The sequence below is a fragment of the Streptomyces sp. NPDC005423 genome (assembly GCF_040606415.1).
In the GTDB taxonomy this organism is placed as follows: Bacteria; Actinomycetota; Actinomycetes; order Streptomycetales; family Streptomycetaceae; genus Streptomyces.
This window is the reverse complement of the sequence record NZ_JBEXET010000048.1, coordinates 1-51,343: the sequence shown is the minus strand read 5'-3', so window position 1 is coordinate 51,343 and position 51,343 is coordinate 1. Positions and strand designations below refer to the sequence as shown.

Below are 51,343 nucleotides of genomic sequence, written 5' to 3'. Positions count from 1 at the left end.
GTTTTTCTGGGGTGGTGGCGTTGCCTGGGGTGGGGGCGTCCGGGGGGGGGGTGGCCCCCTCGAGCGGCTTGGTCAGGCTGAGTTGACCGGCGCCTTACCCGTGTCGGGATCGGTGGGCAGGCTCTGCAGCTGCTCGAAGGTCAGGTATCCGACGCCGCTCATGGTCATCGCGTTCTTGTGGGACGGGTCGGGCTCACCCGTCGAGGACAGCGCGATGGACTTCCGGCTGGCGTCAGGTCCTCCCTCCCGAGTTTCCGCCAGGGCCCGGCAACCTTCTCCGCGTCCGGCGCGAAGGCCAGCGCGTCCAGCAGACGCCAGTACAGGTGGTCAGCCGGGTCATCGCTGAGCGTTCCACCGGCTGCGATGGAGTGGTCCGCCAACCGCATGCCGACACTCACACCGTGCAGCAGAGCAAGCGCAGTGGAGCAGGGGGCCACGTCCAGGTCAGTGGGTCCCCAGGAGGCTTCGACCCAGTCCACGACACCGGTCATCACCAGGTCGGCTCCTTCCCCCGCGAAGAGCACGTTCCCGGGGTGGAAATCACGGTGCAGGAAGGAAGGCCGGTAGATCGGGGCCGGTCGGCGGATCACATCCACGGCACGGCGCCAGACCTCCGGCTGCTTCGAGCTCCCGGGAAGGCCCACCCGCTCTGGACTGGTCCACGCCTGACAAGCCCGCGGCCGGCGCTCCGTGAGTCAGGGCCCCTCAACGTTGCCTGTGTGGGCCCAGGTTGCGCAGCACCCTGCCGAGCTGGTCGGAAGTGAGGGCGGTCGCGGGCAGCGGGGGCGCGGCCGGGTTGGCGCGGAGGCCGTCGAGGAGCAGGGTGAGCGGGCGGAGCCAGGCGTCCTGGGCCACGGTGGTGAGCGCTGGTACGGCTCTGCCCAGTGCTGCCACGGTGAAGAGCAGGTCGTCGGTGGTGACGTCCGGACGGATGGTCCCCTGCTCCTGTCCGCGCCGGATCAGTTCGTCGATGGTTTCGCGGTTGTGGGCGTGGATGGCGTGCAGGGAGGTGACACCCTCCAGGTTCGTGGTCATGAGGTCATTGGTGCCGCGGTCCGCGGCCAGGCCCGCGAACACTGTGCGGAGGTACTGCGTCAGTCCCGCCCACGCGTCCTCGGCGGTGCGCGCCAGTTCGCCCGCCGCCGCGGTCTCGGTGAGCGCGTCCCGGAAGACTTCGTCGACGAGCGCGGCACGGGTCGGGAAGTGGCGGTAGAGGGTGGCGTTGCCCACGCCCGCCCGCCGGGCGATCACATCGAGCGGGGCGTCCAGGCCCTGTTCGGCGAAGACCTCGCGGGCCGTGTCCGCCAGCAACTTCCGGTTGCGCAGCGCGTCGCGGCGCCCTACCGGCGAACGGTCACTCATCACGTCTCCACGCTCCTCACCTCGAACCGGGGAGTGTTCCCCGGTACGGATGCTATCGTCGGCCGAGCTAACGGGGACTGGTCCCCGCTTTGCGTGCCGTGGGCGGCTTGTCCGCGGTCTTTCACGGGGAGGGGAAACATGCCTGATACCGCTCTCGTGCTCGGCGGCGGCGGACCGGTGGGCGGGGCCTGGTTGACCGGGGTGCTCGCCGGGCTCACCGAAGCCGGCATCGATCTCGGCAGCGCCGACCTCGTGATCGGCACCTCCGCCGGTGCCGTCTTCGGATCCCGGCTCCGGTCCGGTGTCCCTGCCGCGTACCTGTACGAGCGTCAACTCTCCGGAGCAGACGCGGTGCACCTGCCCGTGACAGCGCGTCAGACGGCGCGCTTCCTCTGGGCGGCACTCGGCTCCCGCGATCCCCAGCGGTCCATCGAACGCCTCGCCCGGGCAGCACTCCGCGCCCGGACCGGCCCGGAGTCGGACGTCTTCGACACGGTCGGTGCGCTCCTGGGCGACGTACGCGACTGGCCCGAGCCGGAGCTGCGGATCACTGCGGTCGACGCGCGGACCGGACGAGTCGAAGTGTTCGACGCACGCTCCGGAGTGCCGCTCCTCGAAGCAGTCGCGGCGAGTTGCGCCGTACCCATCGTGTGGCCGCCGGTCACCGTGGCAGGCCGGCGCTGGATGGACGGAGGTAGCCGTTCGACCGCCAACCTCCGGCTCGCACGCGGCTACCGCCGGGTACTGGCGATCGCGCCGCTCCCCCAGGCGGTCGGCCCGCATCCGAGCGCCTCGCGGCAGGCCGCGGAACTGTCCGACGACGGAGCACGTGTCGTCCTGCTGTCCCCGGACCGCGCCGCGCGCCGCACGATGGGCCGCAACATGGCGGACGACACCCGCCGGCCGGCCGCCGCCCGCGCGGGCCACACCCAGGCCAGCGCACTGGCCCCTTCGGTGGTTGACCTCTGGCAGGGGTGACTCGCGTCGAAGCGCACGTCCCGTCAAAGATCAGGCAGACGCAATACCCACCTACCCGGGGCTCAACTCTTCGGTCTTCCCAACTGCGCACCTGGTAAGGCGAGTTGAAGAGCTCGCGCCATGATGCCCCGTGTGGACTCGATGAATGACACGCCGGACCGGCCCCGATCCCGATCCCGATCCCGATCCCGATGGGGAGTCTTGACCCGGCCGGAATTTCGCCTGCTCTGGACAGGCGAGACCGTGAGTGGGTTGGGCAACAGCATCACCGTGGTCGCGCTGCCGCTGATCGCGGTCGAGGTGTTGGACGCCGGCTCCACCGCCGTCGGTCTGCTCGCCGCGGCGGTGTGGCTGCCCTGGCTGCTGGTGGGGCTGCCGGTAGGCGCATGGGTGGACCGGATGCGCAAACAGCCGCTGATGATCGCGTGCGATCTGACGGCAGGCACGGCGCTGGTGAGCATTCCACTGGCGGCGTGGCTCGACGCGCTCACCTTTCGGCACCTGGTCGTCGTCGCGCTGATCTGCGGCACCACGGCCGTGTGCTTCAACACCGCCTATCACTCGTACATCCGGATCGTGCTCGACGGCCGCGACCTCTTGGAGGGCAACGCCAAACTGCAGGGCAGCGAGGCCGCCACCCAGGTCGCCGGGCCGGGGGTGGCGGGGCTGCTCACCCAGACGCTCGGCGCGGTCACCGCGCTCGTGGCCGACGCGGTGACCTTCCTGGTGTCCGCTGTCTGCCTGAAGCGGATCAACGTGGTCGAGCCGAACCGCGCTACCGACGAGGAACGCGTCCCCCTGCGACGGCAGATCAGCGAGGGGCTCCGCTTCGTGGGCCGGGACCGGTACCTGCGGTCGATGGCCACTTGGGGCGCCGTGATCAACATGGCGCTGATGGGCTACCAGGCGGTCCAGGTCACCTTCCTGGTCCGTACTGTCGGGCTGCACCCCGCCATGGTCGGGCTGTTGTTGACCAGCGGCAGCACCGGCGGCGTGGTGGGCGCGCTCGTGGCCACTTGGGTCGGCCGACGGTTCGGCACCGCGCGCGGACTGCTTCTCGTGCAGGTCGCCACCGCGCCGTTCGCGCTGCTCCTGCCGATGACCACGGCAGGGCCTGGGCTACTGCTGTTCGCGATGGGCGCCTTCCTCGTCGGGATCGGCATTTCGGTGGCCAACATCGTGGTCGGCAGCTTCCGGCAGGCATACTGCCCGCCGCACATGCTCGGCCGGGTCGTGGCGACGGCCATGATGATCAACCACAGCACCATCCCGCTCGGGTCCCTGCTCGGCGGCGTGCTCGGCGACGCGGTCGGGTACCGGCCGGCCATGTGGATCATGACGGGGATCGTCGCGCCCAGCTGGCTCGTCCTCGCCGCGAGCCCGATACGCCGCGAGCGCGACCTTCCGCACACCCACGCGCCAGAACCAGTCCACTGAGCTGAAGGGTGGCGAGGGGCCGCCGGACGGTTGGTCCAGCTGCCGTAGGCTGTCGCCGCGCAGGATTCGCACGCCGGCGGTCGTCACCGATGGCGCGGGATACGGGTGGGCCCGGACCCGGGTGGTTCGGTGTAACTGAGGCCTTCCGTCGGCCAGTTGCGCGTGCCGTCCCCAGCCCGTCCGTCACCCCACGTCCCGCCGGATGAGCGCGTGCGCGATCGGCTCGCCACCGCGCTGCGCGTACGTCATCCGTTCACGCACCTCCCGCAGACTCCGAGGGCGATATCCGGGCCCGGCGCAGCAACTCTTGCGGAAGCGCACCCCGGCGTTCAGCAGCAGCGTCAGTGTTCGCCACGCCGCGACGTCCCGCCGCCGGGGCGCGGCGAACGCCGAACCTACGTGGATCAGCGGCTCCGCACAGCGGGGACAGGTCCGCCGCCGCGTGCTGTCGTAGGGCTGCTTGTAGCGGGCCCGGCAGGAGAGGCAGACGTACGACGTCTTCGCATGAGCCATGAGCTCGACCTCAGGGACTCATCGACGGCCGCGCCCAGATTTTTGTGCGCAGCCTCAACCCAGCACCCAGCGACGGCCATCGGCATTTCGGCCAACCCTGGCTGAGCACGGGTGTCCGCACCGCAAGGGTCCGTGCACCGCACACCTTCAGCCAACCGCTCAAAAACAGGCCGCACAGCCAGACCGAAAGACATGTGTTCCAAAGGCGGGCGGTGTCGTTGGACTGACGACACCGCCCGGACCCATCCCTGGAGGAGGCACGTTGACATCAGCCGGAACACCCACCGGTGCGGCGCAGCGTGCGCAGACGACGGCCAAGGACACCATCTCGGACGCGGAGCGCGAACTGTACGGCGGCCGCCTGCGCTACGACCAGTCCTACGTGCGGCACGCAGGCCCCCTGACCCGGCTCGGGTTCGGGCACATGGCCGCCGCCCTGCCTCGTATGATGGGGATGGTTCTGCGCACCGGTCGGCAAACGGACCCACATGCGCTGACGGGGGTCGTAGCGGCGCAACTCGGGCAGGGCGTGGCGGCCGGGTGGGGGCTGGTCGCGGTCAACAGGGTGCTCACCGAACTGTTCGCGGACGGTCCGACCGCGGACAAGCTCAGCGAGGCCCTGCCCTCGCTGACGGTGCTCGCGGTCACCGCGGTGGTGACGGCGCTCCTGGCCGCGTGGTCGACCGCCATGTCGGGCCGACTGGAACCCCAGGTGGAACGTGCGGTGTCCGCCCGGTACTACGCGGCCGTCACCGACGTCGAGGTGGAGGCGACCGAGCGACCGGAGGTGCAACGGGTCCTGGAAGCAGCGAAGTTCGGCACCGACTCGGCCCGCAGCATGCTCCGGCTGTCGGTCGGTGTGGGGAACGTGGTCATCGGCATGGCGGCGGCCGCCGTTGTCCTCGTGTCGCTGCACTGGCGCTGCTGCCCATGCTGCTGGCCATCGCCCTGCCCAAGGGATGGGGAGCCGTCCGCTCCGCGCGCCGCGACTACCTCTCCCGCCTGAACTGGGTCGACCACCGCCGGGCGATCTCCTCCCTGCTGGCCTACCTGACCCGCCCGCACGCCGCCGGGGAGATCCGTGTGCACGCGGCCGGCGCCAAGCTGCTCGCCAGCTACGAGGAGATGTCCCGGCAGACAGAAGCCGAGCAACGTCGCCTGGCCCGGGCGCAGGCGACAACGGACCTGATCACGGGTGGTTTCGCGGGCCTCGCGTCCCTGGGTTGCTACGGGCTGCTCTGGTGGCTGCTGGCCGCCGGGGGTTTGCCGCTCGCCGTCGGCGGGACCGCGGTGGTCGCCATCCGGTCCTCGACAGCGCGGTTGACCTCCCTGGTACAGCAGGTCAATCGGCTCTACGAAGAGCTGCTGTTCCTCACCGACACCGAGTACGCCATCGAGATCGCGGGCGAACACATGATCCCGCGTACCGGCGCGGCCCTTCCCGCACCCGTGCGGGCGGTGCGGACCGAAGACGTGACGTTCACCTACCCGGGAGCCGTCGCGCCCGCCTTGAACGGAGTGAGCGTGGAGCCGACGACCGCCCCCGGGACATGGACGGTGTCCGCCGGGCCGCCCGTGACGCACGGGTGCTCGACCTGATCGAGAACCTGCCGTCCGGCTGGCAGGGGGAGCCTCACCGCCACCCGCGGCGCCGCAAGCGCAGCATGGTCCCCGATCGGCTCGCGCCACGCGCCCCGGACCTCGTCCAACGCGACTTCCGTGCCGAGGAGTTGAATGAGAAGTGGTGCGGCGACATCACATACGTGCGGGTCCCGCACGAGTGATCACGTGCGTGACAGCGTTCGAGGCCATAGCATCACAACACGCTCAGTTATAGTTCCGGTGGCAGCGGGTATGGGCCCGGGCCCTTGAGGGTTCGGTGGATGGGCGTGGTCACTGTGTGCCGCAGTCCGGGCAGTCCGGACAGAGTCTGGGTCAGGTAGCAGTACAGGAGTTGCGCCGACTCCACCTGGATGCTCGCGTACAGGTTCGTCGCGCCGGTCACCGCCGCGGCGAAGGACACCTCGGGATGCGCCGCCAGGGCCTCGCCTGCCTCGGCCAGCCGCGCGGGGTCGATCTCCAGCCAGAGCGCGATCCTGAGCTTTCGGTGCAGGACGTCGGGGTGGTAGTCCACGTCGAAGTACAGCACGCCTTCGGCGCGTAGATCGTTGATGCGGCGGCGCACTGTGGACTCGGACAGCTTGGTGGCCGCGGCCAGTTCGCCCACCGGGGCCCTTCCGTCGCGGGCCAGCAGGTCGAGCAGTAGTCGGTCGCGGTCGTCCAGCACGACGGGTTCCGAGCCGGCTGTCCACCCCCCGTCCGTTGGCCGCGGGGTCAGTGCGGCGACCTGTGCGTCGGTCAGCGGTCCGCTCTTGTTGATGAAGCCGAGGTCCTGGCCGAAGAACACATGCAGGACGCAGTGCGCGGATACGTCGACCACTCGGGGGGTGCGGGGCAGCTGCTGCACCAGGAAGGGCTCCTCCAGGCCGGGCCCGCGGGCGCGAACCGCGGCCATCGTCTCCGTTCCCCCCGAGGTGAGGTTGACCCAGGTGGTGTCCGTGCGACGGGCCAGTGCCGAGCCGATGGAGGCGGATGCGTCCGGAGTGCACCGCACGCGCACGAACCATGACAGGTCTCCCAGCCGGAACGGGTCGGTCAGACCGAGCACGCGCAGTTTCCCGGTGGTGCGCAGGCGGGTAAAGCGGCGAGCCGCGGTCTGGTCGGAGACGCCCAGCACGGCTGCGATCTCGGTGAAGGAGGCGCGGCCGTTGAGCTGGAGGGCGTGCGCCAGGGCCAGGTCTTCATCGGTGAGGTGATGCCCCACACGGTCGGGACTGTCGAGATACGTCTTCACGACATCGATTCTAGGGAATACGTGCAAATCTGGCCGTGCGAGTCATCTGATCGCGTGCATGCCGTCAACAGTTGTCGAGGACCGAGGCTTCGGTCCGTTCCCCGATCCCTGAACGGAGATGACGACATGCGTAAGTGGGGACCGCTCATAGCGGTCTGTCTCGGCGCGGGCATCCTGCTGGTGGACGTCACCATCGTGAACGTGGCGCTGCCCAGCATGGCCCGTGACCTCGGCGCGTCCTTCGCGTCGCTGCAGTGGGTCATCGACGCCTACGCGCTAGCTCTGGCGGCGCTGCTGCTCGCTGCCGGCGCTTTCGCCGACCGCTATGGGCACCGGCGAGCCTATGTGGGCGGGCTCGCACTGTTCGCCGTGGCCTCGCTCGCGTGCGGCTTCGCTCCCGATGCCGGTGTGCTCATCGCAGCCCGGGCTGTGCAGGGCATCGGCGGAGCCGCCATGTTCGCCACCGCTCCCGCTCTGCTGCTCGCCTCTTACCAGGGGCGGGACCGCGGTACGGCCTTCGGGCTGTGGGGTGCGACCAACGGGGCCGCAGCGGCGGCGGGTCCGCTGCTCGGCGGCGTCCTGACGCAGCGCATCAGCTGGCCCGTAATCTTCTGGATCAACCTGCCCGTCGCGGTCGTAGCCATCGTTCTGACCCGGCGCTTCATGGCTGCCGACCGGCCGGCCGCGGTCGGCCGGAAGAACCGCATCGACCTCCCCGGGGCCGCGACCTTCAGCGTGGCCGCCGGCGCCCTCGTTTACGGACTCATCCGCGGGTCCGACGACGGCTGGGGCTCGCCTGGCACCCTTGTCTCCTACGCTGTCGCCGCGCTCGCCCTCGTGGCCTTCGTGGTGGTGGAACACCGCACGGCCCACCGCGGCGCAACCCCGATGCTGGACCTGGCGCTGCTGCGCAACGCCTCCTTCGCCGGGCTGTTGACCGGCGCGCTTCTCCTGCAGGCCAGCGCCTTCGGCTGCCTAGCGCTCGTGTCGCTGTGGCTGCAGTCCCTGGCCGGACTCGCTCCCATCGGGGCGGGACTCGCTCTGACCCCGCTCGCGGCCGCGTCGTTCCTCGTCTCGGCTGTGACCGGCCGGCACATCCAGCGGCTCTCCCCGCGCCTGCCCATCGGGCTGGGTCTGCTGCTGGTGGCGGCGGGCATGCTCCTGCTGCGCGCCGGTATGTCGGAGGGCGCGAGCGCGACGTCGCTCACCTGGGGTCTGGTCGTCACCGGTCTCGGGGTGGGCCTGGCCACGCCCGTCCTTGTCTCCGCCGCCACCTCCGCCGTGCCGCGGCAGCGCGCCGGCATGGCGGGCGGAGCCATCAACACGGCGCGCCAACTGGGCATGACCCTGGCCATCGCGGTCCTCGGCGCCGTCTTCGCGAGCAATGCCGCCACCACGCTGACAGACGGCGAGCTGCCGCACGCCGCCGACGCCGCCGACGCCCTGGCCTCGGGCCAAGCGAAAGAGGTGATCGCCTCCGCACCGGCCGGGCACCGCGAGGCGGCGGCGGACCTCGCCCACCAGGCTTTCGCCGCTGGTCTTGACCGCGTCTTCCTCCTCTCGGCCCTGGCCGCGGCCGTCGGCGCCGTGGCCGTACTGCTCCTGGTCCGTACGGCACCCGGCTCCGGCCGTACCTCCGAGGCCGCAGGCAAGGTATCCACCCCTGCGCGGACGTGACGCCAACGCCGGGACCGGCGGGAACGAGGGCGCGGCCCACGGCTCCGGAACTGGTGGGGGACAGGACGGCGAACAGGGCGCGGGCGCGGGCGCCGCCCGCGAACTGCCGGACTCCGGCGACGGGCTGACGCCACGGCGAAAAGGCCACGGATGCGCTGCGCGAAGTCGTCCGACGTACTCACACGTTGCGCCGTGAGTCGATCTTCGTCACCTCACCCGTTCAACGTCGAGAAATTGAAAGAACACCACCGTCTCGTACGTGATCGCGCCGTGTCCCGGTCTCACGTCGGAGGAACTCAAACCTCCGCCGGGCCGGCAGGAATCACTCAAGGCAGTCATGACAAAAGGAAGTGTGAAATGGGAAACGTAGTGCTGGTCCACGGTGCCTGGAGCGACGGCTCGATCTGGCAGGAGGTCATAGGCCACCTGCACGAACAGGGCCATCAAACACTGGCCGTCCAGTTGCCGATGACCTCACTCGCGGACGACATCGCCTGGACCCGTCGGCACATCGACGCGCTGGAAGGACCGGTCACCCTCGTCGGACACTCCTACGGCGGCACCGTCATCTCCGGCGCGGCACTTGAGCACCCCCAGGTCAACTCTTTGGTCTTCGTGGCCGGCTACGTGCCTGGTGAAGGGGAGACCATCGGCATGCTGAGCGACAAGGGTGCCGAGATGCCAGGCCGTGTGGCCTTGCGGTTCGCTGCGGACGGCTGGTCGGACGTGGACCCGGAACTGTTCGGTGACGCACTCGCCCACGACCTGCCGCCCCGCCTTGCCCGGAGCCTGGCCGCCATGCAGAAGCCGACCCATGGAGCCTGCCTGACGGCTCCGGCCTCTGCGGGCGCCTGGCACGACCTCCCCTGCGGCTACGTGCTCAGCGCCCACGACCGGATCCTCGATCCGCAACTGCAGCGATGGTTCGCCGCACGCGCCGGAGCCGTCGTCACCGAGCTCCCCAGCAGCCACCTCTCGCCACTGTCGCATCCCGAGGAAGTGGCCGCGGCAATCTCGGCGATGCTTCGGCCCGAAGAGGATTCCGCAAACTGATCCGAGCTGCGGCCCTGCCCATCAATTCCCAGCGTGCCGACCCGGTCGAGGTGGGCCAGGCCCTTGGCTCCTTGTAAGTCCTCCTCGACGCGCCAGGGGTGGCAGACCGCGCTGACCAGCGGCTGACACCCATGCTCAGCCCCGACACCGCGCTGGCCTTCCAGCGCGAGCGTGCCCTCCCTGGCGGTTCGGTGGAGGTCGTCTACTCCTGCCGGGGCAGTCGCACCGAACTCCCGGGCAAGCCTGCCAGCCAACGTTGATCTCGGCCGAGACGCTGGTCGCACAGGTGGGAGTTTGTCGAGCCTCTGGTCGCTGTCTCTGTCACTGTCGCTGTGGGCCGTGAGCCGTGGAACCGCCTACCACCAACGCCAGGCAGCTGCCTTCCGGTACAGGGGACAGTCGCTGCGCCCCAGTCCTTTGTTGCTCGGCCGCAGGGGCCGCGACAGTCAGCCCGGGAGTGGGCCGACCAGACCGTGTCCGGCGCGTCATGAGCACGTGAGCACGGGGCGGGCCGACTGGGAGTTGACAGCCCTCTCAGTGCTGTTCCGGCGCGAGACTCTGTGTTCCGAGTACGGCGAGCAGCTCCAGCTTGGCGACCGAGTCGGTGCCTACGGCGGGTGTGAACCACAGCAGGCGTTGCCGTCCGTCCTCGCTGAACAGATTCAGGCAGTTGACTTCGAGCAGCCCGAGATCGGGGTGGAGGAGGCGCTTGCGGTCGTTGCGCCGGAATTCGACATCGTCCCGGCCCACTGTTCGGTGAACTCGGGGCTATGGGCGGTCAACTCGGCTATCAGTGCGGCGACTTCGGGGTCGTCGTCGCCACGCCGGGCCGTGGCCGCTCGTAGGTCGGCGACGAACGCCTGGGTGTGGCGGGGGTGGTCCTCGGGCGGGTAGAGCGCCCGTGCCGCCGGGTCGGTGAACCACCGGTACAGGAAGCTCGCGGTCCGCCCGGTGGTGGCCGGTGGCGGGCCGAGCAGTGCGCCGGCCATCCGGTTCTGCACCAGTGTGACGCGCAGGTCGGTGACGACCTGGGCCGGTGTGCCGTCCAGGTGGTGCAGTAGGTCCAGCATGCCTGGGTGCACATGTTCGGCCGGTCCGCCGCCCGAAGGTAGCGGGCGGCCCGCCAGGGCGAAGAGGTGATCGCGTTCGTCCCGGCTGAGGCGCAGCGCGCGGGCCAGTGCGGCCAGCATCTGTTCGGACGGCTGGACGCCGGCCCCGCGTTCCAGCTCGATGTAGTAGTCGACCGAGGCGCCGGCCAGCTGAGCGATCTCCTCGCAGCGCAGCCCCGGCACACGACGGCGGGGTCCGGTCGGCAACCCGACGTCGGCAGGCCGGATCCGGTCCCTGCGCGACTTCAGGAAGTGCCGGTCCAGCACCTCCCGGTCAAGGGCGCCATCCACGGATTCCTCTCGTTCACCGGCCCCGTGCACCTCTCGCGGCACATCCTGAACCAGCTCGCGGATGCCGTGGCCACGGCCTTCAACTGACCCAACCCGCGCGGCGCTTGGCCTGCGACCGCCGAGCGAACGATGAGGCAACCTGCTCACAAGCATCGGACCAGGGCCGCAGCGACGACATCATCGGGGACCCGCCACACGGGAACGGTCCGTTTCGGCCGCCGGTTGGGGAAACGAGGCCGCAGTCATCCCCAACCAGCCGTAGCAGCGGCGTAGTTGCTGCCCGCGTCCGGTGGCCGTCACTTGATCTGTGCCGCGGCCCATTCGGCCCACTCGCGGCGCATCGCGTTGAAGCGGAGCCCGTATTCCAGGGCGATGCGGCCGTAGACCGCGAGGTTGTCGTCGCCCCAGTCGATGGACTCCATGAGTCGCTGAAGGTCGTCGTGCTCCTGCTCGGACATACCGGCGAGCTCGTCAAGGTAGGCGCGCGCCTGCTCCGGCGTGAGCACGCCGAGGAAGAAGACCCGCAGCAGGATGTCACTGCGCAGGACCCGCTGGGGCCTGGTCTCCGTCATCCAGTGCCGCAGTTCGGCCAGCCCCTCGTCCGTGAGGGCGTACTCCTTGCGTCCCCGGGGCCCTTCCGCCGCGACGGTGATCAGTCCGGCACCGGCCAGCTTCGTCAGTTCCGTGTATATCTGGCTCTGCGTGGCCGGCCAGACGTTGGCCAGGGAGGTGTCGAAGAGCTTCAGCAGGTCGTATCCGCTGGCGGTGCGCTCCGAGAGCAGGCCGAGAAGTGCGTGTCTGAGGCTCATGTCCTCCACTGTACCCGCCACCTTCCACTATTGACATGTCATTGCCGGACCTTCTATCTTCGACATGTCAGAACAGGGATTACGAATCGGGGAGACCATGTCCTACCTGCGCACCTTCCTGCCGTGGATCGTCTTCGCCGTGATTCCCTCGGGAGACTGGCAGTGGGCAGCACTGGCCGCGCTGGTGATCGCCGTGGCGGTCATCGCGGAGCAGGTGCGTTCCGGCGCGGGCTTCGACGCCCTCATCATCGAAGCCGGCTCCGCGGTCTTCTTCGCCGTGCTGGCCGTCATCGCCTTCACCCACCACGACTCGGACGTGCACACCTACTCCGCGGCCCTCTCCGCGGGCACCCTCGCCGTCATCGCCGGAGTCTCCATGGCCGTTGGCAGGCCGTTCACGCTGGGCATCGCCAAGCGGACCACTCCGCGCGAGATGTGGGAACTCAAGGCGTTCATCCACGTCAACGTCGTCATCACCGCTGTCTGGACCGCCGCGTTCGTCCTGACCGCCGTCACGCTCGCCGTGCTGGAACACGGAGGCCACGCGCACTCCACCGGCGCCACGCTCGTCCAGATCGCCGGCTTCGCCGTCCCGATGATCTTCACCGTCCGCTACGTCGCCCACGTCCAGGCCAAGGCCGCCGCGCCGACGGTCTGACGCTCGGCCGCTGCTGAAGGACGGCGCGCTGGACGGGCCCTTCAGAAGCATGGGAACCAGCCGATCGACAGGGCGGGCGCGTGCCGGTGACCGGCACGCGCCCGCCGAGTCATCCGGCGCCGTACGCGAGTGCGCGTGTTGCGGTGCCGGAGCATCCGTGCCGTTATGCCGTGGCCGGTTCCGGCCGGAAGGCCTGGTCGATGTTCTGCTCGACCCAGGAGCGGAGCGCGTTGAGCGGGACGGCGGCGCTCTGACCGAGGGGGGTGAGGGCGTACTCGACGTGCAGTGGGACGGCCGGGTACACCGTACGGTCGACAAGGCCGGAGTCCTCCAGGCGCCGGAGCGTCTGGGTCAGCACCTTGGGGCTGACGCCCTGGAGCTTGCGCTGGAGCTCCCCGAAGCGCTGGGCCCCGCCCTCAAGGGCGCCGATGGCCAGAGCCGACCACTTGTTGGCGAGCAGGTCGAGCAGGGCGCGGCAAGGGCACTGCGCGGAGTAGACGTCGTGATGCGCGTGCTGGCCGCTGGGGCAGGTGGTCGTCATGCTCCCTCTCCTCACCAGGTCACTTCCCGATGGGAAGTAGAAGTCATTGCAGGTAACTATATCCACGGGGATAGCGTCGCCGACATCGACGGGAGGGCCACCAAGGGCCTCCCGCAAGGTTCTTGATGGAGGAGATGACGTCATGTCAGCTGACACGATGCGCGCTGTGGTCCAGGACGGTTTCGGCGGCCCGGAGGTGCTCCGCGTCCAGCAGGTGCCGCGGCCGGCGCCGCTGCCCACCGAGGTACTGGTGCGGGTGCACGCGGCCGGGATCAACCCGGTGGACTGGAAGACCCGCGGCGGCACCGGCATGGCCGGCGTGCTGGGCGAGCCGCCGTTCACCCTCGGCTGGGACGTGTCCGGCGTGGTGGAGGAGGTCGGCTTCGGTGTGACGACGCTGAAGGTGGGCGACGAGGTCTACGGGATGCCGTGGTTCCCGCGCGCCGCGAACGCCTATGCCGAGTATGTGACCGCCCCGGCCCGCCAGTTCGCCCGTAAGCCCGCCACCCTGGACCACGTGCACGCCGCCGCCGTACCGCTGGCGGCGCTGACGGCCTGGCAGGCCGTGGTCGACACCGCCCAGGTGCAGGCCGGCCAGCGGGTCCTCGTCACCGCCGCAGCCGGCGGGGTCGGTCATTTCGCGGTCCAGTTCGCCCGGCACCTGGGCGCCCACGTGATCGCCACCGCGAGCGCCGCACGCCACACCTGGCTCAAGGAACTCGGCGCGGACGAGACCATCGACTACACCACCACCCGCTTCGAGGACGCCGCCGCCGACGTCGACGTCGTCATCGACCTGGTGGGCGACGCACACGACCTGACCAGCACCCGCTCACTGAAGGCGCTGCGCCCCGGCGGTCTGCTGGTCGCCATCCCCGCCGGGGTCTCCCCCGAGCTGGCGCGGGCCGCCGCAACGGCCGGGATGCGCGTCACCCCGTTCCTGGTCGAGCCGGACGGCGCCGCACTGACCACGATCGCCGCACTGATCGACTCCGGCGAGGTCAGGGTGGAGGTGGAGGAGACCTTCCCGCTGGATCAGGCCGGTCTGGCCCACGACCGCGGCGACGCCGGCCGCACCCGCGGCAAGCTCGTCCTCACCGTCACCAACTAGCTCTGCGCCCTTGCCAGTTGACCGTTCGCAAGTTCGACAGTTCGGAGTAACGCCGTGTTCTACGAGATCCGCCGCTACCAGGCGCAGCCCGGACGCCGTGAGGAGTGGGTGCGCTACATGGAGGACGTCGTGCTCCCGTTCCAGACCTCGCTCGGCATGCAGCTGACCGCCTCCTTCGTCGTCGACGACGACGAGGACGGCTACGTGTGGATCCGCCGGTTCGAGGACGACGCCCACCACACAGCCCTGTACAAGGCCGTCTACGACCACGACCGCTGGAAGAACGAGATCGGCCCGGCCGTCCACGACCTGCTGATCCCCACGCAGTCCGTCGTCACCCGCGTGGTCCCCACCCCCGCCTCGCCACTGCTCTGACTCGCCCTGCCCCCTCACCGGTCCCGGCCGTGAGCGCACCCCACACCACCCGCACGACCCACACCACCTGCCGATCCCGCACCACCGCACCATCCGGCTACAGAGGGAACCGTTCATGAGCACCGACACCGACGCCAAGTCACTGCCCGCCTTCTCCATCACCCAGGCCGCCGCCGACGCCCTCATCGCGGCCGTGCACTCGGCCGCCGCCCAGATCGGCTTCGCGGCTGCCGTCGCCGTCACCGACCCGGGCGGCCACCTCAAGGCCTTCGTCCGCGCGGACGGCGTGCCCTTCCTCGCCGCTGAAGTGGCCGTCGACAAGGCGTGGACCGCGGCTTCCTTCCGCACTCCCACGCACACGTGGAACGACCACCTCACCAACCCGCGGGTCGCGCCGCTGGCCGGCCACCCCCGTCTGATGGCGGTCGGCGGCGGCTACCCGATCACCGACAAGGGTCAGTGCATCGGCGGCCTGGGAATCTCCGGCGGCACCTACGACCAGGACCAGCAGGCCGCCGAACAAGCCCTCTCCCTCGCCGGGTTCGAGCCGCCCACCGGCTGAGGATCGACTCGGGCGGGGTGACCGGTTCGCGCGGTTGTACGGCGATGCCATCAGGTGCCTGCCTTCATCTCGGCCGAGGGCGAGGCTACGCCACACCAGGCCCCACCTGGCCGAGCCGAGTCGCGCCAACAGGGCCTACTGTTAAGCGAGTTGGCGTTCGACCTCAGCCATGATGCGATGTCCGCGGCCGGCTCTGTCCGACCGTACGCCGCCCTTGGCAACGACATCCATCCCGGCAAGGCCCTCAGCCGGGGCGCTGTCGATCCCGCCCCGGCTGAGGCCGTCGTAGAAGAGCCCGTGGCCTCGGCGATGTTCAGGTGCGGGTACGAGGTGCGGGCGCCAGGTCGACCGGTGTCCGCACCGGCCCGTCCATGCACAGCCCGACGCATCACACGAGCGGCGGTCCAGGCGGGGCGGCGGCCCGGCCGTCGCGGTCATCGACAGCGCCGTCCGCAACGGTGTGACCCACGTCGTGAAGATCACCAGCCTGATGTCGGCCGACGACGGACAGGTCGGGATGATCGATGCGCGGGACGGCACGGCGACCGCGGCCGTGATCGCCGCCGCACCGAGCGAGCACGCGGGCCGTGCCTACCACCTGACCGGACCGGAACTGATCACCTACACCGGCGTGAGCCCGTACCGCGGATCGCGGATCGCGTCGCGCGAGTGGCGACTGGCGACTGGCAACTGGCAACTGGCAACTGGCGACGGTGTCAGGCCACGACACCGTGCGCTACCTGCGATACGTCCGGATATAGCTCGCCCCGGCGGCGGCCATCAGCTATCGACTGCCGGTTCGCGATGTCGCCAAGGCGGCCTCCCACGCGCCGAGTTGGGGCACGGCCCACGTCACCGTCACGGTCGCCGCTACGACGCCGGTGCTCTCCTCAGTCTGCGCACAGGGCGAGGAACTCATCCCTGTTACAGATCCTGGACCGCCCGCAGAGCCTGGTCGACGCGGGCCATCGTGGCAGGGTCCACGGGGCCGAGCTGCTTGGCGCCTTCGAAGCGGGTGACTTTCAACTGGGCGATGTTGACCGCCACAGCCGTGCACGGGAGGGGGTCGCCGATCACGACCGACATGGCGGTGTCCGGGTAGCGGCCGCTTTCGTGCAGCACGATCGTCAGGACGGCGCCGTAGGACTCCTCAAGGCCGGTCAGGCTGATGATCAGGACGTTACGGCCGTCGGGGAGGGCCCAGATCTCACCACGGTTCACAGCGTGTCGCCCTCACCCGTGAGCTCGTCGCCGAGCCCCAGCGAGGCGAGTTGGTGGGCGGCATCGAGGGTGGCGGCGCGCCGCGCGGCGCGGACGACGTACGCGTTCACACTCATCCCCGCCTCAAGGGCGGCTGCCTTGATCGAGGGGGCTAGTTCGTCGGGGATGCGCAGGGTCATGGTGGTCACGGTCATGGTTGCAGCATAGCCACCAGACAGTGGTGGCGTCAGGTGGTTGCAAATACGGTTGCATTCTGCTGAGGAATGACCGAGCGCCCCTCCGCGGCGTGCGGACCGGCCGGAGCTCTGGTGCCCGCGATGATCGCAGCCGGTGGGTCAGCGCAGGGCACGATCCAAAGCGAGCCGGTGATCGGAGACCCACTGATACGCCTCCCGCACCTCCGTCACCGCTCCGGCTGCACGGAGACGGATCATCGCGGGGTTTCCCGACTCCGCAGCGGCCTCTATGCCGCGCCGGCACCTGTCCTGCCACCACAAGATCGTGGGGACGAGAGCACGGCGGTCCACCAGTGCATAGCCGTCCGCGATCAACCGCAACCGTCGCGCGGTGTCGGAGACGTCTCCGACGCTCGGCCCGAGTCCGAGGTACTGCCAACAGACGTGGGCGACATCGTGGATGCGCGCTCCTGGGGCCGCCAGATCCCAGTCGATGAAGGCCACCGGGCGCAGCTCACCCCTGACGGGTCGGTAGACGGTGTTCTTGGGCGCGAGGTCGTTGTGACACACGACCTCATGTGCTCCGGCCAGGGCCGTGCCTGCCGTCAGATCGTGGAACTGCCGCACAAGCTGTGCGACCCGCAGCAGACTCTCGTCGGAGTACACGGCCGACGGCTGCCTCGGTTCCCAGGCCACATGCCCGTCGACGTAGGTGAGGACCTCCCGGCCGTCCTCATCGATGCCGTGGTGGCGCGGTGCACCGGGCCAGCCGTTGGCCTCGAACGACTTCAGCAGGTCGCTGACGAACTTCGTGGCGGCCGAGGTGGGCCGGCGCACGGTGGCGCCGACACGCACCACGTGGTTGATGGAACCACCAGACAAGGACGACTCGGACATCCCACTACTGTGCACGATCTCGGCGAGGGACTCCGGCATCGCAGGGAAGGTTGAGTGATCGTTTCCGGGGTGGCGTCGAGCCCTCGGGCGCGATGAACGGGGGCTCGACGCGTGAGACGGCCTTACGTCACCGCCCTGTCAGCACTTGGATCCAGGCCCTGACCATCATCGACGAGATCAACTGCCTGAGCACGGCCCCGCTACGCACCAAGATCCTCCAACACCTCGACGGGCTCCCGGCCGGCGTTCCCGCGACACCGACCACACCACTGACGTAGAACGGAGAGCCGGGCCACGACCTGCCCCACCTGACGTGGTGTCTTGCGGCAGTGCCGACGCCGGAACGAGGGCGGCCCGGTCAGGCGCCACGGCTTCCCCACCGGACTGCGCGGCAGACGCGGACGGGAACGGTGCGCCGGTGCCCGTTCAGGTGAGCCGTGCGGTTCTGCGGCGATCGACGAGCCAGTGTCAACACCTGTGCAGGGGAGCCGCGCCGAGCCACTGGTGGTAGGCGTCCACGTCGACGTTGCTGCCGCACACGACGGTGACGACGTGTCGGCCGGCGAAGCGGTCACGGTCTTCGAGGATCGCCGCGATGCCGAGCGCTGCCGAAGGTTCGACGACGAGGCCGGCGCGGTCGAGGAGCATCCGCATACCGGCGATGATCGACGCCTCCTGGACCAGGACGGCGTCGTCAGCGACCAGGAGGAGGTCGCCCAGAACGGCCGGGATGGGTCGTCGGCCGGCGACGCCGTCAGCGATGGTGTCGGTGGAGTCAGTGGTGACGACGCGCCGCTGGTGCCACGAGTGTGTCAACGCCGGTGCGCCCAGCGGCTGGACGCAGATCACCTCGACTTCGGGTGCCAGTGCCTTCACCACGTGACCCACGCCGGTGGCCAGCGCCCCGCCGCCGAGAGCGAGCAGAACGGTGTCGAACGACGGAGCGGCGTCAACCAGCTCCAGGCCGATGGTCGCCGCGCCCTCGCAGGTCTCGATGTCCAGGCTGTCTTCGACGAGCCGGATGCCGTCGTACCGCGCGATGGCCGCCGCCCGCTCGCGCGCCATCTCGTGGTCGCCGTCCACCAGTTCCAACCCGGCGTCCAACGCGCGGATGCGATCAAGCTTGCCCACCGTCGCGAAGCGGGATGCCACGACGGTGACGTGGAGCCCCCGGCCGCGACCGGACCAAGCGAGGGCTTGGCCAAGGTTGCCCGAGCTCGCGCACACCACGGCTCGCGAGCCGTCGTCGGCGAGCAGGCTCGCGACGATCTCGGTGCCGCGGGCCTTGAAGCTGCGGACCGGGTTCGCCGTTTCGAGCTTGATGCTCACCGTGCACCCGAGGCCCGGCTCCAGTGCCTCGCAGCAGTACAGCGGGGTGTCGAGAAACACCGGGTCGATCAGCCCGCGAGCCGCCCGGATGCGAGCGGTGTCGAGACGCGTCTCCAGCACGGCACAGCAGCGTAGCGCCACCGGCGCCTGTTCCACGATTAACTGGCCGAAACCGTACGTCGGTTGAGGCCCGGACGAAGGCTGGTGACCCAGGTGACGTTGTCGTGGTGCGGCGCAGCGTTGACCCTCACGCGGCGTCATGGCACATAGTCGACGGCGTGGATGACCACCTGACCGTTGGACGCGTGGCCGAGTTGGCCGGGGTGAGCGTCCGCACGCTGCATCACTATGACCAGGTAGGCCTCGTACAGCCGTCCGCGCGGACGGCTGCCGGTACCGCGGGGTGCGCGTGCCGGGTCTCGGCCTGGACGACCAGCCCGGCCAGCACCATGAGGGCGAGGCAGAACGTGCCGATGATCCCGTAGGCCGTGCGGTTGAGCGCGGGGGCCGTCTCGTCGACCGGCTTGGCCTGGTTGGGGTGCACCTCGCCTTCCCGCGGGCCGCCGACGATCCGTACCTCGGAGCCGGCCGGACCGTCGCTGAGCAGGACGAACAGCTTGTAGTGCTCACCCTGGTTCAACGGGACACGGGGGAGTGGATCCGGTTGCCGCTGTGGAGGAGGGCGCCCGGCCGGGCGAAGTGGTCCGTCAGGTGTTCGGCGTTGAGCTGCGGGACCGAGACCCGGCGGACGGTTCGGTCGGTGAAGACGACCGTGAGGCCGTGGGCCGGGCCGGGGCTGGTGTAGTCGCTCTCACCGATGGACTCGCGGCCGTCGTTCTCGATACGGAGCAGGACGAGACTGGCGTCGTCCGACAGGTCGGGGAAGTCACTGAACAGGCCGAGGCGGACGCCGGGCTGTTCCGGTATCTGGTTACCACTGCCGACGGAGGTGTCCAACTGCGGTGTCCAACTGCACCCGATAGCCGATGCGTCGGCCGACGCCATGTGGGGCCAACAACTACCGCGACTACAGCGAGACAACCCTCGGCCGCGTCCAGCAGATCCGCGGACTACTGGAGGCCGGCCTGTCGACGCAGGCGATCCGCGCACTCTTGCCGTGCCTGGAATCCCCGCGCGATCCGATCGTCTTCGAAGGCGTCACCTCCGAGACATTGGCGGCGCTCGAACATGAGCGTGACAGGCTGACCCAGCGCATCGACGTCCTGGCCCGCAACCGGGACGCGATCGCCGACTACCTCACCGAACTCCAAGGCCGCGCGAACCGATGACCCACGGCGCCCTGCGACGCCCTGTGACGTTCTTCGGTCTCAGGCTCTGCGGGCGAGCAGTTGGACCTCCTGGAACTGCCGTCGGTCGGTGGGCTGCGGTTCGCGAACCAGCCGGGCCACCTCGGACAACCCGGACTCGCGCAGCAGCGCGGCGAGGTGATCGGGCCACCACCGGTAGGCCGGCGCGACGGTGTGGTCGAAGAGCTGCGTCGGGTGGGACGCGTCATCGCTTGCCGAAAACCCGAGCAGGAGGTGGCCGCCCGGTGCCAGCACCCGGCTGAACTCCCGCAGGATGGACGGGAGTTCAGTCGGCGGGGTGTGGATGATGGACCACCGGGAGAGTACGCCGCCCAGCGCGCCGTCGGCGATGTCCGACGCGGCCATCGAACCCACCTCGAACCGCAGGTCCGGATAGGTGTGTCGGGCCAACTCGACCATCGCCGGAGAGGCGTCGACACCGAACGCCGTCGTCCCCAACTCGGCCAAGTACGAGGTGATATGGCCAGGTCCGCACCCCAGATCCGCGACCTGACCGTCTCCGTTCGCGTTGACCACCTCGGCGAACGCATTCAGGATCGCCCGGTCCAGGGGCCTGTCACGCAGCGAGTCGCGGAACAGCTGCGCGTAGGTGGGGGCGACAGCGTCGTATGCCTCGCGGGTGGCACTGAGAGCATCGTGTTCGACCATGTTCGCGACCGTAGTCCGTGGGGCTGAGGCGGGTCGCGAGGTTCGCTGTTTCCCCTACGCCGGTTCACCCCCGGCCTGGCTGGTCCGGGTGGGCGCGCAGGGGGAGATCCCGGTGTGTCCGGTCAGGGCAGGATCTCGACGTACCCGTCCGTTCCGTGCACACGGATGCGCTGCCCGTCCCGGATCAGTCGGGTGGCCTGCTGCACGCCGACGACGGCCGGCAAACCGTACTCACGGGCGATCACCGCGCCGTGGGTCATCAAGCCGCCCACCTCGGTCACCAGGCCCGCGATGCCGACGAACAGCGGGGACCAGCTGGGGTCCGTGTAGGGGTGACCAGGATGTCGCCCACCGCGAGTTCCGCCTCCGCGATGTCGAGGATGACGCGGGCCCGCCCCTCGATGGTCCCGGCGGAGACCGGGAGGCCGACCAGGGCACCGGCCGGCACGTCGTCTCGCCGGTAGGCACCGTTGAGTGCCTCGCCGTCCGACGTGAGCACCCGGGGCGGTGTGAGCGCGTGGTAGGCACGGAACGCGTCCTTGCGGCGCTGGATGAGCTGGTGATCCGCCTGGTTCGAGCGCACGGCGTCGTGGAACTCCTGGAACGTGAGGTAGAAGGCATCCTCCTTCTCGCGCAGCACGTTGGCCCGCGCGAGGCGCTCGGCCTCCGCCAACAAGGCCTTTTTGTAGAGGAAGAAGCGGCTGACGATGCCGTACTTCGGGTACTCCCGATACCCTATGAAGGCACGGAGCCGGTCGATCATCCGCTTGGTCTCGTCGGCTTTCCGCTCACCGTCCGGCAGGTCGAGCAGGCGTGCCAGCACGTCCTGTTCCTTCTGCCGCGCCTTCTCCCGCCCTTGCTCGAAGCGCCGCTCGGCGGCGCCCGGTTCGAAGTTCCTCACGTTGTCGAGGATCAACGGCACGAGCGTGGTGGGGTGTTCGCGCCACCGTGGCCTCGTGATGTCGATCTCGCCGACGCATCGCATGCCGTACCGGTCGAGGTAGGCCTCGATGGCGTCGCGCGCCTCGGTTCCGCCCGCGAGCTTCGCCAACTCGTCCAGGAAGTCGTCGTCCTTGACGCCTTGGAGGAACGCCACCACCTCCGGGCGCGGGCGGATCACGTCCGCGACGTCGAGCAGGGCCAGCCCCATCTCCGAGGTGACGTTGCCGGGGGCGGACAGCGTCAGCGTGTCAGCCGCGTTCTTCTCCCCCAGCCACTCCCCCAGCTTGTCGTTGAGCCACCATGTGGCCTCCATCGCGGCCATGATCGCCTGAATGTTCAGCGGATCACTGAGCACCCGCCTGTGCTCTGCGAAGGCCTCCAGCAGGAAGTCGAACAGCGCCGGTCCGGTCTTCTGCCGGATGTCGCGCTCCAGCGCGGCGTTGGTGGTCCGGCTTCGTTCGATCAGTTCGGCGACGATGGCCGGATCAGGTTCGGCGGGGGCGGGCGCTCCGCCGGCCGGCGGCCCGACGGGAGCCGCGTCGGGGAGCGACGCGACGAAGCCGTCGCGGTCGAGGACGGTCTCCAGCGCGTCCCTGATCAGTGGATCGCCTCGCCCGATGAGCTCCAGGAGGCCGGCGCGGCTCGCGGGCGCGGCCAGACGCCGGGTGACGTCGACGAACAGCCTCCCGCCGGCTTCGGGCATCGGCGCCATGGCCGTCAGCTGCCACACTGAGACACCCAGGGGCTTCATGGGGTCGGTCATCATCTGCTGGTGGCCGACTGAGACGTAGACGTGATTCTCCTCGTCGTCCGCCTCGGGGATGGGGAACAACGTGGTGATCGGCCGGCTCTGAACGATCTGGAAGCCGTCATCGGCCAGGCACCATTCGATGTCCTGCGGGCGGCCGAAGTGCGCCTCGATCCGCCGCCCCAACCGCACCAGCCGCACGGCCTGAGCGTCCGTCAACGCCGGCTGCTCCTGCCGCTCCGGGTCGATCGGCACGTCCCGCGTACCACCGGCCGGCAGGGCGCGGACGGCCCGCTCTTTGACGGCGATCGCCTTGGCGACGACTTCGCCGTGGCGCACCTTGAAGACGTCCGGGTTCACCAGGCCGGAGACCAGGGCCTCGCCGAGGCCGAAGCCGGCGTCCACGGTGGCGACCTTCCGGTCGCCCGTGACGGGGTCGGCCGTGAACAGGATGCCGGCCGCCTGCGGGAAGACCATCTGCTGCACGACCACGGCCATACGGACCGTACGGTGGTCGATGCCGTGCCGCCGGCGGTAGGTCACCGCCCGCTCGGTGAACAGCGAGGCCCAGCACCGACTGACGTGCTGGAGGACCGCCGCCGGCCCCACGACATTCAGATAGGTGTCCTGCTGGCCGGCGAAGGAGGCCGTCGGCAGGTCCTCCGCGGTAGCGCTGGACCGGACGGCGCAGGCGGCCTGCTCACCGAGCCGGGCGAGCGCGCGGGTGATCGCCTCCGTGAGATCACCGGGGACGGCGATCCCTTCGATGGTCCGGCGGATCTGCGCGCTGAGTGTTCGGATCGCCGCCCGGTCGTCCGGGTCGAGACGCGACAGCCGGTCGAGGTGGTCGTCGAGCGAGGGCGCTGCCGCCGTGATCCGCCGGAAGGCCTCCGTCGTCACGCAGAAGCCGGGCGGCACGCGGACGCCCTCGATCCGCGACAGGCCGCCCAACTGCGCCCCCTTGCCGCCGACGACCGCGACCTGCGTCTCGTCGACCTCGTGAAGCTCCCGCACGTACGGCCCGGTCATCGCGCTACCTCCAGGGCAGCCGTGTCGCGGCGCGCCGCACCGTCCGGTCGGCCCACCGGCGGCTCCGGCTCCGTCGAGCCCCTTGTCGGGCACGCCCTCCTCACTGGCTGCCCTCCCCCCGACGAGTCGGCCGGCCGCTGCGCCACGGAGACGTCACCGCGTCCCCCACACATCGACAACACACGCACGTCGTGCCCTCATTTCCGCAGGTTGTGGCCTCGGCCGCTGATTTTGGGCCACCACCCCGGTCTTGCCGCAAGCCCCCCGGTGCGCTATACGTTGGAAGTGGCAAGGAGAGTGAATCTCCTTGCCTTCGCCTTGTGCCGTCCGCGGTATCTGATCGTGGCCCGGCTCTCCGCCGTAGCGGCCAGAACCTTCTTCCGGGCGCGACTCGCACCGGCCGGCGCGCACCTCCCCGAGCCGCCCGACGATCACCATCTGTCGATCCGCCGTGCCGAGGTCTTATGACGGGCTGTCGGCAGAAACTCGCGTGTCGGTGCAGAGAATATTATTGCGAGCCGGGCACTCCTGCTATAGACGTTGGCTTACGAGGCGCGGGGGCTCGCGGGGGTGGGTAATGCTGCGAATTCATTTCACGACCGAAGACCTGCTGAAAACCAGGGTGGCTTCGTCGCCGGACCTCATGTGGGAACTGGTACTGAGTGTCTTCCGATTACGCAGACGATTAGCCGTGGCGCGGTATGAATCGTGGTACCAGCAGGTCAGGGCGGACGCGTCCCGCAGTGATCTGCTGCCGCGCATTCGGCTCATGCTGATGCCCATGATCCCGGCCTCGGGATACTTCCCGGATTTCCTGACTCCGGAGTCCCTTCGGCACCAGGGAAGCGAATCGATCATCGAGACGGTGGCCGGCAGCCCGAGAGATGTGCTGCGCGGTCAGTTGGGACCCCTCGGCCGGGGTCATGGGTCCGCTTGGCTGCGACGGTTGCACGAAGCGGATCCCGAGGCCAGGGCAGATCTACGACAGCTGTTGTGGGACTACCAGCGCATCGCCCTCGCCCCGCACTGGAACGCGATCCGTAACAGCGTCGAGGCGGATCGGGCCGTACGCACCCGGGCTCTCCTCGACAGCGGAGTTCAGGGGCTGTTGGACAGCTACCGCCCACTGATGCGGTGGACCCCTCCGGTGCTGGAGGTGCGGTACTCCGTCGACCAGACCCTCCACCTGGACGGACGGGGACTGCTCCTGGTGCCGTCGCACTTCTGCCAGGGAACCGCGAACTCGCTCGCCGATCAGACTCTGCCGCCCGTCCTGGTCTATCCCGCGGGGAGCGACAGGACAGCGGCACCGGTCACCCTCCGGGCCCTGGGACGGCTGATGGGCGACACCCGTGCCTCCATCCTGATCGCCACCGGGATCGCCACCACGTCCGGGGAGCTCGCGCGTCGCGTGGGCGTCTCCACCGCCACGGTGAGCCACCATCTGTCCGCACTGCGCGCGGCGGGACTCCTCAGCACCTCGCAGCAGGGCGAGCTCGTCCTGCACACCCGCACCCGCGCCGGTTCCGACCTGGTCAACGCGGCTCGGATGGCGACCACTTGACCCGGGAAACGCGACCGGAGCCCTCGTCACCTGCGCGGTTCGACCGTCATCGAACGGGGTGTCCTTCAACCGGGGTGCTGGCAACGATGGTTGTCAGCCCGCATGGGTACCGGAAAGGACACGACACACACCGTGAAAAACATTCGTCGCACGGCAGCCGTCGCGGCCATCCTGGCCGCCGGCTCCACCGTTCTCACCATCAGCCCCGCCTCAGCGGCCGACACGACCTGCTCCACCGGCTACGCCTGCCTGTACTACCACCCCGACTACCAGGGGGCCTTCTTCAAGCAGTTCCCCGACATCCCCAACTACTCCGGCTACACCTTCACGACCAGCGCCAACGGAAGTGACGGCGCCGGCAAGGCAGTTCGCAACGATGCCGCCTCGGTGGACAACTGGGACTTCAACAACGCCTTCACCGTGTACTACCACGTCAACTACACAGGTGCGAGCCAGCGGTTCGCCGCGGGCGGCGGCGGCAACTTCAACTCCACGCTGCGGAACGAGAACGCCTCGGGCAAGTTCGGCTGACCCGGCGCGACGTACCGACCGGCTGAGGCCCACCTCCACAGCCTGACGCAGGGGGGTGCCCCCGCCCGCTCACATCGGGCCGGGCATCCCCGGCGCCGCGGCCCTACCCCCGGCCGTCCCTGTGCACCCGTCGCCCACCGTATTCGAGGACACCCAGGCTCATGACCCCGTTCCGTGCCGCAGACCACTCGAAGGCCGTCCTCGTCCTCGGCACGGCCGCCGTGCTGTTGGCCGGGGCCTGCTCCCCGTCCTCGCCGTCGTCTTCCCGGCCCTCCGACACGAAGAACGCCACCGTCGTGATGCCCGTGGTATCCGCCGTGCCGCGCCTTGTCACAGCGGCCGACAGGTCACTGCCGATCAGCCCCTACCTCCTGAGTGGCAAGCAGTCGGACCAACTGGCGGCCGCTGAGGCCGAGTTGACCGAACGGTGCATGACCCGATTCGGGTTCCGCTACAAGTCCCCAGTGCCGACAGCGGTGTTCAGGCCGAGGACACCCACGCAGTTCCGGTACGGCGTCACCGACGCGGCCCAAGCGGCGGTCAACGGGTTCGCACCGGCCGGCAGCAGGACCGTCCCGACGACGGCCAAACCCCCATCGCTGCCCGCCACGACGACTCTCGTACTCACCGGCACGAACGACCCACACGTCAAACCCGGCTCCACGGCAGCCAGCGGCCGGCTGTATCACGGCCGTAAGATCCCTGCCGGCGGATGCGTCGGCGAGGCACGGACGCGGCTGCTCTCCGCGGGACCGGAGGCCGGCGGGGATGCGGAGTTGTCCAATGACATCAACGTCGACAGCTTCGAGTCGTCGCGTGAACACCCGTTGGTCAGAGCCGTGTTCGCCAAGTGGTCGCAGTGCATGAGAGCCCGCGGCTTCTCCTACTCCGACCCGCTCGCGGCCACCAGCGACAGCGCCTGGCGCACGAAAACGGCTTCGGCCAAGGAGAGAGCGGCAGCCGTCGCCGACGCGGAGTGCAAGAAGCGGAACAACGTCGTAGGCGTCTGGTACGCGGTCGACGCCGCGCTGCAACGGCAGGCGATGGCGAAGAACCGGGCGGCTCTGGTCGAGATCAGGAAGGCGATCGCCGCCCGGGTGGAACGCGCGGCCGCCGTACTCGGCGAGTGACGGACCCGCCAGGGTACGCCGCTCAGGACTTCGGGGTGTGGAACACGTCCGAGAGGACCAGCTTCGTCAACTCGTCGGAGGGGGCGGTGCCGTCCGGTGACTGGTTGAGGTTGACCAGGACGACGACGGTCGCCTTCCGCTTCGGGTCGTATCCGACGAAGCTGTTGTACCCGGGGATCTGGCCGTCGTGGCCGATGAAGCCGAAGAAGTCCGCGATCGCCAGCCCGTAGGTGGGCCGGTCCGGCTGGTCCGAGGTCTGGACGAACTTCAGCCGCTCACGCTGGGTCTGCGCACTGAGCAGCTTCCCCTCGGCCAGCACCGGGGCCCAACGCAGCAGGTCCTCCAGGGTCGAGATGCCGGCGCCTGCCGCCCATGCCCACGAGGGGTCGACGTCGGCGACGTCCTTCGGGTTGCCCGCCGACCAGTCCGCCCACGCGGCGGCCCTCCCGGTACGGACCGGCGCGGTGAGGCTGCCCACGTTGCTGATGAACTGGTAGCCGCGCGGGTGGGGTTGGGCGAAGGCGGCGTCCGTGGGGAGGCTGGTCTCGCGCAGGCCGGCCGGGCGGAAGACCCGGTCGCGCAGCAGCACCGCGAGCGGGCGGTGGGTGAGCTGTTCGGCGATCAGCCCGAGCAGCACGGTGTTGGTGTTGGAGTAGTGGAAGGCCCGTCCCGGCGGGAAGTACGGCCGATGGCGGAAGGCGATGGCGAGCAGTTCCTGGACTTGCCACTGCCTGTTCGGATGGTCGTCGAGGACCTGGTTGAAGTGCGGGTCCTCGCTGTAGTTGTAGAGGCCGCTGGTCATCTGGAGCAGCTGGCGGATGGTGATGTGCCGCCCGTTCGGCACACCGGACCGGTAGCGCGAGACCGGGTCGTCCAGCTGGATACGGCCCTCGTCGACGAGTTCCAGGATTGCCGTGCCGGTGAAGGTCTTGGTGATGCTGCCGACGCGGAAGTGTTCGTCGGTCGCGATCGGCTTCCCCGTCCGGAGGTCCCGGGTGCCGAGTGTCGTGGTCCAGGTGCCCCACTGCGGGGTGTGAATGGACACCACCGCGCCGGGGATGCGCCGCCGCTGCATCAGGGCGGTCAGATCCGGCGTCAGGCGGGCGGCGAAGGGCGGTGCCCCGTTCTCGGCGTGGTGGCCGCCGGCCCCGACGGGTGAGGCCAGGGCGGGCGCGACGGGTGCCAGGGCCAGCATGGCGCCCGACAGCAGGACGGCGAGCCGGGAACGTCCCCGGATCGTCGCTGGGGGACGCGAGTGGGGTACGGGCGGGTGGGGAAGCCGGGTCGGCATGGGAGAGGGTCCGTTTCGTCCAGTGGATCGGCGTTCATAGGAATACCTTCGGACCGGAGCGGCGGCACGGTGTTGGGCCACCGGTGGGCGTTTTTCGGTGCAGACAGCCCCGTGAGGGCGCCTCCGGCCCCGGAATCTCATGACCCTGCCCACGCGGGTACGGGCGCGGTGGCGGTCGTACCCGCCGTAGCCGTACGGGGATCCGCGCTGCGGACAGCCCGCCCCTGCCACGCCACGTGTCCCAACCACCTTCGCGGTAGCGGCAGTTGACAGCGCGCGTAGGGTGGAGGCAGAAACGCATCCGCGTCCCCCTGGCCATGCGCCGGGCGGGCCGACCGGGGGAAGAAAGGTGCGTGCCCGATGACGGTCGGGCTCCTCTCCGCGATTGCCGCCGTGTTCTACGGAAGTACGGTCTCGGTCCTCGCCCTCACCGCGACCTTCGCCCGCCGCCGCACGCTACGGTGCGAAGCGCGCGACACCCTCGCTGTCCTGGTCCGGGTAAGGGCGGTGGAGTCGCCGCAAGGAGACAACGCGGGGGCGGGCTCCAGCAGTTGAGACGATTACGACGAGGCCGACCGCCGTGTCCTGCGCCATCCTGGCCTGACCCTTGACGGTGGACCGTGCGGGGCGCTTCGCGTACGTCCCGGAGCTGCCTCGCTGCCGGGGATCGCCTGCCGTTCCACGATCGGTCGGCCGGCGGGCATCCCGTGGGTCAGGCAAGCGGCGCGAAGGCGGCGATCGCGTCCACGAGGTCGTCCGGCGCTTCCAGCGGGATGAGGTGACCCGTGTGCGGGATCACCGTGAAGTCGGCTCCGGAGAGGTAGGGCACCAGGTTGGCGCGGAGCACGTCGACGGGTTCGACGCGGTCGTTCTCTCCGGCGACCACGAGGGCGGGCACGTTGATCATGCGGGTGCCCTCGGTGACGTCCTCCGCGATGCCGCGCAGTGGCCACTCCAGGCGGGCGGCGTCGGCGCCGGCCCGCGAATCGGCCACGATCCGCGACTTGAACGGTTCGGGCAGTTCCGTCGCGGTGAGGATGTGGTCCCTGGCGCCGGCGACGGACTCGTCGGAGTCGTAGGCGTGGGAGAGGCCTTCGCGGTACTCGGGGGTGACCTCCGCCGCGGGCTTCGCCGGACCGGAACCGACGAGGATGATCCCGCGCAGGCCGGCGGGCCGGGTCGCCGCGACCAGTTGCGCGACTTTGCCACCCATGGAGTGCCCGACGAGGACGTAGTCGGTGACACCCGCGTCGGCGATCACGGCGAGCGTGTCGTCCGCGAGCCGGCGGAGCGTGTAAGGGCCGGGCAGGCTGCTTGAGCGGCTCCAGCCGCGGAAGTCGACCGTGAGCACGTCGCGACCCGCGAGGCGGTCGACGACGAGGTCCCACGTCCGGGCGGAACCACCCCAGTAGTGCAGGAACACCAGGGTCGGTCCGGCCCCCGAGTGGTGGTCGTAAGCGGGCAGCGGCGACTGCTGTGCGGTGCTCATCGTGACTCTCCATCAGTTCTCTGCGGCGGGTTCCCGTCTGGAACAATTGAAGCTCCGCGGCTTGCCCCGGGCATCGGCGAGGCTGGTCGCCCGATGGTGGAAACTGGACACGTGACCGCGATCAGCCACATGACCTACCAGCCCGTCGGGCACGGTACCGCCGCTGTCGAGACGATGACCTTCGACCGCCTCCGCGAGCTGAACGACGGCGGCACGCAACGTGCCGACTTCCACGTCCTCGCCGTTGTCGACGCCGGGCACGGACACGTCACGGTGGACTTCCTCCGACATCCGCTCCGGAAGCGCTGCGCGGTATGGATCGCTCCTGGCGCGGTGCACCGCTGGGACGACATCGCCGGTGTGACCGGGCACGTCGTGCTGTTCGTCCCGACCGCGCCGGTCACCCACGCGACCCGGGAACTCGTCGCGTCCCCGGACCTGGTCGCGCGGTGGAGCGTCCCCGACACCGACTGGCCGTTCGTCGACGCCGCGCGGAACCATCTCCTCCTCGAAGCGTCCGCCCCGCCCGCGGAGACGCCGACGGAGCTGCCCGAGATCCTGCTCTCCGCGCTCATCACCCGGCTCCGGCCACCCCATGGCGAGGCACACTCGACGAATCCGACGTTCCGGCTGTTCCGCTCCAGCGTCGAAGCGCACTACCGGGAACACCATGACGCGGGCTACTACGCCCGGGCCCTGGGATACGCGCCCCGCACCCTCTCCCGAGCGGTGCAGCAGGTCACCGGCCGCACCGCGAAGGCGTACATCGGCGACCGGCTCGTGCTGGAGGCCAAACGGCTCCTCGCGCACGATCGCCTCACCGCGGCCGCCTGCGCCGGCGCGCTCGGCTTCCCCGACGCGTCGAACTTCTCGGTGTTCTTCCGGAAGGCGACAGGCATGCGCCCGGGCGCGTGGCAGGCGACGACGGCCGTCGCATGAGGCCGCCCACGCCGTTCGGATTCCTCCCGGCGAGGCCTCTGCCCCGCGGGTCAGAGGCTTCACCGTGGACCTCCGGACTGCCTACACGGCGGACACCACGGGCAGGGCCGACGAGATCGTCGCAGCACTGCCGGAGGTCAGCCCCGAACCGGCCGAGCTCTGCCGGTCGCACGAGGTGGACGTCACCCACCATCAGGACCCCCGCGCTACCGGCTGCTGAGGCCTGTGCACCGCGGCAGCAGACCGGCACCGCCGACAAGGTCACCGACCGCCCCGGCCCGCGCGGAACATCTCCAGCAGGGCCGCGGCGGATGGCGACCCGGGGGTGGTCGTGTACACGAGCACTATCTCGTCCGGGTCGCTGGTCAGTTGGAGCCCCTCCCAGGAGAACTCCAGCCGGTGGTGGGGAGGGTGGCAGCGCAGGACGACGGTCGAGTGCGTGGTCTCCAAGACGTGCTGTTCCGACCAGAGCCGCCGGAAGTCCTCGCTGTGCTGCGCGAGTTCATCGATCTCCCGGGTGAGCTCCGGGTCCCGGGGCCTCTTGCCGGTCTCGGTCCGCAGGTACGACACCGCCTCCCGGGCCTTCGCCTCCCAGTCGACGTACAGCCACCGGGCGCGCGGATCCGTGAAGACGAGCCGTCCTACGGTGCGCTGTGCGGCGGGAATGCTGCCGAAGTCGGCGAAGACGGCCACCGCCAGGCGGTTCCACGCGAGTATCGAGCCTCCCCGGCCCACGAGGTAGGCGGGAGTGCCGGCCATCGAGTCGAGGATGTGCCGCACACTGGGCCGTACGCCGCGGGAGCCCTCGTGGTCGGAGCCCGTGCTCGGCCTCGCCAGACTGCGCAAATAACGACGCTCGCCCGGGCTCAGCCGGAGCGCCTCGGCCACGGCGTCCAGCACGGCGTCCGACACCCGGGACGCTTGTCCGCGTTCGAGCCGTATGTAGTGTTCGACGCTGACGGCCGCGAGCGTGGCGACCTCCTCGCGGCGCAGTCCCCTCACCCGTCTGACTCCGTGGTCGGGTAACCCCACGTCCTGGGGGCGTAGTCGGGCCCGGCGGGAGACGAGGAAGTCGCGTAGGGCGTCGAAGGTGTCCATGCCAGGCATCTTTGTCGCAGATCTCGGCACCTGCCAGTAGGCGCGAGCCTCGCCGCATGATCCCGCCAGGGCATGGTGTGACCTCCCTCGGGCATCCCGGTCATCGCATCCTCGTACCGCACCCCAGTCACCGGGGGCACACACCGCGCAGCCGGCCCGGCGGCGCCCCGTCGAAAGGACGAGCACCATGCCCCACAGTGCACGCACCCGCAAGCAGCGAACGGCTTCCGCGATCGGCGTACTCGTCGCGGTGATCGGGATGACCGTAGGCAGCGGCGTGACGGCGTCGGCGGCCACCGACACAGCCAAGAAGTGCTACATCGAGGTACAGGTCAACGGGAAGTGGACCAAGTACGAGGTGCAGTGCGACTGAGCTGACGATCCTGCCGGTCGCGGCCGAGAGGGCGCGACCGGCAGGGCTCACGGTCGGGCCCCTGTGCCGTCCGCCGCGCTGTCCTCGGGCATGACCTCGCCGCGGGCGATCGCGTAGAGGTGCCGGCGTGGGGCCCTCATGGCTGATGCCGTCGAGCACCTCCTGGAGAGCGGGAGCCGCTGCCTCGGCGAGACGTACCACCCACTGCTATCAACCTGACCAAGCCCTATTAGGCGGCGTAGGTCTCTCTGGGCGCGACGGCTTCGACGACCGTCTCGACGAGCCCCGTCTCCAGTCGCAGCACATGGCCGGAGACAGAGGCGACGAGGTCGTTCGACATCAGCGGACTGCCGAGGAGCTTCGCGACATCTTCGCGGACGGTCGCGACCGGGTCCGTGACCGCCTTCGCGGCAAGGCCGGCGTCGTCGAGACCCGCGCGGTCGGCATAGGCCCGGCGGAAGGTCGGCTCGGCCAGCATGCCCGTCCCGCACTGCGTGTGATGGATGACGGCAACGTCAAGCCGCACCCCGAGACGCATGGCGATGTACGCGATGTCTTCCCTCACCCTGGCGTCGACACGGCCTCCCACGTTGCGGAGCACTCCCGCGTCCCCGGTGCCCACGCCGAGAAAGCCCGCCGGTTCGACCCGGGGGTCGACGCACGTAAGGACCAACAGCAGCCTGTCGGGCATGGCCGCGGGCATGGCCAACCGTGTGAGGTCGACTCTCGCCGCGAACTCCCGGTTCCGTTGGAGCAGTTCACTGAACTCGGACATGCGTGCCTCCAGTGGTGTATGTGCAACACTTGCAACGAGGGGTACCGTACACGCAGGAGGTGCAGATGCAACAGGAGTCCGCGGCAGGGTCGCGTGAGCAGGCGCTCTGGATGGCCGACCGGTGTCTGGGCAGGAGGATCGCGCGGTTGCACCGACTGGTGTCCCGGCGCTTCGAGGCGGAGTTGCGGGAGTCCGGGCTGACCCTCCCCCAGCTTGAGGTGCTCTCCGAGATGGCGCTCTTCGACGCCCCGGCACGCCCGTCGGAGATCGCCGGCTGGCTCGGTCTCGAACGGTCGACGATCAGCCGTAATCTCGATGTCCTGACGCAGCGCGGGTACGTGCGTGTCGCCGCGACGTCCTCCACAGGCCGGACGACCCGAGTGACCGTCACCGAGGCCGGGCACGGAGCGCTGGCCGCGGCCGAACCGGCCTGGCGACGGGCGCAGGCCTGGATCAGCGGAGCAGTCGACCCGGACGCCGTTGAAGCGCTCGATCGATGGCTGGGCGCGCTCGACCTCGACCAGCAGCCGCGGTGACGCGGGAGCGCACTCAACTCCGTTTCTACGTAGGAATGTTGGTCGGTCTCGGCCGTGACCGCGCACACCGTCTGGTTCCACCGGCCGTTCGACCCCTGTCAGTGCCGTCCGCCGCCTGTGCCCGGACGGCTGGTCCTGGAGGTACCCGCGTCGAGACTCGCCGACCCGGGAAGTGCCCGCACCGCCCGGACGGGGAGCGGGCAGTCAGCGGGACCGGCTCACACGAACCGGAGCAACGACTCCTGCGCAAAGGACGCGAGAAGCACGCCCTCCTCGGTCAGTACGTCTCCCCGCCCGAAGCACCGCCTGTGTGAGGCGAGGGGGCTGTGCCGGCGCAGCAACAGCCACCGCCCGGACCGACCCGAAGGCCTCCGTCGCTCTCGAAGAGATCCACGGCGGCCACTGTCGGGCCGGCTCGCCAAAGGGCCTGCGGGATGGCGGGGACGGGCGTCGGAGCGGTCTCCATCGGGATCGTCGGCGTACCGGACCGCCCGGGAGGCCCGTCGCGGGAGTCAACGGCGAGACGGCGGTTTCCGCCATAGCGGTGGTTTGCCGGGCCGGTCACCGCTCTGCCCGACGGGCTGCCAGGACACTGGCCGGAGCGGCCATGGGCGCCGCACTGGAGGGCTGGAAGAGCATGGCCGACAGCAGGATCCTGGTCGCTGTACCGGAACACCCTCAGGGCGAGGGCGCCGGGCACCAGCAGTTGCGGAAGATCCGGGACGCGATCGAGGCGGGCGGCTTCGAAGTCCGGTGGGCGGTCACGGCGGAGGACGCGGACGCGGTGCTGCGCACCGAGGCCGGCCTGGCGGCGGCGCTGGTGGCCTGGGACCTTCCCAGGGCCGCCGGTGACGGGCCCGGCGCCGCGCTCGCCGCGCCGGGAGGCACACTCGCCCGGCCGGCCGACACCCTCGACGGGACCCCGGGCGGCGGCGCCGTACTGCGCCGGATCGGCCGGCGTTTCCGCGACCTGCCGGTCTTCCTGGTGATGGCCGACGAGGGGCTACGGGACCTGCCGCTGTGGGTGTCCGAGTCGGTCGTGGGCTACGTCTGGCCGCTGGAGGACACACCCGGCTTCATCGCGGGCCGCATCACCGCCGCCGCCCGCGCCTACCGGGACTCGGTGCTGCCGCCGTTCTTCCGGGCACTGCGCCGGTTCGACGACGCGCACGAGTACTCCTGGCACACCCCGGCCCACTCCGGCGGTGTCGCCTTCATCAAGTCGCCCGCGGGACGCGCCTTCCACGACTACTTCGGGGAGCGGCTGCTGCGCAGCGACCTGTCGATCTCGGTCGAGGAACTGGGCTCGCTGTTCGAGCACACCGGCCCGATCGGCGAGGCGGAGCGCAACGCGGCCCGCGTGTTCGGCTCGGACCTCACCTACTTCGTGCTGCACGGCGACTCCACGTGCAACCGCCTGGTCGGCCACTTCAGCGTCACCCGCGACGAGATCGCGCTGGTGGACCGCAACTGCCACAAGTCCGTGCTGCACGGCCTGGTCGTCTCCGGTGCCCGGCCGGTCTTCCTGGTCCCCACCCGCAACGGCTACGGCCTGGCGGGACCCCTGCCCCCGGCCGAGATCTCCGCGGACGCGGTGGCGGCCCGGATCGCCGCGCACCCGCTCGCCGAGGGCGCGGTCTCCCCGCACCCGCAGTACGCGGTGTTCACCAACTCCACCTACGACGGCCTCAGTTACGACGCCGTACCCACCGCTCGGGCGCTCGCCGCCAGCACACCCCGGGTGCACTTCGACGAGGCGTGGTTCGCGTACGCCCGTTTCCACCCGCTCTACGCTGGCCGTTACGGCATGTCGGTGGACGAGGAGACCTTCCCCGGACCGGACCGGCCGACCGTGTTCGCCACCCAGTCCACGCACAAGCTGCTGGCGGCGCTGTCGCAGAGCGCGATGGTGCACGTGCGGGGCGCCCCGCGAGCGCCGGTGGAGCACGACCGGTTCAACGAGGCGCTGATGATGCACGGCACCACCTCGCCCCTCTACCCGATGATCGCCTCGCTCGACGTGGCGACGGCGATGATGGACGGCCCGCAGGGCGAGTGGCTGATCGACGAGGCGCTGACCGAGGCGATCCGCTTCCGCCAGGAGATGGTGCACCTGCGACGGCGGATCGAGAGCGCCGGGGACCGGCCGCCGTGGTTCTTCGGGGTGTGGCAGCCGGACACGGTCACCGACCCGGCGACGGGCGACCGGCTGCCGTTCGAGGAAGCCGCGCCGGAACTGCTGCGCAGCGAGCAGTCCTGCTGGCTGCTGGAGCCCGGCGCCGGCTGGCACGGCTTTCCCGGGTTGACCGAGGGCCACTGCATGCTGGACCCCGTCAAGGTCACCCTGACCTGTCCGGGGATCAGCGCCACCGGCGAGATGGCCGAGGAGGGCATTCCGGCCCGGGTGCTCACCGCCTATCTGGCCACTCGGAAGATCGTGGTGGAGAAGACCGACAGCTACACCACGCTGATCCTGTTCTCCATGGGCATCACCAAGGGCAAGTGGGGCACCCTGCTGGACGCCCTGACGGATTTCAAGGCCCTCTACGACTCCGACGCCCCACTGGAGCGCGTGCTGCCGGAGGCCGTCGCCGCGCACCCCCGCCGGTACGCGGGCCTGACCCTGCGCGCCCTGTGCCAGGAGATGCACGAGCAACTGCGCTCGGCGCGCCTGGTGGAACTTCTGGACATGGCCTTCCAGCAGCTCCCGCAGCCTGTGGCGCCACCGCAGCACTGTTACCAGCGGCTGGTGCGCGGTCGCACCGAGCGGGTCCGGATCTCGGCGGCGGCGGGCCGGGTGGCGGCCGCCATGGTGACGGTCACCCCGCCCGGCATCCCGGTCCTGATGCCCGGCGAGTCCGTCGGCGCACCCGACGGCCCGCTGCTGCGCTACCTCGGCGCCCTGGAGTCCTTCGACCGCCGCTTCCCCGGCTTCCGCAGCGAGACCCACGGCGTGACCATCGACGAGGACAGGGGCGACTACCTGATCGAGTGCCTGACCCAGGGCGAGGAACAGCTCCCGGGACACTCACCCGGCGGGGACGCGACGATCTGACGACGGCCAACTGGCCCGGCCGAAGCCTTCGTCGCCCCAGGGATTCGAGCCGGGCCGTCCGCAGATGTCGACTCGGCGGCAGCTGACAGAAGACGGACGTGGCGTACCCGGACCGGTGACCCCTGGCCCGTGATCCGTGTTGGGACATGTCGAAGCGTTACGGGCGGTGGGACCGGGTCCACGAACGAGACCGGCCGGTGCCGGGCGGCGGCGCCGACACAGAGCCGCGACGGCTGCGGCGGACCGTCGCGGGACTCTCCGCGAGGCTACTGTCCGTCAGATGAGCGCAGACGATGCGAACCGACGGTGGACACGATCCATGCCCGAGGCCTACGAACGCCACCTCGTGCCGGTCTTCTTCCGCCCGTTCGCCGCCGACCTGGCCGCCAGAGCGGCGGCGCTGCGGCCCCGCACGGTCCTCGAACTCGCCGCCGGGACCGGGGCGTTGACCACGGCCCTGCTCACCGCGGCACCCACCGCCTCGGTGGTGGCGACCGACCTCAACGAAGCGATGGTCTCCGCCGGTTCGGCACGGGAGCCGCGCGCGGACTGGCGGCAGGCGAACGCCCAGGAGCTGCCCTTCGGGGACGGCGGCTTCGACCTCGTTCTCTGCCAGTTCGGGGTGATGTTCTTCCCCGACAGGCCCGCCGCCTACACCGAGGTCCGCAGGGTGCTGTCCCCGCAGGGGCGGTTCTTGTTCAACAGCTGGGGTCCACTGGCTTCGCACGGGTTCGGGGCCGCCTTCCAGGCCGCCCTGGAAGAGTCCATGCCCGACGGCGCGCCCCCCTTCCTGAACGACCTGCCCCACGGCTACACCGATCCCGCCGTGGTCGCCGCGGACCTCGCGGCCGCCGGACTCACCCTGGCCAGCGCCGAGGAGGTCACGCTGGACGGCGTCGCCGAGTCGGCCGCCTCCATCGCCACCGGTTTCCTCACCGGCACACCGGTCAGCGCCGCCGTACAGGCCCGTGATGACGCACAGGCCATCCAGGCCGCCGTCACGCGGAGGATGACGGACCGCTTCGGCACCGGCCCTGTGACGGCGCCGATGACCGCGACCGTCTACACGGCTCACCACCGGGCATGACCCTCCCTCCGAGCCCGGCGATCACGTCCACCGGACTGAAGAGAGAGGAGAGACATAGCGGACGGACAACCGCGTCCGAACGCTGACGTCCGAGACGGACGCGGCGACCCGCCCGCTGCCCGAAGTCGCCAGTCCGGCGCGGGAGTTCGGATGGATCAGCGGGCGGGTTCGGCGGGCTCCCCGGCAGCTGACCGGCGTAACGACCTCGACCTCGACCTCGACCTCGACCTCGCTCTCGACAGTTCCTGCTACGTCGGCCATGGCGAGCGTGTCCGCCCCGCCTGGTAGCGTCGCTCTCTTCGGTTGGGGCAGCCCGCTGGAGTCTGACGGGACGCACGGTGACTTCTCCTGATGGCGATGGCCTCGCCGCAGCGGTGGCGAGGGTCGCGACAACCTTCCGGGACATGACGGCCCGAGCGGACGAGACCGGCTGCGGCCGGTGTTTCGACGAGGCCGAGGTCGAGCTGCTGCGGACTCCCGGCGTGCCGCTCCCCGCGGACCTCGTCCGCCGGGTCGCCCGGAAAGATCCCTTCCACTGGGTTGACCAGCCCGCGCTCATCCGGCGGATTCTGCCGCAGCTCGTCAGGGTGCTCGCCGAGGGTGCGACGGAGCCCGACCTCATGGCCCGTGGGCTGGCCGCGGCAGGCTGGTCGGACTGGCCCGGCGAGCAGGCCGGGGCAGTGGCCGGTTTCCTGGAGGTGTGGTGGACGCGAACCCTGCGGACGCAGGCACCGCCCACCTCCGCGTGGGCGGTGTTCGAGAGCTGTGTGACAGCGAGCTCCTCGGTCACCCCGTGGCTTGCCCGCTGGGAGGCGGAGATGAGCCCGGTCGCCCGCCGTCACCTGGCTGACAGTCTCGGTCGGTGGCGGGAGGAGTTGCTGTCCCACGACTCGCCCTTCACTTGGTGGCAGGGAACCGAGGCGGAGGAGCGAGCGGCCTGGCATGAGGTGAAGGCGTGGCTGGCCGGTCAGTCGCGGTCAGCGGTGGCGCCGGAGGGGTAGAGCCCGGGTGTCCGCAGTTGCCCCGCTGGTATACGAGGACGCGGGCGAGCTCGTGGTGGTCGCGGTGAACACCCGGTCGCGCATGGTCAGTTCGTGGCAGCTGTTTCGGCGGCGGCAGGGACGTCGGTCATGCGCGCGTCGTAGCCGGTTTCGGGGTTGACGACACGGCCGGCGGCCCACCAGTTCTCGCGGGCCGTCTCGAAGACCGCCAGCATGACGTCCTCCTCGGGGACACCGGCGAGCAGTTGGAGGTTGCTGACGATCGCCCGGAACAGTTCGCTCTTCTGCTCGGCCGAACGCTGGTTGAAGAACAGCTGGATGAACATGGTGCGCTCGCTGCGCGGCAGGCCGAACACGACCGGTTGCATGTGGAAGTTGTCGGGCGCGACCTCGTGGAAGACGTGGAATTGGTCGTCGTGGGGGATTTTCAGGACGTCGACCATCGCCTTGTGGAGGGCGGCGGAGACGTCGCGGCGGTGCTCGGGGGTGGTGCCCTGGCGCAGGTGGACGTTGATCAGCGGCATTGTCGTTCGCTTTCCGGTGCGGTATCTGGGTTCGTGGTACTCGGAGTTGGGGTCAGGCGGTGGGTCCCGCGGGGCGGTGCGGGAAGGAGGGGCAGCCGACCGCCCCGTCCGGAGGCCCCGTGGGTGGGCTGCTCCGTTCATGCCCTTCACGTTAGGAACCGGTACAGCCATTCGGCCAGCGAATGCCTCGCATGGTGGGTATGCTGATCACTCATGGACGTCACCGTGGTCGGACTGCGCGTGCTGCGCGAGGTGGCCGAGCGAGGCACCTTCACCGCCGCGGCCCAGGCGCTGGGCTACACGCAGTCGGCCGTCTCCCGGCAGATGGCCGGCCTGGAACAGGCCACAGGCGCCCGGCTGTTCGACCGCTATCCAGGCGGTGTGCGCCTGACCACCGCGGGCCGAGCCCTGCTGACGCACGCAGTGACCGCGTTGGACGCGCTGGACGCGGCCGACCGGGAACTGAGCGGCGCGGAGGACGACACCGGCCACGTACGGCTCGGCTTCATCCCCGCCGCCGGAGCCGTGCTCGTGGCCCGCGCGCTGGCAACCCTGGGCCAGGAATGTCCCCGCGTCAGCGTCACCACCCGGGAGGGCACCACACCATCGCTCTTGAGGGCGCTGCGCACCGGCGTCCTCGACCTCGCCCTACTGACCTCCCGGCCGCCGCACCGCTCACCCGACGCCGACGATCCACCCCTGCACGCGGAGCCGCTGCTGGAGGACCGCCTGGTCCTGGCAGTGCCCGCCGGCGGCCGGTTCGCCGACCGCACGGGCGTCACCGCTCAGCACATCGCCGGCGAGACGTGGATCGCCAGCCCGGCCGGCACCGACGAGCCCCTGCTGGGCATCTGGCCGGGCCTGCCCGGGCGGCCCAGGGTCCATCACGCCGCCCGCGACTGGTTGACCAAACTGCACCTGGTCGCAGCCGGCGTCGGCATCACCACTGTCCCCTCCATGCTGCTGTCCGCGATTCCGCCCGGTGTCCGCCTCATCACCATCGACGACCTCCCCGAGGAACGGCGCCGCGTCAGTCTGGTACGTCTGCCGGGCTCCACCACGCCCTCGACGGACGCCCTCGTCCACGCCCTCCGCCGGCAGGCCGCCGACCTCGCCGCATAGGAACTCCGCGCAGGTACGGTCTACTTGAGTCGGACGGACAGGCCCCCGGCTCAGCATCTCCGGCGGCGTTGTCGCACGTGCCGTGGACGCGGTCACCGGTCCGGCTTCGTGCCGATGTCGAAGTGCTCGGTCCAGCTGCCCTCGGCGGGCTTCGGGAGGTGCGCCATGAGTGGGAACCTCCGGTCGGTCGACACCGTCACCTCTCGATAAGAGCGATCTCCGATGCAGAGAATACCGTTTCCACAGAGCGCGTCGCAGTACACCGCCAGCGACCGGAGCGGCGGCCCGCTACAGCCCCATGGCGTCGAGGGCCGCGCGAGCCGCCCTGCGGACCGGGCCCTGGTCTCCGTCGTCGGTGCGGGCCGCGCTCTCGGCGATCTCCGCGAAGAGTCGTACGTCCTTGGCCAGCAGCCCGCCCGCGTGGGCACCGAGCCGCTCCAAGCCGCCTCCTGCGTCAACGAGCCGCTCCAGGGCGAAGCTCCTCGCACTGCCCCGGGTCAAAATCCGGCCGAGCGCCTCGCGGTCCAGTCCGAGCCGGGTGCCCAGCGCCAAGGTGTCGGCCGCGAGTCCCAACTGAGCAGTGAACAGAAGGTTGTTGAGGAGTTTGGCGAGTTGGCCGGCGCCGGTCGGGCCCAGGTGAGCAACGGGGTCGCCGTAGGTCGCGAGCAACGGACGGCACTTGGCGAAGACCTCCGGGTCGCCTCCCACCAGGACGAGCAGGGAGCCCTTCTCCGCGGCGCTTGCGCCACCGCTGACCGGCGCGTCCAGCACCGACACGCCCTGGGCGCGGGCGCGTTCGGCGAGGCGGCGGCAGGTGTCGGGGTGGACGGTGGAGTGGACGAGGACCACCCCTCCCGCCCGGAGGCCTGCCAGGACACCGTCCGCGGCCGTGGTCACCTGTTCGACGTCGGCGTCGTCGACGACGCACAGGCACACCACGTCACTGACGGCGGCCAACTCGGCCGGCGAGTCCGCGGTCTTCACCGCTGTGTCCGCGAAAGGGGCGAGGGCGGCGGCGCGTCGCGCCCACAGCGTCGTCGCGAACCCCGCTTCGACGATCCGCCGCGCCATCGGCGCGCCCTGACTGCCCAGTCCGATGAAGCCGACCCTCATCTCATGTCTCCTCATGTCGTCGCGTCGGGCGCCAGAAGGCGGCGAGCAGGCCGCCCGTCGCCACCGCGCCCACCGCGAGCACCAGGCCGGCGCCCGCCCAGCCGGTCACCGCGATGTCCGCCGCCGTGTCCAGCGCGTACTCCCCCGGCCCCCACGCGCCGAGCGCGACCGCCAGCACACCCAGGACCAGAACGTACTCGTAGCCCTCCTTGAAGACGAAGAATCCGTGCGGGCGGTGGGCGAGCAGGCCGGCGACGAGCATCACCGACAGGACGGCGGCGCACGTCAACGGAGTGAACAGCCCCACCAACAGCAGTACGCCCGCGCCTAGTTCGGTGAGGACGCTCAGCCACGCCTGCAACCGCGGGCATCGCAGCCCGAGGCCGGCGAACCAGCCGGCCGTGCCGGCGATCCCGCCCCCGCCGCGCCAGTGGTTCCAGCCGTGCGCCACCATGACGGCGCCCAGCACCAGCCGTAGGGCCAGCAGGGCGGCGTCCGCGGGATCACCCATCGCGATGTCCTCTCTCGTGGGAGTGGTCGAAGCAGGCGGAGGTGTGGCGCCGCCGTGCGGTGCCACGATCACGGCCAGTCCAGGAAGTCGCGGGCCTCTCCGATGCCGCAGAAACCGAGTGCCTCGATCCGGGACAGGCAGGTGAAGGTGACCTAGCCGGTCTCCTCACTCGGATGGTGCGGAAACTATATTCTCCAATTATGCGAAGCAAGTATGCGGGCGCGAGAAACTCGTACCTTTGACCGAACGCGCATCCGGTTGCGGAACCCGATCAAAGCCCCCGCGACGCACGGTACTTCACGTTTCGGCGCCTACGAGAATACGCTTCTCGGTCAGTGGAACAGGTACTTCTGCCTCCAGCCAGCCGAGTCCGCGGTAGGAGTCCCAGCGCTGCTCCTCGGCGCGGGTGCGCACCTTGGCGACCGTCTGTCGTTCGTACTTCACGCCCCGCCTCCGGTACCCCACAGCACCGTCAGCACCGTCAGCACCGTCAGCACCGGCGTTGGATACGTCATCACGCAAGGGAAAAATAAGATTCTCGTTACGGGGAAGTAAGGGTCTCGGCCCTGAGGGTCCGCAGTGCGGTAGGGGAGGGGCCGGTCTTTTCACATGCGTGGAGTACCGTTCTACGCATGAGTGTCGTCCCCGCCGAACCGGTCGAGCCCCCTGAGCCCGCGTGGCGGCAGCGCGCCGTCGAGCGATCCACCCGGGCAGCGAAGGTGCGCGCCGAGCAGCGCGTGCAGCGATTCCTCGAAGCGGCCCAGGAGTTGATCGCCGACAAGGGCACCACCGACTTCACCGTGCAGGAAGTGGTGGAGCGGTCACGTCAGTCGCTGCGCAGCTTCTACCAGCACTTCGACGGTAAGCACGAGCTGCTGCTCGCCCTCTTCGAGGACGCCCTGTCGAAGTCGGCCGCCGAGATCCGGGAGAAGACCGCGACCGTGCGGGAGCCGCTGGAACAGCTCAAGGTCGCGGTCGACCTGCTGTACCGGTCCTCCATTCCCCGCGAGGAACACCAGTCCCCGCTCTTCGCCGACTTCGCCATCCAGCTGCTGGTCAGCCATCCGGACCAGGTGGCCACCGCTCACCTGCCGCTGCTGAGCCTCTTCACCGAGCTGGTGGAAGGGGCGGTGGAAGCCGGTGCGGCCGTCGCACCCAGGCCCCGCCACACCGCTTCCCTGATCATGCAGACGGCCATGTTCACGGCGCAGGCACCGGCGCCCCCGGTGGGTGCGCATCCCTCGCCGGTCGGCGCGGAGGACGTGTGGGCGTTCTGCCTGGGCGGTATCACCGGGACGGCCCTGCGGACCGACAAGGACGCACCCGCCGCCACCCCCGCCAGGGCGACCGCCAAGAGCACCGCCGCGAGACCCGCCACAGCCAAGAAGGCGGCACCGAAGAGGACCGCGGCGGCCAAGAAGACGACAGCCCCCAAGAGCGGCGCCCGCGCCAAGAGCTGACCCGAGCGCCGTTCCACCGAGAAGGGTCCGCGCCCGCGCGGGCCCTTCTCCCGTACCGGGCACACCCGATCCCTCCCAACTGGCGGGTCGCGTACGGCAATTGGCGTCACCACCGGTCGCACCTCTGCTACGGATCACACATCAACAGCCGGCAGAGGGGTTCACCGGCTGATCGCTCGGCCACCCACGTAGGCGGCTCGTACGACGTCGGCGGAGAACGTGTCGAGCGCCTCGGCGAGGGGAACGCGCAGCAGGCACAGGTCGGCGGCGGCGCCGACGCGCAACCGGCGTGCGCGGGCGGGCTGTTCGGGTGCGCCGAGGAAGAGGTCAAGGGCCTGCCGGGGCGAGATACGTTCGCCGTCGTCACGCGTGGCGGCGGCCCGCATCACCGCCCACGGGTCGTGGGTGCCGTAGGGCGCGTCGGTGCCGGCGGCGAGCGGGACACCCGCGTCGGCGAGACTGCGGCAGCGGTACAGGTGTGCGCGGTCGTCGGCGTCGACGTCGGTGGCGTACTCACGGCCCCGCTCCATCGGGAAGTGCGGCTGGGTCACGACCGTCACACGCAGGTGCCGGATGCGGTCGATGGCCTGCGCCGGGATGACCGAGCCGTGCTCGATGCGGTCGCCCTCGACCGGACCCGCTTGCTCCAACGCGAGCAAAGTCACGAGCAGTTGGACGCGGGTGACGCAGTGCACGGCGACCGCACGGGGCCGCACTCCGCTCACCGTGGCGGCCAGGTCGTCCGGCGTGGGCAGCGTCAGGTCGTCGAGGACCAGCTTCGTCGGGGAGTCGAATCCCATGACGAGGAGTCGTTGCGGCAGCACGGACAGGGTCCGTTCCAGGCCGGGCGGCGGGTGCGGATCGGCGTTGGTGAACCCGGTGACGCCGAGACGTGCCGCACGCCGGCCGATCCGTTCGAAGTCCAACGGGACGGGCGGAATCCGTCCGCGCAGCCGCCCGTCCTGCCGCCACAGCCGGCCGTCGCCCTCGTCCCCCAGGCCCGCCGCCCGTAGCGCCGCGCCGTTGAGGAACCACATCGCCCCGCTGCGGTGCTGCACCCGGACCGGCCGGTCGGGAACGAGCGCGTCCAGCGCCCATCGGTCCAGCTCGCCCGCGACGCTCTCGTGGTAGCCGACGGCCCGCACCCACTCCCCCGGACCGCCCCGCCGCAGTGCCGCGGCGAGTTCGTCGAGCCCGCGCACCTCGGCCGGGTCCACCCGCACCGAGGCGAGCTCCGCCGCCTGCGCGGTCAGGTGAACGTGGTGGTCGTGCAGGCCCGGCAGCAACGCCCCGCCGCCACCGTCCACTTCGGCCCGCCCCGCCAGGCCACGCCCCACCTCCGCGATCCTCCCATCGGCGCCGACCCGCACGTCCAGTCCGGCCCGGCCCTCGACCTCCACGTCCCGGATCAGCATGGCGGCACTCCGGAGCCGGCGAGCGACGCGGCGCAGGCCGCCATCGACACGCACAACAGCTCCCCGCCGCCCGCGGCCAGGGAGCGGACGACGGCGTGGGCGGCGTACAGGCCCGTGACGGGATCACCGATCGCGTCGCCGAGGAACACCGGGTCCGCCCCCGCGTCGCGACCGGTCAGGCCACCGGCGACCGCGGCGTCGTCGCCGAAGGCGATCCGGTCGTCCGTACGCCCGTACCCGGTGATCCCGACCCAGACCCGCCCCGGGCGCGCGGCCAGGAACTCCTCGGCGTGGACGCCGAGTCGTCTCAGCGCCCTCGGCCTGGACGCCTCGATGACGATGTCGGCCTCGGCCACCACCTCGGCCAGGGCGCCGGAGGCGAAGTCCAGGACGAGACTGTCGTGGCCGTCGTGCAGCCAGCGGTAGAAGTCGGGTTGCCCCAGCCGTGCCCCGTCGGGGCGGGTGGTGCTCTCCACCTTCGTCACCCGGGCGCCCGCGAGCCCCAGCAGCCGTGCGCAGAGCGGTCCCGCCCACAGGGCGGACAGGTCGACGACCCGCAGGCCCGCGAGGGGCCGCGTCCGCCGCTGCCCCGACGCCCGGGCGCGTACGGGCGGACGGTCCCCGCTATCCGATCCGAGCGCAGCCGCCGCGATGCCCAACAGCTGCGCGTGCTGCACCAGTTGGGATGACGTGGTCCGGGTGACCGCCCGGACGAGGTCGGTGGTCGACACGCCGAGCAGGGAGAGCAGGGCGGGAAGGGACGCGTGGTCGTCCGGGCGGGCCAGGTTGACCGCCGCCCACCCGTCGGCGGTCCTGAGCAGCCGGCAGGAGCCGCCCGCCGACGTACGGCCCGGAGGCGCCAATCCGGCGAGACGAGCGCGGAGGAAGAGGACGGTGGGCAGGTCCACGGGGACGCCGGTGCGCTCGGTCAGGTCGTCCGCGACGGTGTGCAGCGGGCCGAGGAACGGCTCGGCGGCGGCCATCCATGGAGCGAGAGCGGCGTTTTTCACGACGGGAACACCCTTCTCCACAGAAGTTACGTCAGATTACACTGCGGTGACCATGGAATCGCCCTTCCTCCTGGTCGACCTCGACCGCTCGGCACCGCCTCCCTCCGCCCGTAACCAGGTGGTCGTGGGTGTGGCGACCCAACCGACGCGCACTGGTGGTGAGTTCGACGTCCTGCTGACATCCGCTCCCGACGCCCCGCGGCCCTGGGTGTCGTGTGCGGACACCGATGCCGCTGTCCGGCACCTGCGAGACGCCGTCGGCGGGCAGCCCGCCGCCGCTCTCGCTCTCGTCCAGGTGCTGCGCATGGGCGCCGCGCTGCCTCCTCCCGACCGGCTGCTCGTCGAGTCCTTCGCCTACTCGGCCCTCCAGGGCGGCACGGGTCACCGCGCCTGGCTGGCCGCGGCCCCCGCCCGCGCGCCCCGCCCGGCACACGAACCGGTCCGGCTCGGGCGTGCCGGCGCCCGCCTGACGGTCACCCTCGACCGTCCCTGGGTGCGGAACGCCTTCGACGCGGCCACCCGGGACGCCCTGTGCGAGGCGTTCGAGGTCGCCGTGGCCGACCCCTCGATCCGGCAGATCGAGCTCTACGGCGCCGGACCCGCCTTCTGCGGCGGCGGCGACCTGGCCGAGTTCGGCACCTCGTGTGACCCCGCCGAAGCCCACCGGATACGCGTGCACCGCAGCCCCGCCGCGCTGCTCCAGCGCTGTGCGCACAAGGTGACCGCCCATCTGCACGGCGCCTGCGTGGGCGCGGGCATCGAACTGGCCGCGTTCGCGGGCCGGTTGCTGGCCGCACCGGACACGGTGATCCGTCTGCCCGAACTCGCCATGGGTCTGATCCCGGGCGCGGGCGGCACCGCGAGCCTGCCGGTCCGCATCGGCCGGGAGCGCACCGCGTACCTCGCCCTGACCGGAACTCCGCTCACCGCGGCGGCGGCACTGCAATGGGGCCTGGTCGACGCGATCGCTCCGCCGGCGCCGGAGGCGAGAGGATGACCTCGGCCCGCTGCCGGCACCACGGGTACTGGACATCTCGGTAGCGAGAGAGTCGGCCCGCCCACGGCCGACTGCCCCAGCGGCCGGGTTCCGCCCCGCGCCTCGGCACGTGCCCTCAGCGCACCAGGAGAGCGACGGCGACCTCCAGTCGTTCGAGGTAGAACTCCCTTGACTCCGCTTGGTACTTGAGGCCGATCGATGTGCTGATCATCGTCTGTGCGATACGAACGGCGGCCTGTCGCCCCGACGGCGACTCGACGGCGATCGCGTCGGTGATCGCGTCGGTGATCAGTTGCTCGAAGCGTCGCGGCGTGGTCTCGACGATCTCCCCGAGAAGGTCGGGATTGCCCTCGATGACCGCCGCGACATCGCGCGCCAGCGGGCCGACGTACCGGCCGGCCCACTGGTCGAACGCTGCCACCAGCCGCTCGGCAAGGGGCCGGCCGGTGTCGGCCAGCACGCGCTCGACCGCCGCGATATCGCGTTGCAGAGCCTGGGTGACCGCGGCCCGGAACAGGGTTTCCTTGGAGGAGAAGAGGAAGTAGAGCCCGGGCCGGGAGATGCGTGCCGCCCGGGCCACCTCCTCCATCGAGGTCTTCCGGTAACCGAACCGCGCGAACGTGGCCATGGCGGAGTCCAGGACCACGGTCCGACGGTCGGTATCGGCGACTGTCGACGGCGGGCGGCCGACCTCGGGACTGCTCATGGAACGAGCATACGAGCGGGAGCCGAGCTATACAAGTACTGTTCAGTCCGTATAGTCGCTGCCATGACCCCTCGTACCCCCGTCTCCACGCCCTTCACCGCCGCCAGCACCGCGGCCGAGGTGCTGGCGGACATCGACCTGACCGGCGTCCGCGCGATCGTGACAGGAGGCTCCTCCGGCATCGGGACCGAGACGGCTCGCGCGTTGGCCTCCGCCGGGGCGGAGGTGACGCTCGCCGTCCGGAACACCGCCGCGGGTGACGCTGTCGCCGAGTCGATCGCCAGGTCGACCGGAGGAATCCGGCCCCGGGTCGTCCGGCTCGACCTCGCCGACAGGGCCGGCGTCACGCGCTTCGTCGACGCGTGGGGCGGCCCACTGCACCTGCTGATCAACAACGCCGGCGTGGTCACCGCCGACCTCGAACGGACCCGCGAGGGCTGGGAGTTGCAGTTCGCGACCAACCACCTCGGCCACTTCGCCCTCGCCACCGGCCTGCACGACGCCCTGGCCCGGGGAGCGGCCGACCGCGACGGAGCGCGCATCGTCTCGGTCAGTTCGACCGCGCACATGCGGGCCGGCATCGACTTCGACGACCTCCACTTCGAACGTCGCGAATACGACCCGCAGCTTGCCTACGCCCAGTCCAAAACGGCGAACTCCCTGTTCGCCGTCGAAGCGACCCGCCTCTGGGCCTCCGACGGCGTCATCGCCAACGCGGTGAACCCCGGCGGCGTCGCTACGGGACTTCAGCGGAACTTCTCGACACGGCAGAGGGAGTCGCTCGACGCGGCCGAGGCCGCCGGGATCTTCACGTACAAGACGGTCGAGCAGGGGGCCGCCACCAGTATCGTCGCGGCCGTCGCCCCGGAGTTCGCGGACTCCGGAGGCCACTACCTCGACGACGCACGAGAGGCCTACACCGTGCCGGACGACGCCGACCTCGCCCAGCACCCGCACGGCGTCAAGGAATGGGCTCTCGACCCCGGCGCCGCCGAACGGCTCTGGACGGTCTCGACCGACCTGCTCCAGGCCTGACGGTGCTGAGCGCTGCCGAGTCCCAGCCCTGGCCGGGGCCCTTCCCCCTTGGGCTCAGCCCCCGAGCGGTCCCGTCGACGCATGCCCCGTGGTGTGTCCGGCCGTATCCCGTCGAGAGGCGTCGGAGAGGTCGGCGCCGGTGGCGGCGTCCCGCTGGGAGTGGTTGGTGCCGTGCCAGTCCAGGCACATGACGGTCGCGTCGTCCTGAAGGTGCCCCTGGTTGGCGTCGACGATCGCCGCGATGAGGGTGCGGGCGGCCTCGCGGGGATGCAGGTCGCCGGTGCTCACCATCAGGTCCGACAGATCGAGGCTGCCCGCGTTGCGCTCCAGCATGCCGTCGGTCAGCATCACCAGCCGGTCGCCCGGCCGCAGGTCCAGCGACTGGACCCGGTAGGAGTGCGGCACCTGGAAGCCGAAGGGCATGTCGATCTCCGGCACGAGCTCCTGCACGTGTCCGTCGCGCATCCGCAGCGGCCAGGGGTGACCGGCGTTGACGAACTCCGTCCTGCCGTCGATCAGGCTGATGCGCAGCAGCTGGCCGGTGACGTAGCTCTGGCGGCCGTGCTCGCGCATGGCCTCGTCCGCATGCCGGGCCTGTTCGGCGAGGTCCGCGCCGGCCCGCCGCGCCCGGCGCAGCGCGCCCACCGCGAGGGTGGCCAGCAGTGCGGCGTCGACGTCGTGTCCCATGGCGTCGGTGACGGAGAGCTGGACGGTGTCCCGGTCGACCACGTAGTCGAAGGTGTCCCCCCCGACATGGTCGGCCGGCTCCAGCGCCCCGGCCACCGCGAACTGGGCGGCCTCGCACGCCAGCGACGCCGGGAGCAGCCGGTGCTGGATCTCCGCGGCCAGGCTCAGCGGGCTGGTACGACGGCCCCACTGGTACACGTCGGTGTAGGACCGGTTGGCGATGACGAGGTACGCCAGAGCGTGCGCGGTCTCGCCGATCTCCTGCATCACCAGCGTGTCGGGCGCCGTGGGCAGGAACAGTTCGAGGAGCCCGATGGCGTCGCCACGGTTGGTCACTGGGGCGACGATCCGCACCAGCTCGCCTTCGCCCTTGTCCTCCACGCTCGGCCGCTGGGTGCGGATCACGTCGTCGTAGAGGGTGCCCCGCAGCCCGATCCGCCGAGCGGGTTCATCGGTCTCGACGCTGCCGGCCGCTCCCAGCCGTACGACGGAGGAGCCGGTGAAGTCGGTGATGAGGAACGACACCGACGCGGCCCCGAGGCGTTCCTTGAGCATCCGCGCGACCACGTCGAGCGACTCCACGGGCGCCGCGGTCTCCGCCGCCTCCAACGTCTCCGCCAGCGTCGTCGCGCTTTCCCGTCGGCTCTCACCCCCGACAGGACGAGAAGCCCCCCGACCATCCGGTCCCGCAGTGGTCACAACGACTCCTCCTCGCTCGATGACATCCAGAAGTCTGTCCGAAGGTCACATTGCACCACGGTACCGGCGCGGTCATCCTGCTCTCCGGGGCGCCTCCGTCGAAACCTTGCCGGCCGTGACAGCGCGCGTTCGACAGTTCAGCGATGCCGGCCCGGCCGCGGTGAGGACTCCGCAGCTCCACACATCGCGGAGGTCGGCCGGCCGCGGGCTGCGCGTGGGGCCCGGGGGAACGGTCCGCCGCGCCCCTCCGGGGAGTAGCGTGAGGACATCGGGAGCACTTCGCGTGCCGGCCTCGACGCCGGCGCCGTTCCCGGTGCGTGACGACACCGGGCGGTTTGTGCTCGCACAGGGTCCGGAGACAGGTTTGCGTGATGTACGCGACCACCGCTCCTCCCCCGCTCCGGGCCGCTCCTCACCTGCTCCTCGGTGGCGATTCCTCCGTGGGGAGGTGACCGCCGTGGTCATCGCCCTGGCGGTCAGTGCCCTGCTGATCCTGGTCGTCGCCGCGACCCGTCTGGTCCACCGGTTCGAGGCGCGGTACCCGTCACACCGCGCCCGGCTCGACCGCGCGGTACGTCACGGCTCGCTCACGCCTGACCTTCCGCCGCAGCCGCCATGAGCGGTTCCGCGGCCTGCTCGGTCGTGTCCGGCGGCACGACCAGCAGGTCCCAGCGCCCGTGACCTGGCGCGAGCAGGACGATGGTGTGCGCGGCGGACGGCGTGCTGTTCCGGTGCAGCCGTACGACCTGGTTGGAGATGAGCATCCGGCCGGGCACCGCCGACCAGGTCGTCCCGTTGACCGTGACGCTGGTGATGGTGCCCCAGTCGCGCGGCAACCCGGCCAGCAGTTGCGGGAGTTCGACGAGCAGGTCGTACGAACGAGGCCACCACCCGCCGTCGATGAGCCGGGGCATGTCGCCGTGGGGCGCCAGGCGTAGGCGCAGGAGGGGAAGCGGGGGCTGCAGTGCGACGGTCATGAGAGCTCCTGCCAACTGCCGTGTGTGGACCAGTGGTTGATGTCAGTCACGGCGGGCGGCCACGCGGGACGGACTCGTCCGGCGCACCATGTGCACGCGGCCGAGGCGTTCGGAAGGGCGGACGGCGACGCCCGGTGGGGAGGCCCGGCCGGGGCCGGCGCCATGGCGGGCACCCGTCGTGGACGTGCTCGGTCTGACCGGCATGCGTGACTCCTCGGCCTGGATGCGGATGGCGCGGCCGGGCTCACGGGCTGCCCCGGTGAGGACGGATGGCGTGCTGCGGAAACAAGTTGGGCGCGGAGTGCGCACCCGGATACGGCGGTCAGGGCGTGCTTCGACTTCCGGCATACGGAAAGTCTCTGCCTGCCTTCACCGTACTCCCGCTCGGTAACAAGCGTGTCGGCCGCCTCCCTTGGGAGGTGGCAGCACTGCCGGGCGAGTCACGGTCAGGCCGAGGCCGTCGGGTCCGCCGTTCCGGGACGGCGGTGTTCGGCGTTGAGGCGCTGGGCTTCTTCGAGCTGGTCTTCGAGGATGATGATGCGGCAGGCGGCTTCGATGGGGGTGCCCTGG

At 70.4% G+C, this 51,343-nt stretch carries 58 protein-coding genes and 5 pseudogenes; 33 read left to right on the top strand and 30 right to left on the bottom strand.

All coding sequences use genetic code 11. The annotated features are described in order from the left end of the window. Positions 1-164 precede the first annotated feature (164 nt). Both ABZT12_RS33565 and ABZT12_RS33560 read right to left on the bottom strand, forming a co-directional pair. Positions 165-683: pseudogene (locus ABZT12_RS33565) on the bottom strand (phosphotransferase); the annotation flags it as partial. Between the two features lie 22 nt (positions 684-705). After that, positions 706-1,362 (bottom strand): TetR family transcriptional regulator, encoded by a 657-nt coding sequence (locus tag ABZT12_RS33560; protein WP_356391659.1) that lies wholly within the window; start codon positions 1,360-1,362, stop codon positions 706-708. Positions 1,363-1,500: 138 nt separating this feature from the next. Here ABZT12_RS33560 and ABZT12_RS33555 point away from each other — a divergent pair, with 138 nt between their 5' ends. Then, positions 1,501-2,340 carry a patatin-like phospholipase family protein gene (locus tag ABZT12_RS33555; protein WP_356391656.1) on the top strand — a complete coding sequence of 280 codons (840 nt, stop codon included), beginning with the start codon at positions 1,501-1,503 and terminating at the stop codon, positions 2,338-2,340. A 123-nt stretch (positions 2,341-2,463) separates the two neighbouring features. Further along, the gene (locus ABZT12_RS33550; RefSeq protein ID WP_356391672.1) at positions 2,464-3,777 is read left to right on the top strand and encodes an MFS transporter; all 1,314 of its coding nucleotides are present in this window, start codon (positions 2,464-2,466) and stop codon (positions 3,775-3,777) included. Positions 3,778-3,960: 183 nt separating this feature from the next. Here the strand turns inward: ABZT12_RS33550 and ABZT12_RS33545 are convergent, their stop codons facing one another. Next, entirely contained in the window at positions 3,961-4,290 is a 330-nt protein-coding gene (locus tag ABZT12_RS33545; protein WP_356391653.1) for a deoxyxylulose-5-phosphate synthase, read from the bottom strand. A gap of 262 nt (positions 4,291-4,552) precedes the next feature. Here ABZT12_RS33545 and ABZT12_RS33540 point away from each other — a divergent pair, with 262 nt between their 5' ends. The 3 genes from ABZT12_RS33540 to ABZT12_RS33530 are packed head-to-tail and all read left to right on the top strand — an operon-like array spanning position 4,553 to position 6,074. Continuing rightward, positions 4,553-5,296 carry a hypothetical protein gene (locus ABZT12_RS33540; protein ID WP_356391650.1) on the top strand — a complete coding sequence of 248 codons (744 nt, stop codon included), beginning with the start codon at positions 4,553-4,555 and terminating at the stop codon, positions 5,294-5,296. Beyond that, entirely contained in the window at positions 5,221-5,889 is a 669-nt protein-coding gene (locus tag ABZT12_RS33535; RefSeq protein ID WP_356391647.1) for a hypothetical protein, read from the top strand. Before ABZT12_RS33540 ends, ABZT12_RS33535 begins: the two co-directional genes overlap by 76 nt. After that, positions 5,877-6,074, top strand: coding sequence for a hypothetical protein (locus tag ABZT12_RS33530; RefSeq protein WP_356391644.1), 198 nt, complete (start codon positions 5,877-5,879; stop codon positions 6,072-6,074). Before ABZT12_RS33535 ends, ABZT12_RS33530 begins: the two co-directional genes overlap by 13 nt. A gap of 47 nt (positions 6,075-6,121) precedes the next feature. Here the strand turns inward: ABZT12_RS33530 and ABZT12_RS33525 are convergent, their stop codons facing one another. Continuing rightward, complete coding sequence (locus ABZT12_RS33525; RefSeq protein ID WP_356391642.1) at positions 6,122-7,144, bottom strand: Lrp/AsnC family transcriptional regulator; 1,023 nt, start codon at positions 7,142-7,144, stop codon at positions 6,122-6,124. Positions 7,145-7,270: 126 nt separating this feature from the next. Here ABZT12_RS33525 and ABZT12_RS33520 point away from each other — a divergent pair, with 126 nt between their 5' ends. From ABZT12_RS33520 to ABZT12_RS33510, 3 genes are all read left to right on the top strand, one after another. After that, a complete protein-coding gene (locus ABZT12_RS33520; RefSeq protein WP_356391639.1) occupies positions 7,271-8,821 on the top strand; it encodes an MFS transporter in 1,551 nt (516 codons plus the stop codon). A 357-nt stretch (positions 8,822-9,178) separates the two neighbouring features. Beyond that, a complete protein-coding gene (locus tag ABZT12_RS33515) occupies positions 9,179-9,874 on the top strand; it encodes an alpha/beta hydrolase (RefSeq protein ID WP_356391636.1) in 696 nt (231 codons plus the stop codon). Between the two features lie 98 nt (positions 9,875-9,972). Further along, positions 9,973-10,134, top strand: coding sequence for a hypothetical protein (locus ABZT12_RS33510; protein ID WP_356391633.1), 162 nt, complete (start codon positions 9,973-9,975; stop codon positions 10,132-10,134). A gap of 274 nt (positions 10,135-10,408) precedes the next feature. Here the strand turns inward: ABZT12_RS33510 and ABZT12_RS33505 are convergent. After that, positions 10,409-11,427 (bottom strand): annotated as a pseudogene (locus ABZT12_RS33505) (helix-turn-helix domain-containing protein). A gap of 143 nt (positions 11,428-11,570) precedes the next feature. Beyond that, the gene (locus tag ABZT12_RS33500; protein ID WP_356391630.1) at positions 11,571-12,083 is read right to left on the bottom strand and encodes a PadR family transcriptional regulator; all 513 of its coding nucleotides are present in this window, start codon (positions 12,081-12,083) and stop codon (positions 11,571-11,573) included. A 64-nt stretch (positions 12,084-12,147) separates the two neighbouring features. Here ABZT12_RS33500 and ABZT12_RS33495 point away from each other — a divergent pair, with 64 nt between their 5' ends. After that, entirely contained in the window at positions 12,148-12,741 is a 594-nt protein-coding gene (locus ABZT12_RS33495) for a hypothetical protein (RefSeq protein ID WP_356391627.1), read from the top strand. Between the two features lie 163 nt (positions 12,742-12,904). On the opposite strand, the gene ABZT12_RS33490 is transcribed toward ABZT12_RS33495, so the two are convergent. Further along, positions 12,905-13,282 (bottom strand): helix-turn-helix domain-containing protein, encoded by a 378-nt coding sequence (locus ABZT12_RS33490; protein WP_356391624.1) that lies wholly within the window; start codon positions 13,280-13,282, stop codon positions 12,905-12,907. A 142-nt stretch (positions 13,283-13,424) separates the two neighbouring features. Between ABZT12_RS33490 and ABZT12_RS33485 the strand changes: the two genes are divergently transcribed. The 3 genes from ABZT12_RS33485 (at position 13,425) to ABZT12_RS33475 (ending at position 15,330) form a co-directional block, all read left to right on the top strand. Next, positions 13,425-14,393 (top strand): NADP-dependent oxidoreductase, encoded by a 969-nt coding sequence (locus tag ABZT12_RS33485; RefSeq protein ID WP_356391621.1) that lies wholly within the window; start codon positions 13,425-13,427, stop codon positions 14,391-14,393. Positions 14,394-14,447: 54 nt separating this feature from the next. Further along, the gene (locus tag ABZT12_RS33480) at positions 14,448-14,768 is read left to right on the top strand and encodes an NIPSNAP family protein (protein WP_356391618.1); all 321 of its coding nucleotides are present in this window, start codon (positions 14,448-14,450) and stop codon (positions 14,766-14,768) included. A gap of 115 nt (positions 14,769-14,883) precedes the next feature. Then, a complete protein-coding gene (locus ABZT12_RS33475; protein WP_356391615.1) occupies positions 14,884-15,330 on the top strand; it encodes a heme-binding protein in 447 nt (148 codons plus the stop codon). Positions 15,331-16,254: 924 nt separating this feature from the next. Here ABZT12_RS33475 and ABZT12_RS33470 read toward each other — a convergent pair. The 3 genes from ABZT12_RS33470 to ABZT12_RS33460 all read right to left on the bottom strand — a co-directional run bounded on the left by ABZT12_RS33470 (position 16,255) and on the right by ABZT12_RS33460 (position 17,624). Continuing rightward, positions 16,255-16,551 (bottom strand): hypothetical protein, encoded by a 297-nt coding sequence (locus ABZT12_RS33470; RefSeq protein WP_356391612.1) that lies wholly within the window; start codon positions 16,549-16,551, stop codon positions 16,255-16,257. Further along, the gene (locus ABZT12_RS33465; protein ID WP_356391609.1) at positions 16,548-16,745 is read right to left on the bottom strand and encodes a YlcI/YnfO family protein; all 198 of its coding nucleotides are present in this window, start codon (positions 16,743-16,745) and stop codon (positions 16,548-16,550) included. Before ABZT12_RS33465 ends, ABZT12_RS33470 begins: the two co-directional genes overlap by 4 nt. A 141-nt stretch (positions 16,746-16,886) precedes the next feature. Then, on the bottom strand, positions 16,887-17,624 hold the full coding sequence (locus tag ABZT12_RS33460; RefSeq protein WP_356391606.1) for a phosphotransferase: 738 nt from the start codon (positions 17,622-17,624) through the stop codon (positions 16,887-16,889). 50 nt (positions 17,625-17,674) lie between these two features. Here ABZT12_RS33460 and ABZT12_RS33455 point away from each other — a divergent pair, with 50 nt between their 5' ends. Beyond that, the gene (locus tag ABZT12_RS33455) at positions 17,675-17,902 is read left to right on the top strand and encodes a hypothetical protein (protein ID WP_356391603.1); all 228 of its coding nucleotides are present in this window, start codon (positions 17,675-17,677) and stop codon (positions 17,900-17,902) included. 190 nt (positions 17,903-18,092) lie between these two features. On the opposite strand, the gene ABZT12_RS33450 is transcribed toward ABZT12_RS33455, so the two are convergent. Next, entirely contained in the window at positions 18,093-19,073 is a 981-nt protein-coding gene (locus tag ABZT12_RS33450) for a pyridoxal-phosphate dependent enzyme (protein WP_356391668.1), read from the bottom strand. A 158-nt stretch (positions 19,074-19,231) separates the two neighbouring features. On the opposite strand from ABZT12_RS33450, the pseudogene ABZT12_RS33445 reads away from it, so the two are divergent. After that, positions 19,232-19,348, top strand: a pseudogene (locus ABZT12_RS33445) (MerR family DNA-binding transcriptional regulator); the annotation flags it as partial. On the opposite strand, the gene ABZT12_RS33440 reads toward ABZT12_RS33445, so the two are convergent. Together ABZT12_RS33440 and ABZT12_RS33435 are read right to left on the bottom strand one after the other, a co-directional pair. Further along, positions 19,300-19,593 (bottom strand): hypothetical protein, encoded by a 294-nt coding sequence (locus ABZT12_RS33440; RefSeq protein WP_356391675.1) that lies wholly within the window; start codon positions 19,591-19,593, stop codon positions 19,300-19,302. The pseudogene ABZT12_RS33445 and the gene ABZT12_RS33440 sit on opposite strands and share 49 nt — an antisense overlap. Further along, the gene (locus ABZT12_RS33435; RefSeq protein ID WP_356391600.1) at positions 19,590-19,910 is read right to left on the bottom strand and encodes a hypothetical protein; all 321 of its coding nucleotides are present in this window, start codon (positions 19,908-19,910) and stop codon (positions 19,590-19,592) included. The genes ABZT12_RS33440 and ABZT12_RS33435 overlap by 4 nt, the downstream gene beginning before the upstream one ends. A 29-nt stretch (positions 19,911-19,939) precedes the next feature. Between ABZT12_RS33435 and ABZT12_RS33430 the strand changes: the two genes are divergently transcribed. After that, positions 19,940-20,242, top strand: a complete 303-nt coding sequence (locus ABZT12_RS33430; RefSeq protein WP_356391597.1) for a MerR family transcriptional regulator — start codon at positions 19,940-19,942, stop codon at positions 20,240-20,242. Between the two features lie 39 nt (positions 20,243-20,281). Here the strand turns inward: ABZT12_RS33430 and ABZT12_RS33425 are convergent, their stop codons facing one another. Together ABZT12_RS33425 and rph are read right to left on the bottom strand one after the other, a co-directional pair. After that, a complete protein-coding gene (locus ABZT12_RS33425; protein WP_356391593.1) occupies positions 20,282-20,929 on the bottom strand; it encodes a class I SAM-dependent methyltransferase in 648 nt (215 codons plus the stop codon). 122 nt (positions 20,930-21,051) lie between these two features. After that, positions 21,052-23,648, bottom strand: a pseudogene (rph, locus tag ABZT12_RS33420) (rifamycin-inactivating phosphotransferase). A 297-nt stretch (positions 23,649-23,945) separates the two neighbouring features. On the opposite strand from rph, the gene ABZT12_RS33415 reads away from it, so the two are divergent. The 4 genes from ABZT12_RS33415 to ABZT12_RS33400 all read left to right on the top strand — a co-directional run bounded on the left by ABZT12_RS33415 (position 23,946) and on the right by ABZT12_RS33400 (position 26,873). Next, on the top strand, positions 23,946-24,116 hold the full coding sequence (locus ABZT12_RS33415) for a hypothetical protein (protein WP_356391590.1): 171 nt from the start codon (positions 23,946-23,948) through the stop codon (positions 24,114-24,116). A 109-nt stretch (positions 24,117-24,225) separates the two neighbouring features. Next, positions 24,226-25,212, top strand: a complete 987-nt coding sequence (locus ABZT12_RS33410) for a DUF5937 family protein (protein ID WP_356391587.1) — start codon at positions 24,226-24,228, stop codon at positions 25,210-25,212. Between the two features lie 132 nt (positions 25,213-25,344). Beyond that, positions 25,345-25,743 carry a peptidase inhibitor family I36 protein gene (locus ABZT12_RS33405; protein ID WP_356391584.1) on the top strand — a complete coding sequence of 133 codons (399 nt, stop codon included), beginning with the start codon at positions 25,345-25,347 and terminating at the stop codon, positions 25,741-25,743. 161 nt (positions 25,744-25,904) lie between these two features. Next, the gene (locus ABZT12_RS33400; RefSeq protein WP_356391581.1) at positions 25,905-26,873 is read left to right on the top strand and encodes a hypothetical protein; all 969 of its coding nucleotides are present in this window, start codon (positions 25,905-25,907) and stop codon (positions 26,871-26,873) included. A gap of 22 nt (positions 26,874-26,895) precedes the next feature. Here ABZT12_RS33400 and ABZT12_RS33395 read toward each other — a convergent pair whose 3' ends face one another. Further along, positions 26,896-28,164: a serine hydrolase domain-containing protein gene (locus ABZT12_RS33395; protein ID WP_356391578.1), complete on the bottom strand. Its 1,269-nt coding sequence runs from the start codon at positions 28,162-28,164 to the stop codon at positions 26,896-26,898. 360 nt (positions 28,165-28,524) lie between these two features. On the opposite strand from ABZT12_RS33395, the gene ABZT12_RS33390 reads away from it, so the two are divergent. Further along, positions 28,525-28,719, top strand: a complete 195-nt coding sequence (locus ABZT12_RS33390) for a hypothetical protein (RefSeq protein ID WP_356391575.1) — start codon at positions 28,525-28,527, stop codon at positions 28,717-28,719. 157 nt (positions 28,720-28,876) lie between these two features. Here ABZT12_RS33390 and ABZT12_RS33385 read toward each other — a convergent pair whose 3' ends face one another. Beyond that, positions 28,877-29,653, bottom strand: coding sequence for an alpha/beta hydrolase (locus ABZT12_RS33385; protein ID WP_356391572.1), 777 nt, complete (start codon positions 29,651-29,653; stop codon positions 28,877-28,879). A gap of 93 nt (positions 29,654-29,746) precedes the next feature. On the opposite strand from ABZT12_RS33385, the gene ABZT12_RS33380 reads away from it, so the two are divergent. Both ABZT12_RS33380 and ABZT12_RS33375 read left to right on the top strand, forming a co-directional pair. Continuing rightward, positions 29,747-30,592, top strand: a complete 846-nt coding sequence (locus ABZT12_RS33380) for a helix-turn-helix transcriptional regulator (protein WP_356391569.1) — start codon at positions 29,747-29,749, stop codon at positions 30,590-30,592. Between the two features lie 64 nt (positions 30,593-30,656). Continuing rightward, complete coding sequence (locus ABZT12_RS33375; protein WP_356391566.1) at positions 30,657-30,812, top strand: hypothetical protein; 156 nt, start codon at positions 30,657-30,659, stop codon at positions 30,810-30,812. A gap of 41 nt (positions 30,813-30,853) precedes the next feature. Here the strand turns inward: ABZT12_RS33375 and ABZT12_RS33370 are convergent, their stop codons facing one another. Beyond that, positions 30,854-31,690: a helix-turn-helix transcriptional regulator gene (locus ABZT12_RS33370; RefSeq protein ID WP_356391563.1), complete on the bottom strand. Its 837-nt coding sequence runs from the start codon at positions 31,688-31,690 to the stop codon at positions 30,854-30,856. A gap of 187 nt (positions 31,691-31,877) precedes the next feature. Here ABZT12_RS33370 and ABZT12_RS33365 point away from each other — a divergent pair, with 187 nt between their 5' ends. Continuing rightward, entirely contained in the window at positions 31,878-32,063 is a 186-nt protein-coding gene (locus ABZT12_RS33365; protein WP_356391560.1) for a hypothetical protein, read from the top strand. Positions 32,064-32,292: 229 nt separating this feature from the next. Here ABZT12_RS33365 and ABZT12_RS33360 read toward each other — a convergent pair whose 3' ends face one another. Beyond that, a complete protein-coding gene (locus ABZT12_RS33360; protein WP_356391557.1) occupies positions 32,293-32,838 on the bottom strand; it encodes a carbonic anhydrase in 546 nt (181 codons plus the stop codon). A gap of 65 nt (positions 32,839-32,903) precedes the next feature. Here ABZT12_RS33360 and ABZT12_RS33355 point away from each other — a divergent pair, with 65 nt between their 5' ends. Continuing rightward, positions 32,904-33,374, top strand: coding sequence for a MarR family winged helix-turn-helix transcriptional regulator (locus ABZT12_RS33355; protein WP_356391554.1), 471 nt, complete (start codon positions 32,904-32,906; stop codon positions 33,372-33,374). Between the two features lie 218 nt (positions 33,375-33,592). Here ABZT12_RS33355 and ABZT12_RS33350 read toward each other — a convergent pair whose 3' ends face one another. Beyond that, entirely contained in the window at positions 33,593-33,796 is a 204-nt protein-coding gene (locus ABZT12_RS33350) for a hypothetical protein (protein WP_356391551.1), read from the bottom strand. Between the two features lie 215 nt (positions 33,797-34,011). Between ABZT12_RS33350 and ABZT12_RS33345 the strand changes: the two genes are divergently transcribed. From ABZT12_RS33345 to ABZT12_RS33330, 4 genes are all read left to right on the top strand, one after another. Beyond that, a complete protein-coding gene (locus ABZT12_RS33345) occupies positions 34,012-36,429 on the top strand; it encodes an Orn/Lys/Arg decarboxylase N-terminal domain-containing protein (protein ID WP_356391665.1) in 2,418 nt (805 codons plus the stop codon). Between the two features lie 280 nt (positions 36,430-36,709). Beyond that, positions 36,710-37,516, top strand: coding sequence for a class I SAM-dependent methyltransferase (locus ABZT12_RS33340; protein WP_356391549.1), 807 nt, complete (start codon positions 36,710-36,712; stop codon positions 37,514-37,516). 150 nt (positions 37,517-37,666) lie between these two features. Beyond that, positions 37,667-37,804, top strand: coding sequence for a hypothetical protein (locus ABZT12_RS33335; protein WP_356391546.1), 138 nt, complete (start codon positions 37,667-37,669; stop codon positions 37,802-37,804). 116 nt (positions 37,805-37,920) lie between these two features. Continuing rightward, positions 37,921-38,517 carry a hypothetical protein gene (locus ABZT12_RS33330; RefSeq protein WP_356391543.1) on the top strand — a complete coding sequence of 199 codons (597 nt, stop codon included), beginning with the start codon at positions 37,921-37,923 and terminating at the stop codon, positions 38,515-38,517. A gap of 86 nt (positions 38,518-38,603) precedes the next feature. On the opposite strand, the gene ABZT12_RS33325 is transcribed toward ABZT12_RS33330, so the two are convergent. Further along, positions 38,604-39,041 (bottom strand): tautomerase family protein, encoded by a 438-nt coding sequence (locus tag ABZT12_RS33325; RefSeq protein WP_356391541.1) that lies wholly within the window; start codon positions 39,039-39,041, stop codon positions 38,604-38,606. A 213-nt stretch (positions 39,042-39,254) separates the two neighbouring features. On the opposite strand from ABZT12_RS33325, the gene ABZT12_RS33320 reads away from it, so the two are divergent. Further along, positions 39,255-40,163: a LysR family transcriptional regulator gene (locus ABZT12_RS33320; RefSeq protein WP_356391538.1), complete on the top strand. Its 909-nt coding sequence runs from the start codon at positions 39,255-39,257 to the stop codon at positions 40,161-40,163. 288 nt (positions 40,164-40,451) lie between these two features. On the opposite strand, the gene ABZT12_RS33315 is transcribed toward ABZT12_RS33320, so the two are convergent. The 3 genes from ABZT12_RS33315 to ABZT12_RS33305 all read right to left on the bottom strand — a co-directional run bounded on the left by ABZT12_RS33315 (position 40,452) and on the right by ABZT12_RS33305 (position 42,231). Continuing rightward, a complete protein-coding gene (locus tag ABZT12_RS33315; protein ID WP_356391536.1) occupies positions 40,452-41,276 on the bottom strand; it encodes an NAD(P)-dependent oxidoreductase in 825 nt (274 codons plus the stop codon). A gap of 1 nt (position 41,277) precedes the next feature. Further along, complete coding sequence (locus ABZT12_RS33310) at positions 41,278-41,787, bottom strand: DoxX family protein (RefSeq protein WP_356391534.1); 510 nt, start codon at positions 41,785-41,787, stop codon at positions 41,278-41,280. A 297-nt stretch (positions 41,788-42,084) separates the two neighbouring features. Further along, entirely contained in the window at positions 42,085-42,231 is a 147-nt protein-coding gene (locus tag ABZT12_RS33305) for a hypothetical protein (RefSeq protein WP_356391532.1), read from the bottom strand. Between the two features lie 188 nt (positions 42,232-42,419). Between ABZT12_RS33305 and ABZT12_RS33300 the strand changes: the two genes are divergently transcribed. Then, positions 42,420-43,247, top strand: coding sequence for a TetR/AcrR family transcriptional regulator (locus ABZT12_RS33300; RefSeq protein ID WP_356391530.1), 828 nt, complete (start codon positions 42,420-42,422; stop codon positions 43,245-43,247). A gap of 161 nt (positions 43,248-43,408) precedes the next feature. Here ABZT12_RS33300 and ABZT12_RS33295 read toward each other — a convergent pair whose 3' ends face one another. Both ABZT12_RS33295 and ABZT12_RS33290 read right to left on the bottom strand, forming a co-directional pair. Beyond that, a complete protein-coding gene (locus ABZT12_RS33295) occupies positions 43,409-44,662 on the bottom strand; it encodes an amidohydrolase family protein (RefSeq protein ID WP_356391528.1) in 1,254 nt (417 codons plus the stop codon). Then, entirely contained in the window at positions 44,656-45,672 is a 1,017-nt protein-coding gene (locus tag ABZT12_RS33290; RefSeq protein ID WP_356391526.1) for a CoA transferase, read from the bottom strand. Before ABZT12_RS33290 ends, ABZT12_RS33295 begins: the two co-directional genes overlap by 7 nt. A 52-nt stretch (positions 45,673-45,724) precedes the next feature. Between ABZT12_RS33290 and ABZT12_RS33285 the strand changes: the two genes are divergently transcribed. Beyond that, the gene (locus ABZT12_RS33285) at positions 45,725-46,669 is read left to right on the top strand and encodes an enoyl-CoA hydratase/isomerase family protein (RefSeq protein ID WP_356391524.1); all 945 of its coding nucleotides are present in this window, start codon (positions 45,725-45,727) and stop codon (positions 46,667-46,669) included. Positions 46,670-46,784: 115 nt separating this feature from the next. Here ABZT12_RS33285 and ABZT12_RS33280 read toward each other — a convergent pair whose 3' ends face one another. Beyond that, positions 46,785-47,297 (bottom strand): TetR/AcrR family transcriptional regulator, encoded by a 513-nt coding sequence (locus ABZT12_RS33280; RefSeq protein WP_356391662.1) that lies wholly within the window; start codon positions 47,295-47,297, stop codon positions 46,785-46,787. A 141-nt stretch (positions 47,298-47,438) separates the two neighbouring features. Here ABZT12_RS33280 and ABZT12_RS33275 point away from each other — a divergent pair, with 141 nt between their 5' ends. After that, positions 47,439-48,410 carry an SDR family NAD(P)-dependent oxidoreductase gene (locus tag ABZT12_RS33275; RefSeq protein WP_356391522.1) on the top strand — a complete coding sequence of 324 codons (972 nt, stop codon included), beginning with the start codon at positions 47,439-47,441 and terminating at the stop codon, positions 48,408-48,410. A gap of 54 nt (positions 48,411-48,464) precedes the next feature. Here the strand turns inward: ABZT12_RS33275 and ABZT12_RS33270 are convergent, their stop codons facing one another. Further along, positions 48,465-49,679: a PP2C family protein-serine/threonine phosphatase gene (locus ABZT12_RS33270; protein ID WP_356391520.1), complete on the bottom strand. Its 1,215-nt coding sequence runs from the start codon at positions 49,677-49,679 to the stop codon at positions 48,465-48,467. A 565-nt stretch (positions 49,680-50,244) separates the two neighbouring features. On the opposite strand from ABZT12_RS33270, the gene ABZT12_RS33265 reads away from it, so the two are divergent. Then, positions 50,245-50,415 carry a hypothetical protein gene (locus tag ABZT12_RS33265; protein ID WP_356391518.1) on the top strand — a complete coding sequence of 57 codons (171 nt, stop codon included), beginning with the start codon at positions 50,245-50,247 and terminating at the stop codon, positions 50,413-50,415. On the opposite strand, the gene ABZT12_RS33260 is transcribed toward ABZT12_RS33265, so the two are convergent. Both ABZT12_RS33260 and ABZT12_RS33255 read right to left on the bottom strand, forming a co-directional pair. Next, positions 50,384-50,773 carry a DUF5994 family protein gene (locus ABZT12_RS33260; protein ID WP_356391517.1) on the bottom strand — a complete coding sequence of 130 codons (390 nt, stop codon included), beginning with the start codon at positions 50,771-50,773 and terminating at the stop codon, positions 50,384-50,386. The genes ABZT12_RS33265 and ABZT12_RS33260 overlap by 32 nt on opposite strands. A gap of 446 nt (positions 50,774-51,219) precedes the next feature. Continuing rightward, positions 51,220-51,343 (bottom strand): annotated as a pseudogene (locus tag ABZT12_RS33255) (MerR family transcriptional regulator); the annotation flags it as partial.

Coding starts and splice junctions, on each gene's coding strand:
- ABZT12_RS33325 (WP_356391541.1), bottom strand. CDS start 39,041: ATGCCGCTGATCAACGTCCACCTGCGCCAGGGCACCACCCCCGAGCAC.
- ABZT12_RS33330 (WP_356391543.1), top strand. CDS start 37,921: ATGACGGCCCGAGCGGACGAGACCGGCTGCGGCCGGTGTTTCGACGAG.
- ABZT12_RS33370 (WP_356391563.1), bottom strand. CDS start 31,690: ATGGACACCTTCGACGCCCTACGCGACTTCCTCGTCTCCCGCCGGGCC.
- ABZT12_RS33465 (WP_356391609.1), bottom strand. CDS start 16,745: ATGACCGTGACCACCATGACCCTGCGCATCCCCGACGAACTAGCCCCC.
- ABZT12_RS33280 (WP_356391662.1), bottom strand. CDS start 47,297: ATGGCCACGTTCGCGCGGTTCGGTTACCGGAAGACCTCGATGGAGGAG.
- ABZT12_RS33460 (WP_356391606.1), bottom strand. CDS start 17,624: ATGTCCGAGTCGTCCTTGTCTGGTGGTTCCATCAACCACGTGGTGCGT.
- ABZT12_RS33400 (WP_356391581.1), top strand. CDS start 25,905: ATGACCCCGTTCCGTGCCGCAGACCACTCGAAGGCCGTCCTCGTCCTC.
- ABZT12_RS33275 (WP_356391522.1), top strand. CDS start 47,439: ATGACCCCTCGTACCCCCGTCTCCACGCCCTTCACCGCCGCCAGCACC.
- ABZT12_RS33425 (WP_356391593.1), bottom strand. CDS start 20,929: ATGGTCGAACACGATGCTCTCAGTGCCACCCGCGAGGCATACGACGCT.
- ABZT12_RS33535 (WP_356391647.1), top strand. CDS start 5,221: ATGCTGCTGGCCATCGCCCTGCCCAAGGGATGGGGAGCCGTCCGCTCC.
- ABZT12_RS33390 (WP_356391575.1), top strand. CDS start 28,525: ATGACGGTCGGGCTCCTCTCCGCGATTGCCGCCGTGTTCTACGGAAGT.
- ABZT12_RS33560 (WP_356391659.1), bottom strand. CDS start 1,362: ATGAGTGACCGTTCGCCGGTAGGGCGCCGCGACGCGCTGCGCAACCGG.
- ABZT12_RS33300 (WP_356391530.1), top strand. CDS start 42,420: ATGAGTGTCGTCCCCGCCGAACCGGTCGAGCCCCCTGAGCCCGCGTGG.
- ABZT12_RS33355 (WP_356391554.1), top strand. CDS start 32,904: ATGCAACAGGAGTCCGCGGCAGGGTCGCGTGAGCAGGCGCTCTGGATG.
- ABZT12_RS33555 (WP_356391656.1), top strand. CDS start 1,501: ATGCCTGATACCGCTCTCGTGCTCGGCGGCGGCGGACCGGTGGGCGGG.
- ABZT12_RS33260 (WP_356391517.1), bottom strand. CDS start 50,773: ATGACCGTCGCACTGCAGCCCCCGCTTCCCCTCCTGCGCCTACGCCTG.
- ABZT12_RS33485 (WP_356391621.1), top strand. CDS start 13,425: ATGTCAGCTGACACGATGCGCGCTGTGGTCCAGGACGGTTTCGGCGGC.
- ABZT12_RS33430 (WP_356391597.1), top strand. CDS start 19,940: ATGCGTCGGCCGACGCCATGTGGGGCCAACAACTACCGCGACTACAGC.
- ABZT12_RS33315 (WP_356391536.1), bottom strand. CDS start 41,276: ATGAGGGTCGGCTTCATCGGACTGGGCAGTCAGGGCGCGCCGATGGCG.
- ABZT12_RS33515 (WP_356391636.1), top strand. CDS start 9,179: ATGGGAAACGTAGTGCTGGTCCACGGTGCCTGGAGCGACGGCTCGATC.
- ABZT12_RS33285 (WP_356391524.1), top strand. CDS start 45,725: ATGGAATCGCCCTTCCTCCTGGTCGACCTCGACCGCTCGGCACCGCCT.
- ABZT12_RS33345 (WP_356391665.1), top strand. CDS start 34,012: ATGGCCGACAGCAGGATCCTGGTCGCTGTACCGGAACACCCTCAGGGC.
- ABZT12_RS33335 (WP_356391546.1), top strand. CDS start 37,667: ATGGATCAGCGGGCGGGTTCGGCGGGCTCCCCGGCAGCTGACCGGCGT.
- ABZT12_RS33500 (WP_356391630.1), bottom strand. CDS start 12,083: ATGAGCCTCAGACACGCACTTCTCGGCCTGCTCTCGGAGCGCACCGCC.
- ABZT12_RS33490 (WP_356391624.1), bottom strand. CDS start 13,282: ATGACGACCACCTGCCCCAGCGGCCAGCACGCGCATCACGACGTCTAC.
- ABZT12_RS33545 (WP_356391653.1), bottom strand. CDS start 4,290: ATGGCTCATGCGAAGACGTCGTACGTCTGCCTCTCCTGCCGGGCCCGC.
- ABZT12_RS33360 (WP_356391557.1), bottom strand. CDS start 32,838: ATGTCCGAGTTCAGTGAACTGCTCCAACGGAACCGGGAGTTCGCGGCG.
- ABZT12_RS33295 (WP_356391528.1), bottom strand. CDS start 44,662: ATGCTGATCCGGGACGTGGAGGTCGAGGGCCGGGCCGGACTGGACGTG.
- ABZT12_RS33495 (WP_356391627.1), top strand. CDS start 12,148: ATGTCAGAACAGGGATTACGAATCGGGGAGACCATGTCCTACCTGCGC.
- ABZT12_RS33385 (WP_356391572.1), bottom strand. CDS start 29,653: ATGAGCACCGCACAGCAGTCGCCGCTGCCCGCTTACGACCACCACTCG.
- ABZT12_RS33550 (WP_356391672.1), top strand. CDS start 2,464: ATGCCCCGTGTGGACTCGATGAATGACACGCCGGACCGGCCCCGATCC.
- ABZT12_RS33380 (WP_356391569.1), top strand. CDS start 29,747: ATGGTGGAAACTGGACACGTGACCGCGATCAGCCACATGACCTACCAG.
- ABZT12_RS33340 (WP_356391549.1), top strand. CDS start 36,710: ATGAGCGCAGACGATGCGAACCGACGGTGGACACGATCCATGCCCGAG.
- ABZT12_RS33320 (WP_356391538.1), top strand. CDS start 39,255: ATGGACGTCACCGTGGTCGGACTGCGCGTGCTGCGCGAGGTGGCCGAG.
- ABZT12_RS33475 (WP_356391615.1), top strand. CDS start 14,884: ATGAGCACCGACACCGACGCCAAGTCACTGCCCGCCTTCTCCATCACC.
- ABZT12_RS33310 (WP_356391534.1), bottom strand. CDS start 41,787: ATGGGTGATCCCGCGGACGCCGCCCTGCTGGCCCTACGGCTGGTGCTG.
- ABZT12_RS33410 (WP_356391587.1), top strand. CDS start 24,226: ATGCTGCGAATTCATTTCACGACCGAAGACCTGCTGAAAACCAGGGTG.
- ABZT12_RS33395 (WP_356391578.1), bottom strand. CDS start 28,164: ATGCCGACCCGGCTTCCCCACCCGCCCGTACCCCACTCGCGTCCCCCA.
- ABZT12_RS33520 (WP_356391639.1), top strand. CDS start 7,271: ATGCGTAAGTGGGGACCGCTCATAGCGGTCTGTCTCGGCGCGGGCATC.
- ABZT12_RS33365 (WP_356391560.1), top strand. CDS start 31,878: ATGCCCCACAGTGCACGCACCCGCAAGCAGCGAACGGCTTCCGCGATC.